The following is a 56,745-nucleotide window of genomic DNA, read 5'->3' as shown; positions in this document are numbered from 1 at the left end:
TGCGGGGCCTGCGCCGGCTTGGCCTTGGCGTTGGCGCACTGGCTGCGGAACAAGGAGTAATGACAGGTGCCGCTGCGGCTGGCGCGGCATTCGAACTTGGCGATCTGCTCGCTGATGCGCACCTGGCTGTCGATGATATCCACGCCGCTGTCGTTGCTGCGATTGACGATCGTGGTTCCGCCGACATCGCACCCGAGCAAGGCGCACAAGTAGTACAGCAAGGCCATCATGTTACGCATGTCCAACTCCCTGGTCTGCTTTGAATGAATCGTGGCGCCGTGCAGGCCGCATGGTTCGAGCGGGCTTGGAAACCTGTCGCGTCGCCGCGCCGAGGTTCCCGAGCCATTGCCACGCGCAGCGATCTGCGCAGACGCTGTCCGCAGACGCGACGTGGTCGAGGCCGGATTTGTGACCGGGACGGTGCGGCCGCGCGCGCGGCCGGCGTCCGGGTGGACTACATCGTCTTGAACAAGGCCATGAACGGTTGGCTCACCGTCAGGGTTTCGGGCCGGTTGCGCAGGCGCACCGTGCCCTTGCCGCTGTCGTCGCGGACGATGCCGGCGATGGCCTTGAGGTTGACGATGGTGGAGCGGTGAATCTGCTTGAAGCGGCTGCCGTCGAGCACGTCGAGCAGTTCGCGGATCGGCTTGCGCAGCAGCGCTTCGCCGTCGGCGGTGACGACGGTGGTGTATTTGTTGTCGGCGCGGAAATAGGCGACGTCGTCGATCAGGATCAGGCGGGTTTCGCGGCCGGCGCTGGCGGTGATCCAGGTCAATGCCGGCTTGTCCTCGCGCGCGGACTGGTTGGCGGTCAGGCGCTGGGCCAGTTCGGTCAGCGCATCGCGCTCGCTCTGGCCGCGGTTGCGGCGCGCCTGCAGGCGCTGCACGGTGACCGCCAGCCGCTCGGGCGTGACCGGCTTGAGCAGGTAATCGATGGCGCCGTGTTCGAACGCGTCGATCGCATGCTGATCGTAAGCGGTGACGAACACGATCTGGGTCTGCGGGCTGACATCGATGGCGGCGGCGGCGACATCCAGGCCGGTCAGGCCGGGCATGCGGATATCGAGGAAAGCGACGTCGGGACAATGCTCGGCGAGCGCTTCCAGCGCTTCGGCGCCGTCTTCGCACTCCGCGACGATGCGCAGCTGCGGCCAGGCCACCTGCAGCGCTTCGACCAGGGCCCGGCGCAGCAGGGTTTCGTCTTCGGCGACCAGTGCGGTCAAGCCCGGCGCGGTGTTGGCGGAATCAGACACTTTGCGTCTCCGTAACCGGCTGCGCCGGCACGACGATGGTGGCGGCGACGCCGTTGGGGAAATTGGCCACGATCGACAACTGCGCCTGCTCTCCGTAGACCAGCTGCAAGCGTTCGCGCACGTTGCGCAGGCCGATGCCGGTGCCGGAGTTGAGCACGTTGAATCCCAGGCCGTCGTCGGCGACGGTGATGGCGATCGAATCCTCGTTGCGGCGTGCCAGGATCCACACCGTGCCGCCGCCAGGCTTGGGTTCCAGGCCGTGCTTGATCGCGTTCTCGACCAGGGTCTGCAGCATCATCGGCGGCAGCGCGATGGCGCGCAGTTCGTCGGCGACGTCCAGTTGCAGCTCCAGGCGCGGGCCCATGCGCAGCTTGAGGATTTCCAGGTAAGCGCGCGAACGGTCGAGTTCGTCGCCCAGAGTGGACAGCGCGTCCTCGGTGCGCGGCAGCGAGCGGCGCAGGAATTCGATCAGGTGGCCCAGCATTTCGTCGGCCAGCGGCGGATCGTTGCGGGTCAGGTACTGCGCGCTGGCCAGGGTGTTGTAGAGAAAATGCGGCTCGACCTGGGCGTGCAGCAGGCTCAGCTTGGCCACGGCGAGTTCTTTCTCGGTCGAGGTGCGCGCGGCGTCGGCGCGTTCGTTGCGGCGGCGCTCGGCGATGCGGCGGTTGACCGCGCGCACGATCGCCTCGGCGTTTTCCAGGTTGGCGCCGTGATCTACGCGGAACCAGTCGCTCCATGCGCCCGATTCGGGCTCGCAGATCAGGGTGATGCGGCTGATCTCGCCGTCGGGGGTGACGGTGGCGAGAATCTGGTTGCGGGTCGTGCTCATCCACCAGTTGTAGAGATTGGCCGTGCCCAGCGCGCTGTGCGATCCGGCCTCGGCGCTTTCGACCTTGGCCCGCACCTGCAGGCTGTCGCGCGCGCTTTCGACGTTCTGTGTGCGCGGCAGTTCGCGGATCGCCGCGTCGAGCAGGTGGAAGGTTTCCTCATCGTCCAGCGGCACGTCGATCTGGCGGCGCTGGCGGTTGCCGATGGCGTTGGCGTCGATGCGCCCGCTGATCAGGCGCACCCGGCGCAGGTGCGAGAACGCGGTGATCACCACGAGGATGGTCACCACGGTAGCGATCAGGAACAGCGGCCCGGTGTCCTGGTGCTGCAGCACCGGCATGGCCTGGGCGAGTATCGCCAGCATCACGAACAGGCCGAACCATGCGGCGGCGAGACGTGCGACGAAGAACAGGCTGCGAATCACGTGGAGGTCCGGGAGGCGTGTGGCTTGGTACGCAGCATAGTGATCCCTCGCGCCAGGGGAAGCCGGGGCGCGACGAAGTCGGGCCGGGCGCGATGAAACCGGGATGCGGGGGAGCGAAACCGGGGCTCAAGATGCCCATCGGCGAGGCGCGGGCGCTCGGGCTGCTCGATTCAGTCGGGTCGGGCCCGTTAGCTCGGGCTCAACCGGGCCCGCTGAGTGCGCCGGCACGGCGACAAATCGCCCGCGACCGCGCCGGCTCAGCCGCTGGTGCCGGCCTTCTTCGAACGCTTCATCCGATACATCGCCTGATCGGCCTTTTCCAGCAGCACGCCCAGGTCTTCGCCGTCGTCGGGATAGACCGCGCAGCCGATGCTGGCGTCCAGCGTGATCGGACGGTCTTCGAATTCGAAGGCGAAACGCAGCGATTGCGCGATCCGCTGCATCTGCGCGGCGACGCCGTCGCGGTGTTCGACCCGCGGCAGGATCACCGCGAACTCATCGCCGCCGATGCGCGCGACCGTGTCGCCGGCGCGCGCGCTTTGCTTCATGCGTTCGGCGAATTCGCGGATGGCGGCGTCGCCGGCGCGATGACCCAGGTGATCGTTGACCGGCTTGAGCCCGTCCATGTCGAGATTGAGGATGCCGATGCGGCGCGATTCGCGATGCGCCTGGGCCAGGTTGTGGCGCAGGCGGTCGTAGAACAGCGCGCGGTTGGGCAGGCCGGTCAGGGCGTCGTGGGTGGCCTGGTAGAACAGCTCGTTGGTTTCGTACTTGGCGGCGTGGTACATCGCCGCGGCGATCAGTCCCGACATCAGGTCGAGCAGGCGCAGATCGTCGTCGCTGAAGGCGTTCGGCGTGCGCGCCATCACCTTGAGCACGCCGACCACCGATTCGTGATGCTTGAGCGGAACCACGATCATCGAACGCAGGCCGACCGCGCGACAGGCGTCGAGGTCCACCCGCGGATCGGTTTCCGAATCCTCGCAGCGCAGCGGCGCGCCGTCGCGGACGCAATGGCCGGACAGGCTGGCGTCGCGGCGCAGGCGCATGCCCAGGCTGGACTCGGCGATGCCGGAGGCGGCGCGATAGACCATCTCGTCGCCTTCGGCCAGCTCGACCACCGCGCCGACCGCGCCGGTTAGCGCCTGCGCGCGCGTGGCGACCAGATCCATCACACCGCCCAGGTCCAGCCCGAGCTTGGCGATCTCGGTCTGGGTCTGGATCACTTTGAGCAAGCGTTCGGAGAACGCCTGCAGTTGTGGTTCCTGCATGTTCATTCCAATCACCCCCCGGCGACGGCCGCAGTATATCGCCGGCTGCGTGAGCGCCAGCGCGGCGCGCGGTCCGCATTCAGGCTGAACCGCGCGGTGCGCGGCCGGGGCGCGCCGGATCAGGCCGGCCAGTGCACGTGGCACGGCCGCACCTCGATGCCGCCGCCGAAATAGCGGCCCAGGTGCGCGCCGGGATGCAGTTTGGCGATTTCGATCGCCTGTTCGATGTCGTCGGCATCGACCACGAAGTAGGCGCCCCAGGGTTCGGGCGTGTCGGCATAGGCGCCGCGGGCGACGGTGGGGCCGTTCTCGCCCGGACGGATCACCGCGTAGTCGGCCGGCGCGGCGAGCGAGCAGATCACATCGACATGGCCGCTGCCCTGCAATTGCTGGTCGCGCGGCGCGCAGATGGCGGCGACCGCCTGGAAATCCTCCGGCGTGCAGGCGGCGAACCTGGCTTGGTCGTAGTGGCACAGGCAGATGAATTTCATGACGGCTCCGGGATCGAGGTGGGTGAAGGCGGGTGCTTGCCTATACGACGAACCGCGACGGGTTGAATCGACATCGACGGCCCAGGTTGGCCGCGCGATCGTCTCGACGCCCGCCGGGGCGGCGACTAAGCTCGGCGGCTTGAGCCCGAACGATGCGGTCATGGACAGAGAACACGAGGCGTACCGGGAGATGTTTACCGGCGTGGTGAACCAGGGCGATGTGTTCTGGCTGCCCGCCGACCCGTCAAAGGGCTCGCTGCCGGGCGTCGCCCATCCCCACGTCGTGGTCCAGGACGATCTGTTCAACCATTCCCGGATCAGCACCGTGGTGGTGTGCGCGCTGACCTCCAACCTGGGCCGCGCGAGCGAACCGGGCAATGTGTTGCTCGATGCGGGCGAGGGCGATCTGGCCCGGCAGAGCGTGGTGGTGGTGTCGCAGGTGGCGTCGATCTACAAGCATCGCCTGGGCGAACGGATCGGCTCGCTGTCGGCGCAGCGCGTCGCGCAGATTCTGGCCGGGATGCGTTTTTTGCAGGCATCGTTCTTTCGTCGGCGATGAGCGATTGCGCGCGGGGTCGCCGGCCCTGCGCGCATCGAACAGACATCGCACTTTCGGCCTCGGGCCAGGGATTACGGATACCGCATGAAACTATGGAAGAAGATCGCGATCGCGACGGCAATGGTCATCGGCGTCTCGTTCCTGGTGCCCGACTTCACGGAGGAATCTGCGCAAGTCGATGAGAACGTGATCGCGCTCAAGTTGAACCGATCCGGCGATCGACTGTTGCTGAGGACCGTGCGGCAGGATTACGAGTTCGCCCTGCCGGCCAACCGTCTGAACGATCTTCAGCCGCCGCTGTTGTCGGCGCAGCGCGAGGCCTTGCTCGGCCTGGGCAATCTCAGCCTGAGCGCACTGCAGGTCGAGCCCGCGGGCGTCACCGGATCGTTGCAGATCAGGATCGGCGGTTACGATCCCAGCCTGCGGGAGACCAAGACCGTCCTGTCCGAAGACGAGCGGCACGCACTGGCCGAGCTGGGCTTCAAGCCGTCGAACGGCAACATGGTCGGCGATATCGAGCCGTCGCTGTACATGGCCTGGCGCACGGATCTGCGCGGACGTAAGCGTCCGGCGGCGCAAGCGCAGAATCGGGACCAGGTGTTCGCCGGCGCCGACCTCACCTCGCTGGCGCCCTCGCAGGTGCGCGTGGTGGAGGTGATCGACGAAGAAACGTTGGCGCGCAATCGCAGACTCAACCAGATATTCCGGCCGCTGACGATGGTGCGCGAAGCGGTCACTGTGATCGTGATCGTGCCGTTCCTGCTGCTCACCGGTTTCACCCCGGGCAGATGATGACGCGGTGCTTGCAGGCAATCGCACGCGACGAAGAAGCTTCTTCACGCACGTCACCGCGCGATCCCTGGGCCCACCACTCGGCGATAGCGCAGGGCCAATCGGAGAGCCCTTTCGACGGTCACGTCCAGTTGCAGTTCCAGGTGCGGGCCCATACGCAGCTTGAGGATTTCCAGGTAAGCGCGCGAATGGTCGAGTTCGTCGCCCAGAGTGGACAGCGCGTCCTCGGTGCGCGGCAGCGAGCGACGCAGGAATTCGATCAGATGGCCCAGCATTTCATCGGCCAGCGGCGGATCGTTGCGGGTCAGGTACTGCGCGCTGGCCAGGGTGTTGTAGAGAAAATGCGGCTCGACCTGGGCATGCAGCAGGCTCAGCTTGGCCACGGCGAGTTCTTTCTCGGTCGAGGTGCGCGCGGCGTCGGCGCGCTCGTTGCGGCGGCGCTCGGCGATGCGGCGGTTGACCGCGCGCACGATCGCCTCGGCGTTTTCCAGGTTGGCGCCGTGATCTACCCGGAACCAGTCGCTCCATGCGCCCGATTCGGGCTCGCAGATCAGGGTGATGCGGCTGATCTCGCCATCGGGGGGGGGGCGGTGGCGAGAATCTGGTTGCGGGTATTGCCGAGATTCCAGCCGGAGAAATGGCTGGTATCGAAAGCCGCTTGGCCCGGGCTGTCGGGGCGCTTGATCTTAGCCCGCGCTTGCAGGCTGTCGCGCGCGCTCTCGATCTGTTCGCTGCGCGGCAGCTCGCGGATCACTTCGTCGAGCAGGAGGAAGGTCTCGTCGGCATCCAGCGGCACCTCGATCTGGCGCCGCTGGCGATTGGCGATGGTGCTGCCGTCGATCCGTCCCGCGACCGGCTTGACCCGGCGCAGGTGGGCGAAGGCGGTGATCGCGACGACCACGTCCACGATCACGGTCACCAGGAACAAGGCGCCGGTGTCCTGATGCTTCAACACCGGCATCGCCTGGGCGATCAGGGCCAACACCACGAACAGGCCGAACCATGCGGCGGCGAGACGGGCGATGAAGATCAGGCTGCGAATCACGGTGGGTCCGAGGCGGGCGCTTGATCGCGGCGCGAGTGGAAGCGGGGGCGCGACGAAGCGCGGCCGGAGCCGATGAAACCTAGAGCCTGGGGCGCGAAACGGGGACGCGCGCTGCGCCGGACGGACGGTCCGTGCGCGGACCGCCAGGGCCGGGCTGGCCCGGACGCCGGAGGTTCGGCCGGGCGCGATGCGAGTCGCGGCGCGGGGGGATTCGGTCGCGGCACGGTCGCGCTTAGGTCGTATCAGTTTGGCCGCGCCGGTCCGGCGCGTTCGCTCAATCGGCGGCGGGTTTCTTCAGGCGCTTTACCCGACGACATGGCCTGGCCAGCCTTCTCCAGCGGTGCGCCCAGGTTCTCGCCGTCGTCGGGAAGCCTCGCGGCGCCGATGCTCGCGACGGCGCGGAGGGCTGGGCCGTCACCTTGCGTGCTTTGCGTAACTTGGCGGAATCGCCGGCGCCATGTCGCAAATCTTGATCTGTCTATGCGATAGGCGATTATTCTGGCCCAGGGGACAAGGCGTGCCGAAGGCGGGCAATGGACCGTCGTTCTTTCATCCGAAGCGACGCCGACGCAGAGATCGCAGTGCGATCCGAGGCATGGCGACGTTTCCGGTCGCTGAGGTCGCAAGCGTGCGGATTCGAGCGCGATCAATGGAGCTTCATTAGCAAGGAGATATCGGTCATGCCGGGTTACTCAGCGTAAGGCCTCGTTCCTCCACTCCCGTATTCCAGCCGTAAGGCCTGTGCCGGTTTGCGTTCGTGCGGACCGGCACGGTGTTCACGTGCGCGGTCGATCGTAGACGAAGTCGGTGTGCACCCTCTTGGTCCGCGCTCCGGCCGGTCTTAGCAGCATTCAGTCAAGGACCCGAAGTGATCTCAATTCCTCTGTCCGCCCGCGCGTTGTCGGTCGCCATCGCGATCTGTTGCGCATCCGCCGGTAACGCCTGCGCCGCCATCAGCAGTCCGACAGTGCTGGAAGACTACGACGGCTTGACCAAGGGCATACCGGTGACCGCGTTGACCGATGACGGCATGTTCGGCGACAGCATCAGCTTGTTCGACGGAGCGACTACGTTCACCGCGACCGATGTGTCCTTGAAGACCAACAGCGCTTTGACCGTGTCGATCGGCCGCAAGCTCAGCAACGCCGGCCTGTCGCTCAATACTTGGCGTGGTGGCGAAACCTCAGTGTTCGGCCGGTATTGGGTACTGGACATTCCAAATATCCACGGCACCTTTGACAAGCGCACCGGCTGGGTCATCCGCGACCGCGATTACAACGGCCCTCAGTTCCCGGACACCTGGATGGGGTCCACTCAGCGTTGCAGCGGTGGCGATTATTCGCCGCCGACGATGCCCGACAACGATCTGAGCGATAGCAAGTCCCACTACGATGCCAGCGACTACTGGGCCGGCAATCACATCAGTATTCCGGGCATGGGTGAAGAGCTGATGCTCAACCTGGGGGCGGGCCACGTCCGTCCCAGCGACGGACTCGCTTACTACGGCGGAACCAAGTCGAACTGGAAGGTCGCTTGTCTGCCAAGCGTCCGCAACGGGGCCGGCGAGGGCTTCCTGGTGGTGCTGCCCAATGGCCAGCGCTATACCTTCGATTGGATGGTGACTCGGAGCAGCAAGGGCATCCTCGGAACGCCCGGCGAATTCGGTGGAGGACTCGGCATCAAGCGGGTCGAGGTGTTCCTGTACGCCACGCGGGTCGAAGACGCACAGGGCAATTGGCTGGCCTACGAATACGATCCGGCCAATCCTCACCGGTTGTTGGGGATTCGTTCCAATGACGGCGTGGAGGCCAAGCTGACCTACAACCCCGCCGGCAAGATCGACACGATTTCGTCCGCCGGACGGGTATGGACTTACGAGTACGCGCCTTACAGCCAGGGTGGCACGACCGTCGACAGCGACTGGTTGAGCGGGGTTGTGCTTCCCGACGGCGGGCGTTGGGGTTACCAGTACGGCGATCATTTCGATTTCATGCATTACGAGCCCAACGGCGTCTGGATGGGCTGCTCGCCCAACCCCGGCACGATGAGGTCGGCGGTCGACCCGGATCCGAAGGATGTCGGCGTTTTCACCATCAGCCATCCCTCCGGCGCGGTGGGCGAATTCAAGTTCCGGAAACTGCTGCACGGCACCCACCGCACCGCTGGTCATTGCTTTCCGCGCCAGGAACAATTCTGGACGCGGCTGAGCGGTAATCCGATGGCTTACGCCGTGGGGTCGTTGTATTCCAAGACCATCACCGGTCCAGGCGTGGTACCACAGGCCTGGAGTTTCTTCTACACGCCGACCTGGAGCTGGGCCGAGGATTGCACGGCCTCCGGTACCTGCATCACGCCGGCCGAAACGCGGGTAACCAATCCTGATCGTTCGGTGAACTTCTACAAGTTCAACAACGACTTCACTTCCAACGTAGGCGAGTTGATCGAAGAGTCGGTCAAGGACGCCGCTGGGCAAACCGTTCGCACCACCACCAGCGCCTATGTGCAGAGCGCGGTCGATCAGCCGTTCCCGCTGATCAACGGCGTGGTGCCGGTATCGATCTCGGGTACCCGAGGCTATCTCAACAACCGTCCGTTGAAGACCCGGCAGATCATCCAGGACGGCGTGAGTTTCGTCACGGAGAACAACATTTTCGACGGGTACGGCAGGGTGTTGCGCTCCACCGGCTATAACACGCTTGGCTATAGCCGCAACGAAGGCACCGAGTTCTACGACCATGCCGGCAAGTGGATCCTCGGCCAAGTTGCGGCGACATCGGTCAACAACGCGGAAACCGGTCGCGCGCAATTCGATCCAGCGACCGCGCGGGTGCTCAATACCACCGCATTCGGCAAATTAAAGAACGCCTTTACCTATTACGCCGACGGCACCTTGGAAACGGTCAAGGACGGCAACGGCAACACCACCGTGTTCAAAGGCTGGAAGCGCGGTATTCCTCAATCGATACAGCGTCCGGCGACTCCGGAAAGTCCCGGCGGCGCGACCGAAAGTGCGGTGGTCGACGATCGCGGTTGGGCGACCTCGGTTACCGATGAGAACGGCTTCACTACCCAGTACCGTTACGACGGCGCCGGGCGCCTGGCAGGCGTGATCTATCCGCAGGGCGACACCGTCGACTGGCAGCCGATGAGCCAGGAGTTCGTGCGCGTCGCCAGCCCCGAGTACGGTCTTGAAGCCAACCACTGGCGCCGCATCGCAGTGACCGGCGAGCGCCGCTCCGATACATACTACGACGCGTTTCTGCGGCCGGTGCTGGAAATGGAGTTCGATCTGTCCGACGCCTCGCGCAACACGCAGACGCAGGTGTTCACTCGCTACGACAGCGAGGGTCGGGTGGCGTTCCGCTCGTTTCCGACCCGCCACGTCGACGATTTCCGCCAGTCGATGCCCGGTACTGCCTATACCTACGACGCATTGGGCCGGGTGACCACGGCTACGCAGGATTCCGAGCTCGGACCTTTGACCACTGGCACCGAGTACCTCAGTGGCTTCAAGCGCAAGATCACCAATCCGCGCGGCCTTGCCACCATTGAGACGTTCCAGGTGTTCGGCCAACCCGAGTACGAGAAGCCGGTAGTCATCGATGCCCCGGAAAGCGTTCGCACTCAGATCATGCGCGATGCCTTCGGAAAACCTCTTGAAATTCAGCGCGTGTCCACCGCGCAATGATGCCGCACGCCCGCACCGAGACTCTTAATCGCCGCAGCGCCCGCGACTGCATAGCGCCGCGCGCGACGACGGTTGGGGAAACGTTTTTTACAGGATACGAAACGATGCGATACGGAAACAGCGGAGGCGCCGCCCGCCGCGGCGAACCGCGATTGGCGGTACGGATGCTGATGGGATTGCTGTGGCTTCTTGCCGCGCCATGGGCCATCGCGGCACCAGCGACGATCAGCTTCACCCCGCCGCCGCAGACGTCCTATACGGTGCCGGTGTCTTTCGAGTTGAACGTCACCTCGAGCGACGGCATGCAGGGATCCAGCGTCGAGACCATCCACGGCGTAAAAATCCTGCGCAACGAGCAAGTGGCCGCAACTGGACTCAGAGGTATCAAGTTCCTCGAGTCGGGGCTGGCGCCGGGCACCTACACCTATTACGCCCAAGCCACCGCGATCAGTATCTATCGCGAAGAAGAGCGGCAGCGCACGCTACGCACGCAGCCGTTCACCATCACCGTCAATCCGCCGCCGCCGCTTTACAACGAAGCCGAGTTCGTTTCGCAGTCGTTCCCGGACGGTGTGGTTACGATGTACTCGGGCCAAACGCTGGCGATGAGCGTGCAGATGCGCAACACCGGTACGACGACCTGGTCCTCGTCACGGGCGTATTCGCTGGGCACCTTGAACCCGCAGGACAATACGTATTGGGGCATGGGTCGCGTCGGATTGCCGCACGACGTGGCGCCGGGGCAGAGCGTCACCTTCAACATGACCCTGACGGCTCCTGTGGTGAACAGCCGCATGATCAACTACAACGTGCAATGGCGCATGGTCCAGGACGGCGTGGAGTGGTTCGGTCAGACCACGCCCAACCGCTACGCCTATGTCAGCCCGGTCCCGGCCGGCACTATCCACGCCGAGCCCAATCCTTGCGAGTTGACCGCGAGCGCGACCAGTTGCGGAACCACGGTGAGCTGGACCGCGAACACCGCAGGGTCGGAATTGTGGCGCAGCCGGATCGACGGGAGTGGGGCTACACGCCTCATCGGTGTCCCGCAAGGCGATAGCCGCTTGAACGTCGCCGACATTACCGAAGCCGGAAGCCGGATCGAAGTGCGCGGCGATAACCGCGTGCTTGCCTCCATCGACGTCTACGCGCGTCGTCCGCCGCCGGTGATCATCGGCAACATCGACGGCTTGACCGCCGACAAGAGCGTGCTGATTGGCTGGGCCTGTGCAAGCACCCGGCAGACCCCTGTAGATGTGCATCTGTATGCCGGGGGGCCCGCGGGCACGGCCGGAGCGGTGTTCATCGGCGCTTACACCGCCAATCGAGCCAGCGAGGCGGGGGTTGTCGCATCCTGCAAGGTCGACAGCGGTAACTTCCGCTTCGCCATCCCGATCAGCAACGAAGTGCGCGCGCAATATTCGGGCCGCTTGATCTATGTGCACGGCATCTCGCCGGTGGGAGGCGCTAATCTGGCGATCGGCAACTCCGGCGGGATTGCGATTCCCTCGCCGCAGACGCCGGTGCAGCAGCCCAACACTCGCCGTTATGTCTACGACCAGCATCAGCAGTTGTGCAAGATCATCGAGCCGGAAACCGGTGCGACAGTGATGGCCTACGACGGCGCGGGCAATCTGAACTGGAGCGCCAGCGGCTTGAACCTGCCGGCGACCGACAACTGCAACACCGCCGAAGCTGCGGCGTCCGACCGAGTCGTGGCCCGTGGGTACGATGCGCTCAACCGACTCAAGACGCTCGCCTTTCCCGACGGCCGCGGTAATCAAAGCTGGGAATACACGCCCGATGGCCAGCCGAGCAGGATCGTCACCTATAACGAATCCGGCAACGCCGCTGCGGTCGAAAGCACCTACACCTACAACAAGCGCCGTCTGTTGATCGGCGAAGCCGTGGCTCAGCCGGACTGGTACCGCTGGGACCTGGGCTATGGCTACGACCGCCTCGGCAATCCAGCCAGCCAGGTATATCCGACCGGTTTGGCGGTGACTTTCGAACCCGATGCATTGGGCCGGCCCAAACGGGTCAGCAGCCCGGGTGCGGTGTACGCTTCGGACATCGAGTACTACCCCAACGGCGCGCTGCAACGCTTCGTCTACGGCAACGGCGTGGTCCACACCATGGCGCAGAACCTGCGTCAGTTACCCCAGCGCAGCACCGACGCCGGCGTCATCGATCTGGAGAACGTCTACGACGGCAACGGCAACGTCAATATCATCTATGACCGCGCGCGCGGCGACCACTACAGCCGGACCATGGAATACGACGGCCTGGACCGATTGAAGTCGGCCGGTTCGTGCAGCTTCGGCGGCGATTGCTGGCATCGGTTCACCTACGATGCGCAGGACAATCTGCGTTCGTGGGTGCTGCCGGGAGTTAAGGACTATGCGGCTTACGTCTATGATGAACATTCGCGCTTGACCAATATTCGTAACAGCGCGGGCGAATCGATCGTAGGTCTTGGCTATGACGTGCAGGGCAATCTGGAGAACAGGAACGGCCAAATTTATCGGTTCGATTACGGCAATAGGCTGCGGGAAATTGTAGACAAGGAAACATATCGTTACGACGGTTTAGGGCGGCGCGTAGCGAGCTTTTCCGGTGGCAATCAACAGCGGCTGTTGTCGCAGTACAGCAAGGCCGGGCAGCCGCTCTACATGGAGAATAAGCAGAAGGGTTTGGATATCATCAATATTTATCTGCGAGGAAGCCTGTTGGCCAGCCGCGAAAAGGCGAAAGATACTGGCGCGGACGTCGTCCGTTATCAGCACACTGACAGTTTGGGCAGCCCTGTCGCCGTATCTAATGAAAGAGGTGAGGTGCTAAGTCGCGCCATTTATGAGCCCTACGGTAATGTGATCGAGCCCTCGGCTTACGACGGCATCGGATATGCAGGGCATATCATGGATGCGGCAACCAACTTGGTCCAGATGCAGCAGCGTTACTACGATCCCACTCTTGGGCGATTCCTGAGCATCGATCCGGCTGTGGTTGGCGACAAGACCGCTGATAACTTCAATCGATACAGTTATGCGAACGATAATCCGTATAAATTCGTCGATCCCGATGGTCGCGCTGCGATCGTTACCCGGTTGAAGGACGGAACGATTCAGGTGGACATTCCTGCCAAGTTCAAGGGAACGGGTGCCAGCGAGGGAAATATCTCGAAGGTCAAAACACAGGTTCAGGGTTTGTCCGGTACGTATAAAGTGAATGGTCAGGACACGCAGGTGAATTTCCGGGTCACCGATATCACGAAAGAGACTCCGCGCGCCGCTAAAAACACGATTACTCTCACCGATGGGCCCACTTCACGCAGAGGCGGGCTGAGCTACGCGGTGCTCGGCGGAAAGAAGGCTGAAATCGACATTCAAGATAGATTCGTCCCGAACGGTACCGCGCCTCACGAGTTGTTGCATTTGGCGGACGTCAACGACAGGTACGACACCGTTACTCGGAAGGCAGATCCCGCGTGGGGTAATAACATTATGAATGTGGTGCCGGGCGTTCTTGAGGGTAGAAATATTCCCGAGATCCTCAGCAGCAGGAACAACGTGCAACGTGCCGAGGGCAATTGATATGATGCGATCAAGTATTGCGCAAGCAATTATGCTTCTGCTTCTTATTCCTTCAGCTGTATTCGCCAGGGATCTGTCGAAATATCCCTGTACGGTCTTTAGCTATGATGTTTGCTTTCGCCTCCCGGCGGGCGCGCATGCGGATTATTCGATTCCGGCTGACTTCGATGTCTACAGGATCTCAAAAGGCAGCGCTACCTTCGCGATAATTTACATTGGCGATGCCGCGCAGCCGCCCACGAGCGCCAATGTTGCTGTAGTGAAGAAGACGAAATACGGGACCATCAGCATCCACACAGCCGATTCTTCATCGTCTAATGGCGCGGTGGATATCTATATTGTTCCGAATGCAAAGGATGCTTCTACGGTGCACATCTCGGCGGATTCTGTTGCCGCGGATGACGAGGTTCTGGGTGAGCTCTTGTCTAGCTTTAGACCATGTGTGCCGATCAAGACAGGCGGCCAGAGATGTCCGGTCAATGATGTTTGGAGTCGAGAGCTGGTTCAGGCCATTCGATAGACATCGTAAGCCGTGCCTAAATGATCATTTCAATGCCCGGTGGATAGTTTCGCGTCCGGCTTGTGCGGAAGACGGCGGCCCAAACCGGCGCATAGTGACGAATCAGACGCCCAAAAAAGACCCCGCGCGAGCGGGGTCTTTCATTCGAGCGAAAATCGCGCAGCTTACGCCTCGGCTTCCTCTTCCCTGTACGCATCGATCGGAATGCACGCGCACATGACGTTCTTGTCGCCGTAGACGTTGTCCACGCGCGACACCGGCGGCCAGTACTTCTGCAGCTTCAGCGACGGCAGCGGGAACGCAGCCAGTTCGCGCGGGTAGGCGTGGGCCCATTCGCTCGCGGTGACTTGCGTGGCGGTGTGCGGGGCGTGCTTGAGCGGGTTGTCCTCGCGGTCCAGGCGGCCGTCTTCGACCGCGCGGATTTCGTCGCGGATCTGGATCATCGCGTCGATGAAGCGGTCCAGTTCATGCTGCGATTCGCTCTCGGTCGGCTCGACCATCAAGGTGCCGGCGACCGGGAAGCTCAGGGTCGGAGCGTGGAAGCCGAAGTCGATCAGGCGCTTGGCGACGTCCTCGGCGCTGATGCCGGTGGCGTCCTTGATCGGGCGCAGGTCGAGGATGCATTCGTGCGCGACCAGACCGTTGCGGCCGGTGTAGAGCGTTTCGTAATGCGATTCCAGGCGCTTGGCGATGTAGTTGGCGTTGAGCAGCGCCACCTGGGTGGCCTTGCGCAGGCCCTGGGTGCCCATCAGGGTGATGTACATCCACGAGATCGGCAGGATGCTGGCCGAGCCGAAGCTCGCCGCGCTGACCATGCCGACCACGCCTTCGCCATCCACCGTCTTGGGCAGGAACGGCGCGAGGTGCGACTTCACCGCGCACGGGCCGACGCCCGGGCCGCCGCCGCCGTGCGGAATGCAGAAGGTCTTGTGCAGATTGAGGTGCGACACGTCCGAGCCCCACTTGCCGGGCTTGGCCACGCCGACCAGGGCGTTCATGTTGGCGCCGTCGGTGTACACCTGGCCGCCGTGCTTGTGGATGATCTCGCAGATCTCGACCACCTCTTCCTCGAACACGCCGTGCGTGGACGGGTAGGTCATCATGATCGCGGCCAGGCGGTCGCTGTACTTCTCGGCGTTGCGGCGGATGTCTTCGACATCGACGTTGCCGTTGCTGTCGGTCTTGGTCACGACCACGGTCATGCCGCACATCTGCGCCGAGGCCGGGTTGGTGCCGTGCGCCGAATCGGGGATCAGGCAGATGTCGCGATGGCCTTCGCCGCGCGAGCGGTGATAGGCGCGGATCGCCAGCAGGCCGGCGTATTCGCCCTGCGCGCCGGAGTTGGGCTGCAGGCTGACCGCGTCGTAACCGGTGCATTCCACCAGCATCGCTTCGAGCTCATCGATCAGCTGCGTGTAGCCGGTGGTCTGCTCGGCCGGAGCGAGCGGATGGATGTTGCCGAATTCCGGCCAGGTCACCGGGATCATCTCGGCGGTGGCGTTGAGCTTCATCGTGCACGAACCCAGCGGGATCATCGTGCGGTCCATCGCCAGATCCTTGTCGGCCAGCGAGCGCATGTAGCGCAGCAGTTCGTGTTCGCTGTGGTGGGTGTTGAACACCGGGTGCTGCAGGAACGCGGACTTGCGCACCAGCGCGGACGGGATCGCGTCGGCGGTGGAGGCGTCGAGCGCGTCGATGTCGAGCGTGGCGCCGAACAGGCCGGCCAGCGCGGTCAGATCGTCGCGGTTGACGGTTTCGTCCAGGCTCAGGCCGACGCTGCCCGCGTCGATCGCGCGCAGGTTGATCGAGGCGGCGCTGGCCTTGGCGTGGATCGCCTTGGCATCGACGCCGCTGATGTGCAGGGTGTCGAAGAAACCGTCCGCGACTTGCACGCCGGCCTTGCGCAGCGCGGCGGCGAGGATCGCGGCCTGGCGGTGGATGCGGCGGGCGATGCGGGTCAGGCCGTCGGGGCCGTGGTAGACCGCGTACATGCTGGCCATGACCGCCAGTAGCACCTGCGCGGTGCAGATGTTGGAGGTGGCCTTCTCGCGGCGGATGTGCTGCTCGCGGGTCTGCAGGGTCAGGCGGTAGGCCGGCTTGCCGTCGGTGTCGACCGACACGCCGATCAGGCGGCCCGGCATCGAGCGCTTGTACGCGTCGCGGCAGGCCATGAAGCCGGCGTGCGGGCCGCCGAAGCCGAACGGCACGCCGAAGCGCTGGGTGTTGCCGACCACGATATCGGCGCCGAATTCGCCCGGCGCCTTGAGCAGGGTCAGCGCGAGCAGATCGCTGGCGACCGCGACGATGCCGCCGCGCGCGTGCACCGCGTCGGACACGGCCTGATAGTCGTGCACGCCGCCGAAGGTATCCGGGTATTGCAGCAGCACGCCGTAGGCTTCGACCTTGAGCGCGTCGGCGTCGTCGCCGATGTGCAGCTTGATGTCGAGCGGCTCGGCGCGCGTGCGCAGCACTTCCAGGGTCTGCGGATGGATGTTCTTCGAGACGAAGAAAGTGTTGGACTTCGACTTGGCCGAGCGCTTGGCCAGGGTCATCGCTTCGGCCGCGGCGGTGCCTTCGTCCAGCAGCGAGGCGTTGGCGATCTCCATCCCGGTCAGGTCGGCGATCATGGTCTGGAAGTTGATCAGCGCTTCCATGCGGCCCTGCGAGATTTCCGCCTGGTACGGCGTGTAGGCCGTGTACCACGCCGGGTTCTCCAGGATGTTGCGCAGGATGACGTTCGGGGTGTGGGTGCCGTAGTAGCCGCGGCCGATGAAGCTGCGGAACACCTGGTTCCGGGTGGCGATGGCGCGGATCTTGGCGAGCGCTTCGACTTCGCTGATCGCCGCCGGCAGGGCCAGCGGTTGGGTCGATTTGATCGAACCGGGGACGATGGCGTCGGTCAGCGCTTCGAGCGAGTCGTAGCCGACCTTGCCCAGCATGTGGCCGATCTCGGCGTCGTTGGGGCCGATGTGGCGCTCGATGAAAGCGTCGTGGTGCTCGAGAGCGCGCAGGGATACGTTCGTCATGGGCAGGGGGCGTCCTAAGGCAACGTGCGGTGCCGCACGCGAGGCGCCCCTCTGTCCTTTTGCCTGAGAGTTTGGAAGCGTGCTGCGGTCAGGCAGCCGGGGGAGGGGAGGGCCGTGGGGCCGCACCTGTCCGCGCTCGCTTCGTGCCCCTTCGGCGCCGGTTCCGTCCGGTTGTTGCTCGGGCGGTCGGTCTCTCCAGAGTTTTGTACACGCGGCGGTATGGGGCCTGAGCGATTACGGGCGTTGCGCCTTCGGCAGCGGGCTCTGGCTTGAAGGCCGGGCCGCTTCTCCCACCGGGTGTTTCAAGACCGGGATTATAGCGGTTGATGGGGCGGGAGGGGACGGGGTGGGGCTGTTCAGGTGATGGGGGTGGGGGGCGGCGGTTGGGCTGAGGGGGGCTGATGCGGCCTTGCCAGATTCGCGACCAGCCACCCCACGCCCGTCATTCCCGCGAACGCGGGAATCCAGTGTCTTTCGGCCGGAGTGGTTCGTAACCTCACATGCGCGGACGTCAAAGTCGCTGGATTCCCGCGTTCGCGGGAATGACGGCTGTGGGCGACGGGGACTCAGCCGTGAATTGCGTTGAGCCTTGCGCCTGCAGCCGGCCGCCGCCTGACAGCCGATACCAACTCCCGACTCCCGACACATAGAAACAACTTCGCAACCCGATCGCGCACGCCCGCGGCGTTATGCTGTCGGCCCCCCTCAGCCCGCAACGGATGCCCGCATGAGCGCACGGCCGTTCCAGCTATTGCAACTCGACCACGTAGTGCTGCGCGTGCGCGACACCGCGGCGATGATCGCCTTCTATTGCGATGTCCTGGGCTGCAGCGTCGAGCGGCGCCAGGACGCCATCGGCCTGGTGCAGTTGCGCGCCGGTTCCTCGCTGATCGACCTGGTCGATGTCGAAGGCAAGATCGGCCGCATGGGCGGGGCCGCGCCCGGCGAGCAGGCGCGCAACATGGATCATCTGTGCCTGCGCGCCGAACCCTTCGATCGCGACGCCATCGTCGAGCATCTGCAGGCCCACGGCGTGCGCATCGGCGACTTCGGCTCGCGCTACGGCGCCGAGGGCGAAGGCCCGTCGCAGTATCTGTTCGATCCGGAAGGCAATCTGGTCGAACTCAAGGGTCCGCCGGACCAGGTGCCGATCGCCACCCACGCCCCCAACGCAGCGACCTGATGAGCCCCGACGCCGGAACCTCCGTAAAAGCCCCGTCGCTGCGCCGGCTGACCTTGTTGCTCGGCGGCCTGGCCATGTTCGGGCCGTTCTCGATCGACACCATCTTCCCGGCGTTCGCGGTGATGGGCACCGAGTTGAACGCCGACAAGTTGCAGATGCAGCAGACCATCAGCGTCTATCTGGCCGCGTATGCGCTGATGAGCATCGTGCACGGGCCGCTGTCGGATGCGATCGGGCGGCGCAAGGTGATCATCGGCGGGCTGACGGTATTTACCCTGGCGTCGGCGGCTTGCGCCTTGTCTACGGATCTGCCCACTTTGCTTTTTTGTCGCGCGATCCAAGGGCTGTCGGCCGGTGTCGGACTCATCGTCGGCCGCGCCGTGATCCGCGACCTGCTGCACGGCGACGATGCGCAGCGGTTGATGAGCCAGGTGATGATGGTCTTCGGCATCGCTCCGGCGATCGCGCCGATCATCGGCGAATGGATCCTGGGCCGGGCGCATTGGCCGGCGATCTTCTGGTTCCTGGTCGCCTTCTCGGTGTTGCTGCTGGCCTCGGTGATCTTCCTGCTGCCGGAAACCCATCCGCCGCAGGCGCGGCTGGCGCTCAAGCCCAAGCGTCTGCTGCGCGACTATGTCGCGATCTTCCTCAATCCGCGGTTCCAGCGCCTGACCGCGGTCGGCGCCTTTAATTTCGGCGCGCTGTTCCTGTACATCGCCTCGGCGCCGGCGTTCGTGTACGACCTGCTGAAGGTGGAGTCGCTGGCGTGGTTCTTCGTGCCGACCATCGGCGGCATGGTGCTGGGCTCGTTCGTATCCGGGCGCGCCGCCGGCAAGATCAGCGGCGACCGCCTGGTCAACTTCGGCTTCGGATTCTGCGCGCTCGCGCTGGCGATCAACCTGGGCTACAACCTGTGGACCGATACGCCGCAGGTGCCGTGGGCGGTGCTCCCGATGTGCATCGGCGCGTTCGGCATCGCCCTTGTGTTTCCGATCGTGACTCTGTCGATCCTGGACATGTATCCGCATCAACGCGGCTCGGCCTCGTCGCTGCAGGCCTTCGCCGGGTTGGTGGTCAATGCGCTGATGGCCGGGGCGATCTCGCCCTTGCTCAGCGACAGCGCGCTGCATCTGGCGATCGCCGCTTCGGTGTTGACTGCGGTGGCTTGGGGGTTCTGGCGTTGGGAGGCTTGGGTGTCCAAGGCGGCCTGCGCGCGTATTCCGGAGGATGCGGTGGTGGTGGAGCCGCAGGATTCGATTTGAGCGGCTCTCGAACGCGGAGCCAGGAAATTTTCCCCGCCACGGGCGAGGAAATKTGCCCCCTTTGAAAAAGGGGGCGGCGCGCTGCGTCGTACGAAGCGCGAGGTAGATCGTCCGCGGGGGGGATTTGCTTTTGCTTGATCGAAGAGCAAAAGCAAATCCCCCCCACCCCCCTTTTTCAAAGGGGGGAACCGCTTCGGGCTTTCGATGGGGCGGATCAGATCAACCAAATGCGGGCGAGGGAATTTGCCCCCTTTGAAAAAGGGGGCGGCGCGCTGCGTCGTACGAAGTGCGAGGTGGATCGGCCGCGCGGGGGATTTGCTTTTTGCTTTGCGCTGGAGCGAAGGAAGAGCAAAATCGAATCCCCCCTAACCCCCCTTTTTCAAAGGGGGGAACAGCAAGGAGCAATGCGAGGCGAGGAAATTTGCCCCCTTTGAAAAAGGGGGCGGCGCGCTGCGTCGTACGAAGTGCGAGGTGAATCAGCCGCGCGGGGGATTTGCTTTTTGCTTTGCGCTGGGCGAAGGAAGAGCAAAAGCGAATCCCCCCCTAGCCCCCCTTTTTCAAAGGGGGGGGGGGACAGCTTTGGGGTTTCGACGGGGTGGGGTGGATCAGATCAACCCAGGATCGGTGATGCCATGCTCACCGGTCTCCAAGCGCCCCGCCACGCGGCGGTAGTACTCCGGATCGTTCGCATCGGTCAGCACGAAGTCGTACCACTGCTGGCTTTCGTCCAGCTTGATCGCGCGATAACGCAACGCGCCGGCGCCCAGCCGCTCCAGGCGCGATTCGTACAAGCCGTATTGATCCGCGATGTCCAACCGCAGCGGCTTGCGATGCGGGTTGCGCAACGCCAGGATCAGCTTGCGACGGCGCAGGCGCAGGTCGGGTACGGTGGTCACGCTCGGGTTGACCCCGTGCAAGGAGCCGCGGAATTCGCGGTAGAAACCGTTCGGCGCGAACACCTTCAAGGCGTAAGCGCGGGCGCCGTCGGTCTTGAGCGACCACTCGCCGTGCAGCGACTTGCCCGGCTCGACCGTGTAGCGGCGCGGGATCGCATTGGGATCGAGCAAGTCGTAAACATGGAACACCACCGCCACCCGGCCGCTGTTGCCGAAGCTCAGGCGCAGGCGGCGGTTGTCGCGGTCCACGCGCTCGCCGACCTGCAAGTCGTACGGCAGCGCGCGCGAAGGCTTGATTCCGCGCTCCTGCTGCGGCGCGCCGGACACCGCCGGCGGCTTCGGCGCGGGCAGGCGGCTTTGTTCGGCGACGATGCGATCGGCATCGCTGGTGTCGGGCAGGCTCGGGATCGGTTCGTGGTTGGGATCGAAGAAGTTGAACGCGGTGGTGAGGTCGCCGCAGACCGCGCGGCGCCACGCGCTGATGTTGGGCTCGACCACGCCGAAGCGTTTTTCCAGGAAGCGGATCACCGAGGTGTGGTCGAACACCTGCGAGTTGACCCAGCCGCCGCGGCTCCAGGGCGAGATCACGTACATCGGCACGCGCGGGCCCAGGCCGTAGGGACGGTTGTAGTAGATCGCCGGATCGCTGGAAGTGCCGTGCGAGGGGCCGCTGCGCGCGGTGTGGTGCTCACCGCGCAGATCGACCGTGGAGCCGCCGATCTGCGCATTGTTGGCGTCCAGCGACGGCGGCGCCGGCGGCGGCACGTGGTCGAAGAAGCCGTCGTTCTCGTCGAAGTTGACGATCAGCACCGTGCTCGCCCACACGTCCGGATCGGCGGTGAGCGCGTCGAGCACGCGCGCGGTGTAGTCCGCGCCCCAGATCGGCGCCGACGGGCCGGGATGCTCGGAGTACTTGGCCGGCGCGACCAGCCACGACACCTGCGGCAACTGGCCGCTGCGCACGTCCGCAGCCAAGTCTTCCAAAGTCCAGGTTTTCAGGCCCTTTTCGGCCAGCCCCGAACCCGGCAGCGCGGCGCGGAACTGGCGGAAGCCTTCCAGCGGGTTGTCGGAAAAGTTGTCGTCCATGTCCTGGTACAGCTTCCAGCTCACGCCGGCCTGTTCCAGGCGCTCGGGATAGGTGGTCCAGAAATAGCCTTCGCTGGCCGGGCCGGAATCGTCGAAGGTGTTGACGATGGCCGGGCCGCCGCGGTCGGCGGCCGGGTTGTTGGTGCCGGTCCACAGGAACAAGCGATTGGGATTGGTGCCGGTCTGCTGCGAGCAGTGGTAGGCGTCGCACAGGGTGAAGGCGTTGGCGAGCGCGTATTGGAACGGGATGTCGGCTTGCTGGTAATGGCCGAGCGAGCGTTCGGTCTTGGCCGGCAGCCACTTGTCCATCAGGCCGTTGTTCCAGGCCGCCTGCGCGTCGGGCCAGGTGTGCGGGGTGCCGCCGATGCGCTGCGCGCTCGTGGTCTTGGTGTCGATGTGATACGGCTGGATCTCGCGGCCTTGTGCGGTGGCCTGCTGCCACACCGGCTTGCCGCTGGGCAGCGGAATCGGGAAGCGATCGCCGAAGCCGCGCACGCCGCGCATCGCGCCGAAGTAATGATCGAACGAGCGGTTCTCCTGCATCAGGATCACCACGTGCTTGACGTCGCGGATGGTGCCGGTGACGCGCGCGGCGGGGATCGCGAGCGCTTTCTGGATGGCGGGCGGGAACAGGTTCAGGGCCACGCCGGCGGCAGTGGCGCCGGCGGCGCCGCGCAGGAAGTCGCGGCGCTGGGTGTCGCGCGGGGAGTCGGGCTGGTCGGTCATAAATATCCGGGCAAAAGCGGCTGGGGGAGCGGCGGGCGACCGCTGCCGCAGCGTGCTGCGCGCAGATGGCATCGCGGTTACCGCTTGTAGACCCGTGCGCGGACTTGTGCGCTAGCTCGCGGAACCCTGCGATCTTTGTCGCAACCGCAGCAGCAGATGAACAGGCAAGCCCGCCGCGACCAGCAGCGCGCCCCACAGCAACGCCTCGGCGCCGATGCCGGCCAGCGCGTAGACGCTGAACGCGAGCGCGAAGGCGGCGACGATGCGGCTGCGGCCTTCGCCGCGCCACAGCCAGGCCGCGCTGCCGGCGACATAAGGCAGCAAGGTCGCCGCGGTCGACAGCAGGATCGAGAACACGAACACCTGCACCAGCGAGCGGCTGAAATTCGCCAGCACCAGGATCGAGGCCAGCGCGCTGCCGATCAACACACCCAGCCACGGCGTGCCGCGCCGATCGACGCGGGCGAAGAACGCCGGGAACACCCCATCGCGCGCGGCCGCCAGCGGCAACTGCCCCGACAGCAGCGTCCAGCCGTTGAGCGCGCCCAGGCACGACACCGCCGACACCGCCGCCAACGCCAGGCCCGCGCCCGGCCCCCACAGCAGGCTGGCCGCGTCGGCCATCGGCGATTGCGATTGCTTGAGGCTGTCGGCCGGCAACAGACCGACCACCACGCTGCAGGCCAGCACGGTGGCGATGCCGGCCAGCAAGGTTCCGAACACGGTCGCGCGCGGCACGTTGCGTTCGGGATCGCGGATCGAACCGGCCGGCACCGTGGCCGCTTCCAGGCCCAGCAGCGCCCACAGCGTCAACGCCGCGGTCGCGTGCGCGGCTTGCGGCAGCGATTGCCCGCTGGGATTGAACGGGCGGAACGCGTGCGCGCCGTCCAGCCACCACAGCGCGACCGCGCCGAACAACAGCAACGGCAGCAGCTTCAGGGCGGTGGTGACGATCTGCACGCGGCCGGCCTCGCGCACGCCGAGCAGATTGATCGCGGTGCACAGCCACAACGCGGCCAGCGCGCACGCGGCCGCGCGCGCCGGCGTCGCGGTCAGCGCCGGCACCAGCGCGCCGATGCTGCCGGCGAAGGCGACCGCGATGGCGGCGTTGGCGCACCACAGCGAAATCCAGTAACTCCAGGCGATGACGAACCCGACCGTGTCGCCGAAGGCGCGATGCGCGTAGGTGTAAGGGCCGCCGCTCTGCGGCCAGCGCATGGCCATGCGGGCGAAGGTGAAGGCCAGCAGCAGCGCGCCGCACAGGGTGATGGCCCAGCCGATCAGACTGGCGCCGCCGTACGGCGCCAAGGCCGCGGGCAGCAGGAACACGCCGCTGCCAATCATGTTGCCGACCACCAGCGCGATCGCCGCCCATAGCCCCAGGGGGCGGCGCTGAACGGGATCGGACAAAGGATTTTCCACCAGCGACGGATCTGCCGAGCCGCCAGCGCTCATCGTTTCAGCCTTGTCCCGGAACGCACGCGGCGCGATAGGCCTCGCGCAACAGTTCCTGGAAATGATGCACGGCGTTTTCGCGCAACGGGTTCAAGCGTCCGGCCACGTACGAGCCCGAGTTCAAACCGCGCTGCACGTCTTCGCAGATGGTCAGGTCTTCCAGCTGCACTTCGTCGCTGAAAGCCAGATCGGCTTCGCGGCGCGCGCGCGCCTCGCCGGAATCGTCCGCGGTGTAGTAGAAATCGAACTCGACCCGGCAGCGGTCCACGCCGACCGGCACGATGCGATTGGTCTGCAACCGCCCGGGCAGGATGTTGAGCATGGTGTTGGGCCACATCCAGTAGTACAGCGCGTCGCCGCTGCCGTACAGGCTGTCGCCGCTTTCCAGCGGGCTCCACTGGTAGGAATACCAGCGCGCGGTCTCGGTGACGTAGCTGCGGTAGTCCAGCAACCGGTTGAGGCCGGGATGGATGTGCGGGACGTGATAACCCTCCAGGTAGTTATCGACGTAGACCTTCCAGTTGCAGGCGACGTCGTAACCGACCCGGTGGTGATGGCCGTACTCGGACAGGCCGCGCGCATCGCCGATACGCTGCGCGATGCCTTCCACGAATTCGTCGAAGTCCAGCGTCGCAGTCGCGGAGGCGGCGAACACCAGCCCCTGCCACACCCGCACCTGCAACTGCGGCAGACGCACCTGGCTGGGATCGAAGTCCGGCGCGTGATTCATTTCCGGCGCCGAGCGCAGCACCCCGTCCAGGCCGTAGGTCCAGCCGTGATAGCGGCAGCGCAGCGAACGCGCGGCCAGGCCGTCGCAGCTGGCGATCGGCCCGGCGCGATGGCGGCAGACGTTGTGGAAGACCCGGATCTCGCCATCGCCTCCGCGCACCGCGATCACCGGCAGGCCGGCGAAATCGGCGACGACGTGGTCGCCGGCCTCGCGCAGCTGGCACAGGTGGGCGATCAACTGCCAGCCGCGATCGAACACCGCCTCGCGGTCGAGCGCGGCCATGCCGGCGGCGACGTAGTAGCGCGCGGGCAGGGCGGTGGCGTGGCTCAGGGGCTGCGGCGCGAGATCCGGCTGTCCGGGCGCGATGGCGGCGACGACGTTGGCGGCGGGCTCGGTCATGGCCGCAGTATCCGCCGCGCCGGCGCGGCGCGCAAAGCCGGCCGTCGCGGTATGAGCGCGGTCCGAGCGTGGCCGCGGCCCGCGCACCCATGGCCCGGTCGTGGCTATACTCCGGCGCATATCCAATGCAAGGGAATGCCATGAATCAGCCCGTCATCCCCGATGTCGCCCTGGTGGACAACACCGAGCAGCGCACCCCGCTGGTCCTGGTGCTGGACTGCTCCGGCAGCATGATGGGGCCGCCGATCCAGCAGTTGAACGAAGGCCTCAAGCTGTTGGAGACCGAGCTCAAGGGCGATGTGATCGCGGCCAAGCGCGTGCGCGTGCTGGTCGTGCGCTACGGCGGTTTCGACCATGCCGAAGTGGTCGGCGACTGGTGCGACGCGATGGATTTCAGCGCGCCCAACCTCGAAGCCGACGGCACCACCCCGACCGGGCGCGCGATCGATCTGGCCCTGGTCGAGGTCGAGAACGAAAAGCAGCGCTTCAAGGCCGCCGGCATCGCCTACACCCGGCCGTGGCTGTTCCTGATGTCCGACGGCACGCCGACCGATGCCTGGGAAGCGGCGGCCAAGCGCGCCTGCGACGCCGAGCGCGCCAACAAGGTGGCGATCTTCCCGATCGCGGTCGGCGAAGGCGCCGACGACGCGATCATGAGCCAGTTCAGCAGCAAGGGGCCGGGCGGCGTGAAGCGCCTGCACGGTCTGCAGTTCCGCGAGCTGTTCCTGTGGCTCAGCGCGAGCATGCAGGTGGTGTCGCAATCGCGTCCCGGCGGTCAGGCGCAGTTGCCGTCGACCGACACCTGGTCGGCGGTACCGACCTGAGCGGCGGGGTCGCGGGCATGAGCTGGCGAATTTACGCCGCATCGGCGACCGGAACCTCTCACATCGACAAAGGCATTCCCTGCCAGGACTCTTTCGCGTTCCACGCGGCCGGCGATGTGCTGGTCGCGGTGGTCTGCGACGGCGCCGGCTCGGCGCCGCGCAGCGATGAAGGTTCGCGCCTGCTCGCCGACACCGTCGCGCGCGCATTGGGCGATCGCTGCGAGCGCGAACCCGAATGCCTGGGCGGTGACACTGATGTCTGGTTCGCCATCGCCGCCGATGCGGTGACGCTCGCGCGCGATGCGCTGATCCAGACCGCGCAGGCCGCGCAGGCGCCGCTGTCGAGTTATGCCGCGACCTTGGTCGGCTATGCCGGCGACGGCCAACGCGGCTGGTTCTTCCATATCGGCGACGGCATCGCCGTGGCCGAACCGGCGGCGGACGACGACGGCGAAGACAACGGCACAGCGTGGGTGTCGCTGCCGTCCAACGGCGAGTACGCGAACGAAACCTACTTCGTCACCGGCGAGTCCTGGCGCGAGCATCTGCGCGTGTTGCCGGTGCCGGCGCCGATTACGCATCTGGCGCTGATGTCCGACGGCGCGATGCCGTTCGCCATGCAGAAGAACAACGCCGGCCTGTTCAAGCCGTTCTTCGAACCGGTCGCGCGCTATCTGGCATCGGTGGACGAAGACCAGGGCAGCCGCGCGCTGCTGGCCACGCTCGAGGACCCGCGCACGCACGGCATCACCTCCGATGACAAGACTCTGCTGATCGCATTGCGGAGCTGAGCGCGGCGATGAGCAGCCCCAGCACCGGCAGCCGCATCCAGATCGGCACGCGCCCCAGCCGGCTCGGGCCGTTGATCAAGAGTGGCGGCGCCGGCAGCGTTTATTTGTTGCCGGACTATCCCGACAGCGTCGCCAAGATCTATCACGCGCGGGTGGACCCGCCCAGCTACACCGATCGCGTCGAGGCGATGCTGCAATTGCGGCCGAAACTGCCCGATCAGCTGGAAGGCGGCAAGCGCTACGTGCAGATCGCCTGGCCCGACGCGGTGGTGCGCGACGAGCGCGGCCGCTTCATCGGTTTCACCATGCCGGCGCTGGACGTGGACTCGACTTCGGAAGTCGAGCAAGTCCTGCAGGAGCGCCAGGCGCGCGCCGCCGGTCTGCCGGTCGGCCTGGGCCACAAGGTCACTCTGGCGGCGAATCTGGCCTCGGTGCTGGCGGCCTTGCATGCGCAGCATCACTACGTGGTCGATCTCAAGCCGGTGAACCTGCGCTTCTATCGCGCCTCGCTGTATATCGCCTTGCTCGACTGCGACGGTTTCAGCATCCAGGGCCTGGGCCGGCGCTTTCACGCGCCGCAGTTCACGCCCGACTATCTGGCGCCGGAGTACCAGGTCCACACGCTGACCGAAGCCGGCGAAGAAACCCAAGACCGGTTCGCCCTGGCGGTGGTGATTTTCCAGTTGCTGAATTTCGGTATCCATCCCTACAGCGGCCGGCCCAAGCACGATCGCGTGCCCACCGACGTGCCCGGGCGCATCCGCGAACGCTGCTACGCCTACGGCCGCCGCGGCAATCCGGCGATGGAGCCCAACCCGGTCAGCGCGCACGCGATGATGCCGGTGCAACTGCGCGACCTGTTCGATCGCGCCTTCGGCGATACGCCATCGGCGCGGCCGAGTTCGGCCGAGTGGGGCGACGCGCTGCGCGCCTACGCGCAGCCCTCGCGCGGGCTGATCGTGGTGTGCGCGAAGCATCGCGAACACCAGCATTACGCCGGCCAGTCCTGCGCCTCGTGCATGCGCCAGGAACTGTTGACCCGCACCGCGCGCAACGCGGTGCCGCGGCCGAAGACGGTGTCGCCGCTGCCGCCGATCTGGACCGCGGCCACCCGCGCCGCGGCCGCGCGCGGCGCCCGGCCCACCCGCGCGCAACTGCAGGCGCAGTTGCAAGCGCAATTGCAGTTGCAGGCGCAAATGCAGGCGCAAATGCAGGCGGCGCAGGCCAAGCCGGCGCCGGCGGTTTCGCGCGCGCCGGGCCGGATGTCGCGCTTCTCCAGCCGCATGCGGGTGGTGCTGGCGTTGCTGTTCCCGCTGGCGTTCGCCTTCATCGCGCAGTTCGTCCAGGGCTATTACGCGGCCTTGCGCGCCGCGCCGCAGTCGCCGTTCGACGGATGGATGAACGCGATCCTGATGACGTTTCTGGGTTTGGCCTTCGTGGTCGGCTGTTATTTCTTCGTCGTGGCGGTGCCGCGCAGGTTGAACAACCGATGAGCTGGCGCGGGCCGCCGTCGCGATTGCAGCGCATGCGCGTGCCGACGCTGTTCCCGTGGCTGAAGGTGGCGATCCTTAGCTTTTTCACCGTGCTGGTGATGGCGCCGATCACCGGCTGGCTGATGTCGCTGCCGATGTGGGCGATGGACGTGCTGGGCTATCTGTTGTCTTCGCCGCTGCATACCCAGTCCGAGCGCTGGTTCCGCGCCGGACTGGTGCTGGCCGGCGTGCCGAGCCTGATCGCGGTGGGCTGGCGCGCGCGCCAGGATCGCGATTTCGACATGGGCGTGATGACCGCGATAGCCACGCTGGTGCTGATGGTGGGCTTGATCGCGCATTACCGCTGGATCGAGATGAAGCGCGGCGGGCGCGCGAACGCGGTGATCGAGCAGATCGAACCGCGCGCCACCGGTGTCGCCCCGAGGTCTTTTGTAGGAGGGGCTTCAGCCCCGATGCTTTTCGATCCGAAGCGATGGATCTTTCAGACCTGAAAGAAAAGCATCGGGGCTGAAGCCCCCCTACAAAAGACCTCGGGCATCGCTGCGCTCATTGAATCGCGATGCCCGGCCGATGCGCGCCGGCCCCCTGCCGTACGCGCATCGGCCGGATCGCCGGAGCCGGCTCCTGCGAGCCGCGCCCCCGACTGACCGCCGATACGCAACGCATCGTCGCTGTACGATGCCTGCCCTTCGTTCGGATCACCGCGCATCCGCTGGGCTGCACGCGATGATCCGGGCGGTCAATTCTTCGATCCTTTTTGTCTGTGGCTTTACATTGTCGTAAAACAGTCCGTCATTCCCGCGAACGGGGGATCAGCGACTTCAAGCGTTCTCGCACGAAAGGCCCTGGATTCCCGCGTTCGCGGGAATGACGACTTGGTAGTGACGCAATCACACCGACGCATTAGGCAACTCCGAAACCGTAGCCCCGATAATCAACGGCCGCCGCGAAGTCGTGGTGCCGCTGAACGTCTGCGTCGCCGCATCGGCCTTCCACCCAGCGGCTATGCTCCCGCCTTCGGCTTCGAACGTGAAAGGCCCCACGCGCAATCCGGTCGCGGCCTTGAACGGATCGACGAAGCGGCGGAAGGTCGAAGTGGTGGTGCGGATCACGAACGAAGGCTTGTAGCCCACGCACATGCCGTTCTTGATCAAACCGAAGAAGCCTTTCTCGCCGAACACCGGCTGGCCGCGGGTCTCGATCGAATCGCCGCCGAACGGGCTGTAGCCGGGCATGAAGGGGCCGTCGATCATGCTGCGGGCGAACTCGCCGTCGAACCATTCGCCCGGGCGGATGCCGATGCGGTCCACCGCCTGGAAATCCAGCGACAGTTCCAGCTTGTTGTCGAATTCGAATTCGTCGATGCGCTCCCAGTGGCCGTTGATGCGCACCTGCCAGAACAACTGGCGGATGCGGCCGCGGCGGCCGGCCCAGGTCTGGGCGAAATCGTACGGCGCTTCGCGATTGCTGAAGCCCAGGGTGACCCCTGCCGGACCTTCGCCGGCTTCGACCTTGGCCACCCAGTCGGCCGCGTTCTGATCGATCTGCCAGTCCGGCACCTTGGGCAGGCGGATCAGGTTGAGGTCGGCGTAGCGCACGTGGAAGTCTTCGTTGCCGCAGCGGCGCTGAGCGTCACCGAGCTCGGGCTGCTCGCACTGGGCGATCAGGTTGCTGTAGTGCGCCTGCGCCTGATTCATCGCCACCTGCGCGGCGACGATGCGGTTCTGGTAGCTGCGTCCGCGCGGGCTGCCCAGCCATTCGCTGAAGCTCGGCGGATGGTCTTCGACCTGGTTGGCGTAGGCCGAGGCGGCCGAAGTGGTGGCCAGGGTGTAGTGATTGGTCGCCACCACCAGCGCGTCGTCGGCGTCGTGCAGGTGCTGGCGCAGGCTGCGGTATTCGGTCTGCGCCGGGATCACGTTGAGGAACTGCTGATAGGCCTGATGCACGGTGTCGCCGCTGGAGACATAGGCGCCGATCGCGCTCCACTGCGGCGCGGTCGCGCAGAAGTCGTACTGGGCGGCGGGGATGAAACCGGCCTGAGTGCGGCTCCAGTCCCACTGGGTGGAGGGGTAGGTCAGCTGGAAGTCGTCCGGCGACAGGCCGATGGAATCGATCAGCGCGCGGTACAGCAGCCCCCACGGCTTGTCGTCGAAGTCGCTGTTGGCGGCGATGATGCCCGCGTCCAGGCGCGCCAGTTCCAGCAACCGCCGGTCCTGGGCGCCGTGGCGGAATTGCGAGAGCGCGCCGACGTCGTCCTGGGAATTCAGCGTGTCGTCGCTGCCGGTGAAGGGAAATTCGGACTCGGACATGGCCTGGCTCCTGCATCGCCGCGAAGCGGCGTTGCGTGCCGGGTACCGCGCGCCCTGGGCGCTTCGGCTCCGGACGCGGCACGCGGCGATCCGGGTGGAGCGCAGGGTGGGCGCGCGATCCCCAGATCGCCTTACGGCAACCTTACGGAGTTCGATCGCCTTTCGATTCAACGACTTGGGGCGATCGCGGCGCGCTTTCGTCAGGTTCGGACAGGCGCGATCGGGCGCTTTCGCGACGCCCCGCGCAGTTTCGTGGTGAGCCGGAGCAGGGCCAAAGTGAGGCTGAGTGAAGCGGCCGGCGCGCGGCCCGGCCCGCCGGCCAACCGTAAGGTTGCGGTAAGGCGCGGCCATGTCCAGGGCGGCGAGGGTGTGCGGGCGGCCTATGCCGTGGTGCGCAAGCCGACCGGAATCGCCGGGGCCCGCGCCTTACTCAACCGGAGAAACCCATGAACGCCACGCTCGCGAAGTGCATGCTGTCCGCCGTAATCAGTCTCGCCGCACTGCCCGCGATGGCGGGCGACCCGCCGCAGTGCGTCTCCAAGCTGCCCAAGAGCGTGCAGAAGATGGTGGCCTCGTTCAACGACTGCGCCCGCGCCGACAACCCGACCGCCGCATGCGAAAAGGTCGAACTCAACGCCCGCGGTTACGACAACGCCCAGGGCCTGCTGCCCAAGCTCGGCGCGCTGGGGCCGAAGTACTGGCGCGCCGCGCCGCGTCTGCTCGGCTCGCCGCAGGGGCTGGTGTATCTGGTCCAGGAAGGTTCGCAGGGCAAGCCGATCACCCAGCGCTATTACACCGCCGACCAGTTCGCGAGCTTCTGCCGCATCAGGTAAGCCGCGCCCGCGCAGCGCGCATTGCGCGGGAGTCGGGTCGGCCTTGCGCCGGCCCGATCCCGTATTCGGCGCCAGGCCGGTCGCCATGACCGCGCGTTTTCACGCCGCCGCCGCTCGCGCGTTCTGCAAGACGTTCCACCCCTCATTCAAGGAGTTTCGCCATGAACGCCCCTTACCGCTATGCGGCCGTCTTGTGCCTGGGCCTGCTCGCCGCGCCCGCGATGGCCAAGCCGCCGGTCTGCAGGACCCTGCCGCCGGACATCAAGGAAGCGATGCGCAACATGTCGTTCTGCATGACCGTGGCCGATCCGGTGACCGAATGCGGCCGTACGGGCATGGACGTGCAGGTATTCGGTAACGACGAAGGCAAACTGCCCAACCCGAGCCGCGGCCAGGAGTACTGGGAAGGCAAGATCCGCCACGACGGCGAGGCCGGTACGCGCCGGCTGGTGTATCTGATGGGCATGGGGACGCGCAAGAACGTCGTCGTGAAGCGTTACTACACGCCGGATCATTACGCGACGTTCTGCGAGATCAACTGAGCCGGCGGGTGCGGTCGTATCGCGCGTAGGGCTGCATCTGTGGGAGGGGCTTTGGCCCCGATGCCTTTGATCGAAAAGCATCGGGGCCCAAGCCCCTCCTACAAAAGACTTCGCGGCTTTCGCAAAATCTTGCGATTCCCGATTCCCGATTCCCGATTCCCAGTTCCCAGCCCCAAACGCAGGCGGCTGCGCGCCGCCTGCGCGCGGAACTCAGCCGCGCTTCTTGCGCCCGGGGATGACCTGCGGATCGTTGCCGACCTGCGGATCGCAGGAGATCAGGTCCACATCGTTGTAAGCGCTCAGCGAGTCGCGCACCAGCACGGTGAAGAAAATCAGCGTGGAGACCGAGTTCTGGTTGCGCATGCGCACGCGGCGGCCATCGTCGAGAATCTCCGGCGCGCCGATCTGCTTGTAGGCATCGGAGTTGAGCACGTTGACGATCTCGAAGCGCGAGGGCACTTCATCTTCGAATACGTATTCGAGCGTGATCGGGGTGCTGGTCTGCACCGTCACCACGTCCGGCGAAAAGCTGTAGAAATAATGGCCCTTGCCGGCGTTGCCGCCGAATCCGACGTGAGCCAGCGTCAGCTGGATGCTTAGCACCGGCACGTCTTCGCGCTTGCCTTTGCCTTTCTTGCTCTTGCTTTGCTTGCTCTGCTTGTCCGAAGCGGCGTCTTTCTTGCTGGCCATGTTGAGTTCCTGTCGTTCATGGGTGCTGCGGATCGGCTTCGTAGAAAGCCACGAAGCCGGGATTTCGGTAGCCGATGCGTTGCAGCCAGGCGATCTGGCGCGCGGCGCGGTCGCGCGCGCCCAGCCGTATCTGCGCGCGCGCCCAGGCGTCGAGGACGACGCGGCTGCGGCTGTCGGCGACGGCATCGGCCAGCAATTGATCGACCCGGCGCCAGTCCTGGCGCGCGCGGGCGGTGTCGCCGGCGGCGGCGTAGAACTCGCCGCGCCAGGCCAGCGCGCGGCCGAGGCCGGCGCGATTTGGCAAGTCGTCCGGCGCGGCGCGATACAGCTTTTCCAGATCCGCCACCACCGTGTCGGCTTGTGCGGAGGTGGTCAGCGGATCGGCCTGCGCCAGATGCAGGCGCACGTTGGCGTCCAGCAGACGCCATTCCGGCGGCGGATCGGTCTCGCGCATGATCGGCGCGAGCGTGCGTTGGGCCGCGCGCAGCCGCTCCACCGCGCGTTCGCGCGCGCCGGAGAGCGAAGCGACCAGTCCGGCGTGCGAATAGGCGTGGCCGAGATTGCGCCGCCACACTTTATTGTCCGGCTGCTGCTCGACCAGGGCATCGAGCAAGGTCACCGCTTCGTCGATCTCGGTCTGCGCTTCATCGAGCCGTCCGCGATCCAGCGCCAGCACCGAACTGCGCAGCAACGAGGTGGCGAGCTTGCGCCGCCACTCGTCGGCGTCGGGTTCGCTGTCGATCAATTCGCGCAGCATCTGGGTTTGCGCGGCGTAGCCTTGCGCCGCTTCGCTCAGCAGGCCGCTCATGTCCTGCGCGCTGCTGAGCCAGGACAGGCTGTCTACCAATTCGAAACGCAGCGATTTGTCGCCGGGCTTTTTCGCCAGCAATTGCCGCTTGATCGCGACCGAGCGGGCGAACAACTCGCCGGCCTCATCGCTGCGCTGGCCGCTGAAGGCCAGCGTGCCCAGATTATTGAGCGCGTAGGACAACTCCAGTTGCCAGCGCGGGTCGTTCGGCGCGCGTTCGACCAGACGCTCGGAGGCTTTCAGATACGCCTGCCAATGGGTGCGCGCGCCGTCGAATTTCTTCTGCTGGTAGTCGTGATAGCCCAGCCAGTACGCGGTGGTGCCCGATTCGGCCAGCGCATCCAGCGATTCGGGCGCGCCGGCCAGGGCCAGCGAGGAGGCTTCATTAGCGCGTTCGAACGCCGCGCGCGCCTCGGCGAAACGCGCCTGATTCATCAACACTTCGCCGACGGTGCGCAGCGCGCGCGCATGGCTGACCAATTCGCGCGGCTGCATGTCGGCTTCGGGCATGTACTCCAGATAGGCCAGCGCCTGGCTGCCGACGCTGTCGAGCAGTTTCAGATTGCCGATCGGCCGCAGTTGCTCGGCCAGATCGCCGAGCATGAAGGCGACCAGTTGCTGCGCCTGATCGCGCCGTTGCTCGGCTTCGCGCCGCGCCTGCCAGGCTTGCAGGCCCAGGCCGATGGAGACCAGCGCCAGCACGCACAGCGCGCCGATCGCGCCGACCCGCAGCCATTGCTTGCGCCGCTGCTGGCGCTCGGAGGCGTGCAGGAACTTCAGATCGTCGGCATCCAGATCGTCGGGCAGGCGGCGCGCGGCTTCGCGCGCTTCGGCCAGCGGACGGCCGGGGTTGAGCAGGTGATCGGCGCGGCGGCCTTCGGTGACCCAGCGCCGCGCCGCGCGTTGCAGGCGTTCGCGCGCCTGCAGCAGATGGCGGTTCTCGCGCACCCATTCGCGCGCGCGCGGCCATTGCCGCAGCAAGGCTTCGTGCGCGACGCCGAAACCGGGCTCGCCGCCGCTGAGTTCGCCGACGAACAGGCGCGCACGCACGAAGGCTTCCGCCAACTCGCGCGCGGCCGCGTCGTCCAGGCTCGACCACAGCACGCGCCGGCCGGTGACCGCGTCGCTGTCGGGGCGGATCACGATTAGGGCCGCGAGCACGCGCTCCACGCTGGCTTGCGCGGCGGCCGGCAATTCGGCGTAGACCTGTTCGGCGCGATGCGCCAGCGCGCCTTCCAGGCCGCCGAGTTCGCGATAGGTGGACAGGCTCAGCACGCCGTCGCTGCTCTGGCGTTCGTACAGCGCCTGCAGGGTGTGCTGCAGCAACGGCAGCGAATCGGGGTGTTCGGCGGCGGCGTCGCGCAGCACATCGTCCAGGCGGCTGGAGCCGTCCGGGTCTTCCTCGAAACTCAGTCCGGCCAGCGCGGCCGGGGCGCGGATGATCTGACCGATCTCGCCGAGGCGCGGTGTCAACAGATCGATGTGGCCGTCGCCGGCCTTGAGTTCGGCCAGCCCGGGCACGCCTTCGATCAGCGCCGGATAGAAATCGCTGCGGGTGATGGCGATCGTCGCCACCCGCGTGGACGCGCACAGCGCGGTCAGGGCCACGCCCAGGTCGCGGCGGTCGGCGTCGGTGATGCCGGGCGCGGCGACCGCGGCTTCGGCGTGGTCGACCACCAGCGACAAATGCGCGCGTTCGGCCAAGGGCGCGGTGTGGCGCGCGAACGCGTCGTCGATGCGCGCGTGCAGCGCGGCCGGCGATTCGCGCAGTTGCCGGGTCAGCCATTCGCTCTCGCCCGGCAGGAACACCGGCCGCCCGTCCAGCGACCAGTCGCACAGCGATTGCGCCAGCCGGGTCAGCAGATCGCCGCCGCGGCACGCGCCCAGATCGAAGTAGGCGCTGGCCAGCGCGTGCAGGCCGTCGAAGCCGCCGTCCTGGCGCAGCAGCGGCATCACCCCGGCGCGCAGCAGCGAGGTCTTGCCGCAGCCGCTGGCGCCGGAGACCAGGACGAACCGGCGCTGGCTGTCCATCTGTTCGCGCAGCGTCGCCAGCAATTCCGCGGTGGCGCGGCTGCGGCCGAAGAACACGCCGGCATGGGCTTCGTCGAACGAGCGCAGGCCGACATACGGGCTGCCCTGGGTCCACGCCGCCGCGCGCGGCAGGCCGCTGCGGTAGTCGTCGGGGAAACTCACCCGCGCGACCAGCCGGTAGCCGCGCTTGCGGATGGTTTCGACATAGTCCGGCTCGCGGCTGCTGTCGCCCAGGCGGCGGCGCAACTGGGCGATGGTCTTGTGGACCGGGTTGTCGCCGTAGAAGGTGCCGCGCCAGATTTCGATCAGCAGTTGTTCGGCGCTGATCACTTCGCCGGCGCGTTCGGCCAGGGCGATCAGCACTTCCATCATCCGCGGTTCCAGCGCGGTGACCACGCCGTCGCGCACGATCGCCAGGCGGTCGGGTTGGACCAGCAGCGCGCCGATGCGGAACTGCGACACCGCGGCCAGGTTCTTGATCCGATCGATGCGTTGGGGCATCGCAGCGTTCGCTCGCGTGTGCTTGTCAGCCGTCGGGGCCGGTGACGCATGAAGCCTCATGCGCGCCCCGCATCTGCGACGTCCGGCGACGGTAAGCACCGTGCGGCGTGACAGGCGAGAGGCCGCCATCGTCGTTGCGCCCCATCGCAACGTCAGGCGGGGTGTATTGCCTCACTAAAACTAACAAACCTTGCGCGTTTCGTCTGTAACGAGAGAGCCAAATCGGTGCCGATCGGCAATATGCGCACGCGGCGGCTTATCGGTGTCCGGTGCCGGTTGCGTTTTACGTATCGCGCGCGGGCGCGTGCATCAATCGGGTCTGCAGTCGAGCCGGCCTGCGTGCGCGGCGGCGCAAGCAGCGGCTGGCGGCGACGCCGCGGTCGCGATCTTCGCGACCGGACGGCATCGCCGCCGCACGGGAATAAAAAAAGCCGGCCGGGGGCCACCCCCCGCGGCCGGCAGAGGCTTGCAGCCGAGGGGGATCAGCCGCAGCAATAGCAAACCAAAGGACGTCCGGGACCGCCGGGACCGAGATCGCCGCCGAATTCGGCGCACTCGCTGCGGCAGGCGAAGGCGTTGCACGATTCCGATTGCGTCGCCACGCCGCCGTTGCCGGCGACTACCTGGAAGGCGCCGAATCCCATCGCGGCCGTGAACAGCAGGCTCGCCAGGACGACTCGTACACCACGATTACGCTTGAACATTGCGCAGCTCCTGTCGATGTCGCCGCATCCATCGCCGAAAGCTCGGCAGGCGCGGCGGTGGCGCCGGCCCGGCATCATCGCCGGTCCGGTCGGGCGGCGAGGCCGTGCCGTGGCCTCGCCCTACACCAGTAACGAAATCCTGAAGCTGCCGGCGGCGCCATCGCCCGAACCGCGGCGAGAGCCCGTCGCGATCGCGCCTAACGGGCCGCGAGCGGTCGTTGCATTGTGGTCGCCGGCGCGGGCCGTGGCTGTGCCGCCGCCATCAGTTCGCGCAGGGTCTGTTTGTCGTTGATCTCGCCCACGTGCTGGTAACGCACCCGGCCGTCGCGGCCGATCACCAGCAGCGACGGCACCTTGCGCGCGCGGAACAGCGCGGAGGTGCGGCGGTCGTCGTGGGCGATCAGCGGGAAGTCGAGCGCGTGTTCGCGCGCGTAGGCGGCGGTCTGCGCGGGCGTGGCGAAGGCGACGCCGATCAGCTCGGTGCCGCCGGCATTCGCGCGCAACTGCTCGGCCGCGCGCTTGAGCGGCGGCAGCGAGGCGCGGCAATGCGGGCAGGTGGTGGTGAAGAAGAACAGCACCTGGGTGTCGGCGCGCGGCTGGCCGAGTTCGCGGGTCTGTCCGTCCAGCGAGGTCAGCGCGACCTTCGGCACGTACATGCCGACGTAGGGCTGGGTGACGCGATCGACCAGCCAACGCTGATCCGCGCGCATGCGTCCGACCTGCCAACCCAGTGCGAGCACGAGCGCGGTGGCGAGCGCCAGCGCCGCCCACAGCAGGCGTGGAGCGAGCCTGGAAACCGGATTTTGAGTGTCGGGTGGCGGCGACATGCCTGCGACCCTAACAGCGCTCGCCAGCGGCGAACTTGACGCGGCTCACAGTGGCGACGCGGACGCGCGCGAGCGGCGTTCGGCGCCGACCAAGCGGGCGCGGCGGCCGCGGCGCTCGCGCCTGACTCGGGAATCCGGCGCTTTCCGGTGCGTGCGCACACAGCACTGCGCGACCCGGATCGCCGGGCCGCGCAGTGCGTTGTCATGACGATTGTCAGGCGCGGCCGGTGTCAGCCGTTCGCCGCGCCAGCGACTGCGCCGCGGTCAGCCCGCGCACTCGCGCGTTTGCAGTGCGAGCACCGGCTTCTGCCGCAGCGCCTGCGCCGTCGCCACGCCCAGCAGGGTCAGGCCGCCGCCGATCCAGTGATAGGTCTGCAAGGGCTCGCCGAGCAGCAGCACCGCGAACACGGCGGTGAACACCGGGGTGAGGTTCATCAGCATCGCGGTCTTGTCCGCGCCCAGCCGCAGCAGGCCGTGCATCCAGAACCACGGCGCCAGGGTCGAGGCGAAGATGCCTGCGTACAGCACCAGCGGCAGGTTGTGCGCAGTGAGCGCCACCGACGGCGCCAGCAGGAAACCCGGCAGCAACAGCACCGTGCCGCAGACGATCTGCAGGTACAGCGACTCGCCGTTGGGAATCGGCAGCGCCCAACGCTTGACCAGCACGCCGTACAGCGCATACGAGCACGCCGCCAGCAGCATCATCAACTCGCCGCGGCCCAGGCCTTGCTGCAGCAACTGCGCCGGATGGCCGCCGCTGAGCAGCCAGCTCAGCCCGGCGAAGGAAATCACCGCGCCGATCAACATCCCCGGCGACGGTCGGGTCTTGAGCACGGCCATGCCGATCAGCATCGTCATCGGCGGAATCGCCGCGACGATCAATCCCATCGACATCGCGCTGACGCTGTGCGCGGCGAAGTAGGCCAGCGACTGATACATCACCATGCCCAGCGCCGACAGCACCAGCAGCTTGCGCCAGTACGGACGCACCTGCGCGCGCAGCTTCCAGACCCGCGGCAGCATGTACGGGGTCAGCACCAGCAGCGCGACCAGCCAGCGGTAGAACGAGATCGCGGCCGGTTCGATGGCGCCGGCCGACAGCTTGCTGACGATCGTGTTTCCGGCCCAGATCAGCGTGGCCAGGATCGGCAGTAACAGATGCATTGCGGGATTCCTTCGTACAACCGGTACAACAGTGGGGCGGCCTATTCTAGAATGTCGGGTAATCGGCAGATGCCGATAACCCGACACGCCGTAGCGAAGCCCGGACAAGATGCGCCGCAGCCGCCAGTTCCATTACCCCTACCGCTCGTTGCCGGGCCCCTTGCTGCTGCGCTACGAGGCGCTGGCGGTGGATACCGAAAGCGCGCTGCACCAGCATCCCTGGGGCCAGCTGGCGTTCGTGGAATCGGGCAGCATGGCCTTCGTGGTCGAAGGCCAGCCGTTCTTCGCGCCGCCCGGCTACGCGGTGTGGATTCCGCCGCGCATGGATCACACCTCGCACAACCGCCGCGAGGTGAAGTGCCGGCTGATCAATATCGCCGAGCGCTACACGCCGAGCCTGCCCAAGGCGCCGGGCATCGTGCGCCTGCATCCGTTGTTCATCGCCGGGGTCGAGGACTTGTTCGATCGCGGCGTGGAGATCCCCGACACCCCGGCCGACCGGCGCCTGGCGCGGGTGTTGATCGACAAGCTGCTGGCCACGCCGATGCTGCAGCGGTTCGTGCCGCAGAGCGAGGACCGCTTGCTCGGGCCGATTCTGGACGCCTTGCAGCATGCGCCCGGGGACAACAGCACGTTGGAGGAGTGGGCGCAGCGGGTGCATACCACCGAGCGCACTTTGAGCCGGCGCTGTCGCGACGAACTGGGCATGTCTTTCAGTCAGTGGCGGCAGCGTTTGCGGTTTCAGCAATCGATCCCGCTGTTGGAGCAGGGCCGCAGCGTGCAGCAGGTGGCGGCGCAGATGGGGTATACCAGCGCGTCGGCGTTCATTGCGATGTTTCAGCAGTTCAGTGGGACTACGCCGCAGAAGTTTCGGAAATAGAGCAACAGCCCTCGCTGTACCCCCTTAACAGTGCCCGTGCTGTTCCCCCCTTTGAAAAAGGGGGGCAGGGGGGATTCGCTTTTGCTGTATCCGCATGATCTGCCGGTAAAAGCAAATCCCCCCTGCCCCCCTTTTTCAAAGGGGGGAACAGCAAAGGCGGGGAGGGAGGCGATGCGGGGCGTGTGGGTCTGCGCGTGGGTCGCCTTGCCGATCTCACTCCACCTCGGCCGCCACGCGTTTACGCACATCCTCCAACATCGCATCCAACGCCTTGCGGTCATAAACCTTGCCGCGCAACACGAAGGTATCGATCTTCCGGGTCGCCCCGATATCGAGCAGCGGATCGGCATCGAGCAGAACGATATCGGCGGCCTTGCCCGCCGCCAGCGAGCCGTGCAGCTTGTCCTGCCCCATAAAGCGCGCGCCGTTGATCGTCGCCGCGCGCAAGGTCTGCAGCGGGGTCAGGCCGCTTTCGACGAAGCGCTGCATCTCGTCGTGCAGGCCCACGCCGGGGTAATTGAAGGAATTGAGGAAGCCCGCGTCGGTGCCGGCCAGCAGGTTCACCCCCGACTGCTGCAGCAGCGGCAGGATCGCGGCGTCGTGCTCGTAGCGCGCATGCCGGCGCTCGATCGCCGCTGCGTCGTCCTTGGCCGCGCGTTCCACCCGCCAGGCGTAAGTCGCGCGCAGGCCCGGGCCGATGTACTTGAGGTAATCGTCGCCGCGGTGATCGTTGCGATCCAGATAAGTGGTCACGAAGCTGCCGTTGAGCGTCGGGGTGACCGCGGTGCCGCGCCGGGCCAGGCGCCGATATACCGCGCGCGCGGTCTTTTGGTCGAAACTGGCCTGGATGCGGTTCCAGCCTTCCTTGGCGTCGATCTCGCCGCGCCGGACCATCGCGCCGATTTCGGCCTCCCGGGTCGAGCCGGCCTTGTACGCGTAGTCGATGTGCTCGATCGAACTCAGGCCGGCCGCGCTGACCTCGTCGATGGTCAGCGAGAACGGCACGTGCGCGGACACGCGCAAGCCGCGCGCGTGCGCCTGCTTGAGCGCGTCCATGAACAATTCCGGCGAAAGGGTGTTGTCGGTGATCTTGACGAAATCGACCTTCCAGCCCTGCAACCGGTCCAGCGCCGCGGAGATTTCTTCGTGGCTGCCGACTTCGATGTCGCCCGGCCAGATCGATTTGTAGCCTTCCAGCTTCGGGCCGGAGGTGAAAATCGTCGGGCCCTGCAGCGATCCGGCCGCGACCGCGTCGCGCCATTCGAACACGCTCGGACTCAGGTCGCCGGCCGCATCGCGCACAGCGGCGATGCCGTGGGCCACGTACAGCGGCAACAGATTCTTGTTTTCCTCGATCAGCTTGTCGCCGCCGCCGAAATGCACGTGCATGTCCCACAGGCCCGGGATCGCGTACTTGCCTTGCGCATCGATGCTGCGCGCGGCGTCGAAAGCGGCGGCCTTGGCGTCGGCTTCGATCGCGACGATGCGATCGCCGCGCACGGCGATCAACCGGTCCGCACGCAACTTGCCGGCGACGACGTCGATTACCGCGGCGTGACGGATCAGCAGATCCACCGGCTCGGCGGCACTGGCGGCGGACGCGCACAGCAACAGCAGCGCGGCGGACACACGGGATTCAATAGGCATGCGGGCTCCTGACAGGGCCGGTGGACGGAAAGCGGAAACGGCCGGCCCATTCTGCCGCAGCGCGACCGCGCGCCGGGCCGGCGACCGCCAACCCGGTCTTATTCCGCCAGACCCGGTCATGTCCATAATGGCGGCCGTGCCGCGACGATGCGGCCGGGCCCTGTTCCATCCGATCAGACCAGCGCCGGCATTGCGGCGCCATGCCCACGGGAGGGGCTGAATGAGGAGAGTCAAACGCATCGCGACGCCGCGTTCGCTCAGGCGCCCGGAGTTGCTGGACTGGGCGCACGAGATGACGGGCTTTTATGCGCGGCCGTCCGAGGTGCGGGCGGGGATGAGGCCGCCGTTCGAGCGCTACGACCAGTTGTTTCTCGGCGAGGATGTCGTCGCGGCGCTGGGCCTGCAGTTCAGCGGCAAGTGCGCGTATTGCGAAATCCTGCTCGAGCCGGGCCAGGCGTTGATCGATCCGTTCCGGCCGACCATGTCGGCGTCGGACCCGGCCACCGGCGAGCAAAGCGCCGACCACTACGCATGGCTGGCGTACGAGTGGCGCAATCTGGTGTTGGCGTGCCGCGAATGCGTTTCGGCCAAGCGCAATCATTTCCCCTTGCGTTCGCCGCGCGCCCGGCCGATGACGGCGTGGCGGGAAACCGTCGCGCTCGAAAAAAACCTGTTGATCGATCCGTGCCGGGATGAACCGGGCCGCCACCTGCATTTCCTGGGCAACGGCCGGCTGGCTTCGAAGGACGACAAGGGCGCGGCGACGATCGAGCTGCTCGGCTTGAATCGCAAAGCCTTGGTCGAGGCGCGACGGCAAAGGATCGATCATGAGCTGAGCTGGGTTTCTTCCCAGCTCTATCATGGACTGCGGGAAGAAGTTCCCGAGGGCAGCGCGCCGCACAGGGGTGCCGCGCTCGCGGCATTGGAGTGGGTGTTCTCCGCGACGATGCGGCGGATAGGCAAGCGCCCGGCGGCACGGTCGTGGTCGGTCGATCATCTCGATCAATTGCTGGGACACTCCGAGGCGTGGAACGCCGCGGTCGCGGAGTATCTGAGCGATGTCATGGACTCGGATCGCCCGAGTCCGCCCCTGGCTACCGCTCCGGCGGGAAGGCCGAGCAGTCGGTGGCCGCCGGCACCGGTCTATGTCGAATCCATCGTGGTGAACGACTTCAAGGCCATCGACGAATTGCGCCTGCAGTTCCCGTCCCTGGGATCGGCTCGGGGCGAGGCCGCCAGCGTGATGCTCCTGGGCGAAAACGCTGCCGGTAAAAGCAGTGTGATGCAGGCGCTGGCGTTGGTGCTGATGGATGAGTATCAACGCAAGGCCAGTCGCGCGCAGGGCATCGAGTTTCTTCCGCGCGATCGCGAGAACTGGGGTGTGTTGCCGGTATTGCCCCGGGTCGAGGTGATCCTGTCTTCCGGCGAACGGCGATGCGTTCATGTCGATGCGCTCGGGCGCTATCGCGACGAAATCAACGGTCGCGTGCCGATGGTGTTGGGCTACGGCGCCCGCCGCTTCTTCAAGGCGCATCAGGCCAAGACCGCGGGCCCGGCGCGCAGCTTGTTCGATCCTTTCGCCGTGTTGGAAGACCCGTCCGGATGGCTCCGGGAAAGCACCGCGGCGTACTTCGAGCCGGTCGCCCGCGCCATGCGCGAGATCCTCGCCCTGCACGGCGACGACCGCGTGTTCCGGGCCGACGACGGCCATGTGATGGTCCAGGCCCACGGCCGGGTCACGCCGGTGGAGCGCATGAGCGACGGTTACCGCGCCTTGTTCGCGATGGCGGTGGACATCATGCGGCGCATGGTCGAAGTCTGGGGCAACCTGGAGTACGCGCAGGGCATCGTCTTGATCGACGAGATCGACGTGCACCTGCATCCGCGCTGGAAAATCGAAGTGATCTCGGCGCTGCGCCGGGCGATGCCGAAGGTGCAGTTCGTGGTCACCGCCCACGACGCCCTATGCCTGCGCGGCATGCGCGACGGCGAGGTACACGTGCTGTACCGCGACGAACACGACCGCATCCGCCTGCGCGAGGATCTGCCCAACATCGAGCTGATGCGCACCGATCAGTTGCTGACCTCGGACCTGTTCGGCCTGCTCAGCACCGCCCGGCCCGAGGTCGATGCGCATCTGCATCGTTACGCGTATCTGCTCGGCAAGCCGGAACTCGATGCCGGCGAACAGCGCGAGCGCGAGTTGCTGGCCGGGCACGTGTCGGCGCTGCCGCTGGGCGACACGCCGACCGAGCAGTTGATCGGCGAGGCCACCGAGCGTTATCTGCGCGGGCGCCGCAATAAACCCGTCGCCGAGCGCGCGAGCCTGCGCGAGGAGGCCCTGCGCGAAATCGTCGCCTTTCTCGAAGCCGGCGCGGAGCGGGAGGCATGAGATACGTCGATCGCGGCCGCGTCGCGCCGCCGCCCTCGTTGAGCGACCCCGACGGCGCCGGTGCGCGCGAACGCGCCAGCGCCGAGGCTCACTACCGCGATCCGCGGGCCGGCGCGTACAAGTTCAAGGCCTACAAGGGCGACGACGTCAAACAGGCGCTGCGGACCTTGTTCGACGGCAAATGCGCGTACTGCGAGTCGCGCCACGAATCGACTTCGCCGGCCGACATCGAGCACTACCGGCCCAAGGCGGGCGTGGTCGGCGAGGTCGGTCATCGCGGTTATTGGTGGCTGGCCGCGGACTGGAGCAATCTGCTGCGCAGTTGCATCAGCTGCAATCGCGTCGAAGGCCACCGGATCGCGGCGGTCGGCATGAACGCCGCGCAGATCGCCGCGCAGGCCACGCGCAACGCCGGCAAGGGCAATCTGTTTCCGATCGCCGCCGCGCGCGCGTTCCAGCCCGGCGACGACTGCGACGGCGAAGATCCGTTGCTGATCGATCCGACCCGGCGCGATCCGGCCGCGCATCTGCGCTGGCACGTGGCCGAGGATTTGTCGCTGTTGGCGCCGCGTTTCGACGACCGCGGCGCGGATGCCTACGGCGAGCGTACCGTCGAGATCATGGCCTTGAACCGGCAGGCGCTGGTGGAAGCGCGCAGCCGGCATCTGCAGCGGCTCAACGAGTTGCTGCTGGACTTGGAAGAAGCGCTGGACGAAGCCGCGCAGGCCGATCCGGCCGACATCGCCGGGCCGCTGCGGCGTGCGGCCAGGAAGCTGGCGAGTCTGCATGCCGCGGCCGCGCCGGATCAGGAGTTTTCCGCGATGGCGCGAGCGTTCGTCGAGGATGCGCAGCAGCGGTTGCTTGCGCGGTATCGCGAGTTGATCGGGGCGATCGGCGCCGCAGTGTAGGCCGCGGGCCTTCACCCTGGGCCTCGCCGGCAAGCGGGACAGGGCGCATGGCGCGGACAAAGAAAAACCGGCCGAAGCCGGTTTTTCTTTGTCGTAAGCGGCCGCGAACATCGCGCCCGCTCCGCAAGGCTCAGCCCTGCGCCGGCTTACCCGGCTTGGCGTCGGCCTTCGCCGGCTTGGCCGGCGAAACCGGCGCCGCCGCGCCCGCCGCCGAAGCCTGCCAGCCGCAGCTCTTGCCTTCGTTCTGTTGCTTAAGCCAAGTCTGCAGCGGCGCGAAGTATTCCAGCACCGCCGAGGCGTCCATCTTCTCGCCGCCGGTGAGTTCCTTCATGGTCTGCTGCCACGGCTGGCTCGCGCCCTTGCTCAGCATCGCCTCGAACTTCGCGCCCGCGGCCTTGTTGCCGTAGAAGCTGCATTCGTACAGCGGGCCCTTGTAGCCGGCCGCGTCGCACAGCGACTTGTAGAACTGGAACTGCAGGATGTGCGAGAGGAAGTAACGCGTGTACGGCGTGTTGCCCGGCACGTGGTACTTGGCGCCGGCGTCGAAGAATTCTTCGCCGCGCGCCTCGACCGGGGCCACGCCCTGGTACTTGGCCTTCAGCTCCCACCACGCCTTGTTGTAGGAATCAGGTTTAATCGAACCGTCGAACACGCCCCAGCGCCAGCGATCGATCATCAGCCCGAACGGCAGGAACGAGACCTTGGCCAGCGCCATGCGCATCTGCGCGTTGATCAGCGCCTCGTTGCTCTGCTGCTGATTGCCGACCATGCCGATCGAGGACAGGTACTTGGGCGTCATCGCCAGCACGATGGTGTCGCCGATGGCTTCGTGGAAGCCGTCGTGCGCGCCCGTCTGGAACAGCGGCGGCTGCTTGTTGTAGGCCAGGTAGTAATAGACGTGGCCGAGTTCGTGATAGATCGTGGTGAAGTCTTCTTCGTTCGGCTTGATGCACATCTTCGTGCGCACGTCGCCGCCCATGTTCATGTCCCAGGCGCTGGCGTGGCAGACCACGTCGCGGTCGCGCGGCTTGATGAACTGGGTCTTGTTCCAATAGCTGTCGGGCAGCTTGGGCATGCCGAGCGAGACGTAGAAGTCCTGCGCGCGTTCGGTCATGCGCTTGGCGTTGGCCAGGTTGGCATCGACTTCGGTCTGCGCCTGCTCCAGCGGGCCGCGATCGCCGCCGGCCTTGGCTTCCTGCGCGTCGAGGATTTGCTGGTACTGGCGCGCCAGCGCGCCGTTGATATCGAGGCTGCCGGCCTGCTGTTCGCTGTACGGCGCCAGCACGTCCCACAAATTGCCCCAGTCCTGCTGCCACATGTTGCCGAGCAGATGCGCCGGCAGCATGCCGCCGCTGGTCTGGCCCTTGTCGGTGCCGTACTTGGATTCAAGGCGCGAGCGCGTGTAGCAGTGCAGTTGTTCGTACAGCGGCTTGACCTGGCCCCACAGGCGATCGGTTTCCGCCGCCAGTTCCACCGGGCTCATGTCGTAGCCCGAACGCCACAACTCGCCGGTGTCGGCGTAGCCGAGGTTCTTCGCGCCTTCGTTGACCAGTTCGACGAAGCGCATGTAGTCCTTGCGCATCGGCTTGGAAATGGTGTGCCAGCCCTTCCAGGCGTCGAGCTGGGCGTCGTAGTCGCGGCTGTTGCGCAGCACGTCTTCCAGATCGCCGAGCTGGCGGCAGTCGGTGTCGCCAGGGCCGCTGCAGTAGCTGCCCGAGCCGTACATGCCTTCCATGCGCGTGGCGATCTGGGTGAGTTCGGCGAGCCGCGCCGGATCTTTCGGCGCCGGCATCGCGGTGCCGATCTTCAGCAACTGGATCGAACGCGCGGTGGCCGGCGACATCTGCTGGCCTTCGAATTTCTTCGATTGCTCGATCCAGCTGTTGAGCTGGGTCAGATAGCGTTCGTTGGCCTTGGCCGACAGCAACTGGCTGTCGTCGTTGATGTACGTCGACGACAGCCACTGCGCGGCGGTCATCTCCGGATACATCTTCTTGTATTCGTCGTTGACGCGAGCGATGAACTGATCCGCGGTTTCGCCCGCGGGCGCGACGGCCGGGGCGGTGGTGCTCGGGGAGGGGACGGGTTCCTTCTTGCAGCCGGCCACGCCGATCACGGCCGCAGCGACGCCGAGCGCCAACAAGGCGCGGACATATTTCATGTGTGCTCTCTCCGGAATAGTGCTGCGCTTTGCGCGCGAGCCAGAAGGCTAGAGGCCGCTCGGGTCCCGCGCAAGCTGCAGTGCGACGGCGGGGCCGGCCGGCTGCCGCGGCCGGAGGCGGCTTGTGAGCTTTTGCGCACATCCGGCACAAGGCCCGGACTGAAAACGGTTACCGGATTTCCGCCGCGAGGACCGATTTGACCTATTCAGGTGTTTTCGACGCGCGGAACTGCAATCGTTGTCGCGATATAAAGTAAATATTTTGTTACGTGTAAACGGTTAGATTGTTAATTTTTCCGTATTCACGTGATCTGCACGCAACGCAGGCAGGTATCGCGGTCGCTTCGTTCAGCCGGTGGAACAGCCAGGGGAGTCGGCTCCTCGACCCCTGTCACAAAAACCGATTTGATTTGTGACGCGAAAACGGAAAAAGTGACGTCCAAGGGCAGCCGTTCATCGGTTGCTCCGCCGGCAGCGGGGCAGGCTCCTGGCACCCGTCTTGGCAGCAATGGATAAGGCATGAAATCTACGACGCGGACCGCGAGCGGCAAATTGCACACGGCCACCTTGACGACATTGCCACTGCGCGGCCGGGACGGCGGCGCGTATTTGTTCTCCGCCGACCTGAGCTGGGCGCGCGAGCACGCGCCGGCCCGCTCTCACGGCCGCCTGAGCGGCATCCATCTGGCCCGCATCGTCATGTTCGCGCTGCTGGCGCTGGCCGCGGTCGGCGTGGTGATGATCAACGGCCCGGCCGACGCCGGCCCGAACCGCACCGCGGCGCGCGCGCTGCCCGATCCGGTCAACGAGGCCGAAGTCGAAATCGATCGTGCTGTCCCGGTGCCCGTCGCGGCGCCGCGGCCGGCGTATGCCGTTGAAGACACGCAACGCAGGCCGGCCGCGCGCTGAGGCGCGCGCCGCCAGGAACTCGGTGGGGGTAAGCGCCTGGATGGCGCATCAGGGGAAGGGAAGCAACAGCAGTGCCAGTCGGAACCGGTTATGGGGATAGCCGGAACCGCAGAGTTTGAATGGCGTCGGCGCCAGGGAAGGCGTCGGTGACCGCTCTGCCAGCCCTTTGCCTCGCTGCCGTCGCAGCCTTGTCGGCCTCACCGCCCTTCTCAGCCGCAAGCGCATTCCAGGCGTATCGCGATGATCGCGAGTGCGACGAACGCACCGACCGAGATCAGATACACCGCCCATTCGCGGCGGTTGTAGCTCACAAGCTCCAGCGGATTGCGCGTCCAGAAGTTCCAGCGCTTACCGAGTCGTCGATGATTCATGCGCGAGGCACGGCAGGTGCCGACGATGAGGATCGCCGTCGCCACGGCCACGAGGATCAGCGGCAGGCTGTCGATGAAAGCCGGGTGGTTGGCGGCGAGCGAACTGCCCATGTCTGCGAGTCCGAAGGAGCGTGGGACAACGTCAGTTCGATTGTCGGGCAGGCGCCGCGTGTGACGCCAGATCTGTGCTGAGTGGGTGGCTCAGCGAATCAGGCTGCGCTCGGGCAGCTTCACCAGCCCATGCGCAGCCAGCCACTGCCACGAACTCTCCGCATCCTGTTCGACATAAGCCCGCGCCGATCCCAGACGAAAGGTGTAGCCCCATTCGTCCATGTCGGCGAGGATGCGCTCGCTTCCGGCGCCCGGAATGGCATCGCCGAGCAGCGACTGCAGCACGCACACCGCGTCTTCTTCCTCGATCGAATCGGTCGCGTCGGTATGCACCTGAGCGCGTCGCTCCGGCGGCAGCACGATCAGGTGGCAGGCTTCGTGCAGCAGCGAGTGCACGGGCGTGTCGCCGCGCGCGTAGACGGTGCTGCCGATCAGCCCGGCCTCGCATTCGCCCCAATAGCTGCCCGGAATCGGCTCACCGTCGGCGACGCGCTCCAGGCGCAGGCCGTAGCGCGCGAGCAGGGCGGCGACGTCGTCGAAGGCAATGTCGGACAGGGTCAGCATGGCGCGGAAGGTTTCAGGGATGAGAGCGGTGTTTGCGCGGGTAGCGCGAACCTCGCCGGCAGGGCGTGAGGCGCTGGAACAGGACTTTGCGGCCGCTGCCGCGGCGCGTGATAGCGCATGCGGTCGTCACGCCGCTTGGTTGGCGCTGTGTCGCGGCGTGCGCCGCTGCGGTTACCGGAAAATACGCGACAACGGCGTTGGCCGGGAGGTCGGCCGCGCCGTTACGCCTGCGCCGGATTCGGTGTTTCCGGCAGCGCGACGGAAATGTCGAGCACCTTGTTGTCGCCTTCGCCGATCAGGTCGACCTTGACCGATTCGGCATCGACGTTGACGTACTTGCGGATCACTTCGAGCAGCTCGCGCTGCAGCATCGGCAGGTAGTCCGGGCCGCCGCCGCGTCCGGCGCGTTCGTGCGCGACGATGATGCGCAAACGCTCCTTGGCGACGGAGGCGGTGGGTTTCTTGGCCAGCAGGAAGTCGAACAGACCCATAAGCTCAGCCTCCGAACAGCTTGGTGAAGAAGCCCTTCTTTTCCACTTGTGTGAAGCGCATCGGGCGGGTGTCGCCAAGCAGGCGAGCGACGGCGTCGTCGTAGGCCTGGGCGGCATCGGATTCGGTTTCCAGGATCACCGGCTCGCCCTTGTTGGAGGCGTTGAGCACGTCGCCGGATTCGGGGATCACGCCGATGGTCTTCAGGCCGAGGATTTCCTCGACATCGCCGATGCTGAGCATCTCCTGGTCTTCCACGCGCTTGGGGCTGTAGCGGGTGAGCAGCAGGTGTTCCTTGACCTTCTCGCCGTTCTCGGCGCGGCGGGTCTTGGACGCGAGCAGGCCGAGGATGCGGTCGGAGTCGCGCACCGAGGAGACTTCCGGGTTCACCACCACGACCGCCTGGTCGGCGAAGTACATGGCCAGGAACGCGCCTTTTTCGATGCCGGCCGGCGAATCGCAGACGATGTAGTCGAAGCCTTCCGCGGCCAGGTCTTCCAGCACCTTCTGCACGCCTTCCTTGGTCAGCGCGTCTTTGTCGCGCGTCTGCGAAGCGGCCAGGATGTGCAGGTTGTCGAAGCGCTTGTCCTTGATCAGCGCCTGCTTGAGGTTGGCTTCGCCGTTGACGACGTTGACGAAGTCGTACACGACGCGGCGTTCGCAGCCCATGATCAGGTCGAGATTGCGCAGGCCGACGTCGAAGTCGATCACCGCTACTTTGTGGCCGCGCCGGGCGAGGCCGCAGGAAAGGCTGGCGCTGGTCGTGGTCTTGCCGACACCGCCCTTGCCCGAAGTGACAACAATGATCTCGGTCAAAATACTTTCCTCCGTTCGTGCGGCGTCAATCCAGCGCCGCAATCTTGATTTGTTCGTCTTCCAGCCAGATCTGCACGGCCTTGCCGCGCAATTCCTTCGGTATGTCTTCGAGCACTTTGTAATGGCCTGCAATCGCCACGAGTTCGGCATGGAACTCGCGGCAGAAGATTCGCGCCTTGGTGTTGCCTTGCGCGCCGGCCAGCGCGCGTCCGCGCAGGGGGCCGTAGATGTGCACCGAGCCGTCGGCGATGACTTCGGCGCCGGCGCCGACCGTGGTCAGCACGGTCAGGTCGCGGTTGTCGGCGTAGATCTGCTGCCCCGAACGCACCGGGGTGGACTGGATCATGCCGACCGAGGAGGCCGCAGCGGTCGCCGCCGGGGCGGGGGCGCGCGCGGCGCGGGCCGGTTCGGCGGCGGGTGCGGGCGCTTCGCGCTTGGGCGCCGGCGCCGCCGGGGCGTCCGCGCCGGCTTCGCCGCGCTCGTAGGAGGCGCGGAACTTGGCCAGCAACGGCAGGCCCAGCGCCTGCGCCAGGCGGTCGGTCTCGCTGGTGCCGTAGGCCAGCGCCACCGGCAGCACGCCGGCGGCGCGCAGGCCGTCGAGCAGCGCTTGCGCGGTCGCGGTGTCGGGGGTGTGGCTCAGGCCGCCGAAATCGATCACCACCGCGGCGCGGCCGAACATGTTCGGCGCGCGCTGCACGCGGCTGCGCATTTCTTCGGTGAGTCGTTCGACATCGAGGGTGCGGATACGCAGGTTGGCGATGCCGACCTGGCCGATCTTGAGTTCGCCGGCCTGTTCGTAATCCACGGCCACGCTCACGGGCAGGTTCCGGTGGGGCGCGGCGCGTCGGCCTGGACGCGGGCCACCGGCACGCGCGGGCGGGTCAGCCAGCTGGCCTCGGGCAGGGCGTCGCCGTAGGTGTCGCGCACCCAGGGGTAGCTGCACAGCGGTTTCATCAGCATGGCCGCGCGCACGCCGGCCTCCTGCATGACGTGCTGGCCGACTTCACGGAAGCCGAAGCTGCCGTGGAACAGCAGGGCCGGGTCGTTGCCGCCTTCCAGGAACACCTCGCAGGCCAGCTGCGGGTAACGCAGCTCGGCATAGCTCTGGGCGTCGGCATAGAACGCGCGGCCGACACCGCCGCCGCGGCGGCGGCTGGCGACGACGATGCGGTCGATATAGAAAAAATCCGGGTAGCGCTCAAGAAACCAGCGGAAATTGCTGCTGTCGTGATCGCTGCCGGCGCCCATGCCGATCAGGAAACCTGCCAGGGTCCCGTCGCGCTCGGCGACGCGGAAGTACTCGGCGGTATCGAAAAAATGACGCAGACGGGCCGCATCCAGCGGCAGGATCGCGGGTCCGGCGGCGTTGTTGAGGGCAAGGACGGAATCCAGCTCGTGCTCACGCACGTCGCGGACGACGATCGACATTCCACGCTCCAAGTATTCAAAAACCGGCACGCGTTCCGTGCCGGCGGCCCGATTATCGCACGGGCATCCCTTTGCCGCGAACGCCAAGTGCATGACTTCTGGACGGCTCCGCGGGAGGGCCCATACCGTTAGCATGCATTCATGCTGGCTCGCCTCACTCCTACTCAACTCATGCGGTTCGCCGGGCTGTTCACCTGGGGCATGGCGGGGTGCTGGCTGGTGATCATGTGGCTGGAGCCGGAGGCGGCGTCCTCCCTGCCCGGCGGCAGCGAACACACCTTTTTCCTGCTGATCCTGCGCTGGGTGGCGATCCACCTGGCCTTCGGCGCGGTCTACTGGTGGGCCAGCCGCGGCCTGGGCCAGCGCCGGCCGGGACCGGCCGACCACGCCCTGCTGCTGGTCCTGACCGCCTGCGCGATCGGGGTCGGCTACTACTCCAACAGCGGCATCGGCAGCATTCTGCTGATGGTGGTGGCCGGGCTGCTGCCGTGGCTGCTGCCGCTGCGGATCGGGGTGGCGTGGCTGATTCTGAGCAATCTGTCGATCATTCCGGTGTTCGTGATCGCCATCGGCCAGCCGTTGATGGTCGCCATCGTCCAGTCGGTGGCCTATGCCGGCTTCTCCAGCCTGGTGTTCGTCAGCTCCCTGGTGGCCATGCAGCAGGCCCAGGCGCGCGAGGACCAGCGCCGGCTCAACGCCGAGCTGCGCGCGACCCGCGCGCTGCTGGCCGAAAGCGCCCGCATCAACGAGCGCACGCGCATTTCGCGCGAACTGCACGATCTGCTGGGCCACCATCTGACCGCGCTGAGCCTGAACCTGGAAGTCGCCGGCCATCTGTCCGAGGGCCGGGTCAAGGAGCACGTGCAGCAAGCGCATACTCTGGCCAGGCTGCTGCTCACCGACGTGCGCGAGGCGGTCAGTCAATTGCGCGAGAACGGCGCCATCGACCTGTCGCTGGCGCTGCGCCCGCTGGCCGAAAACGTACCGGCGCTGGACATCCGCATGGACATCGAAACGCCCCTGACCCTGGACGATCCCGAGCGCGCCCACGTGCTGCTGCGCTGCACCCAGGAGATCGTCACCAACACCGTGCGCCATGCCGGCGCGCAGCACTTGTGGATCGATGTACGCCGCAGCGGCGAACAAATCCTCATGAGCGCGCGCGACGACGGCCGCGGCGCCGATCACCTGATCGCCGGCAACGGTTTGCGCGGCATGCGCGAGCGGTTGCAGCAGTACGGCGGCCAATTGCGTATCGAAACCCGGGCCGACGCAGGCTTCAGCCTGCATCTGACTCTGCCCGCCACCGCGGCCGCCATGGTCCGCGAAGGAGTTCTGACATGACGTCCACCCCCATCCGCGTGTTGCTTGTCGATGACCAGACCCTGGTCCGGCAGGGCGTGCGTTCGCTACTCGCCCTGGCCGAAGGCATCGAGGTCGTGGCCGAGGCCGGCGACGGCCGCCAGGCGGTCGAGATCATCCCGACGATCCGCCCGGACGTGGTCCTGATGGACATGCGCATGCCGGCGATGTCCGGCCTGGAGGCCCTGCAGGCGCTGGCGCGCTCGGGCTACCTGCCGCCGACCATCATCCTGACCACCTTCGACGACGATCAACTGGTCCTGGCCGGGCTCAAGGCCGGCGCCAAGGGCTATCTGCTCAAGGACGTGTCGCTGGAGCAACTGGTCGGCGCGATCCAGACCGTGGCCGACGGCGGTTCGCTGGTCCAGCCGGCGATGACCCAGCGCCTGCTCTCGGGCCTGGAGCACATGCGCAACGATTTCGTCAGCCTGGACCGCCCGGACCCGCTGACCGAGCGCGAGACCGAGATCCTGCGGCTGATGGCCGGCGGCTTCTCGAACAAGGAGATCGCCAATTCGCTGGGCGTGGCCGAGGGCACGATCAAGAACCACGTGTCCAACATCCTGTCCAAGCTGGGCGTGCGCGACCGCACCCGGGCGGTGCTGAAGGCGTTCGAGCTGCAGTTGGTCTGATCGAAGGATGTCCGGCCCGGCGCTGCGCGCCGGGCGTTCGAACGGGCCACGCGGCAGTGCCGCGTAGGCGGCCCGTTCTCACCCTGTCCAAACTGGGCGTGCGCGACCGCACCCGGGCGGTGCTGAAGGCGTTCGAGCTGCAGTTGGTCTGAGCCGGCGTCGCGGTCCGGCGCGCCGCGCCGGGCCGTCGCGGCGCGCGAGGGCCGACCGATCCGCCGCATTCGCGCGCAGCGGCGGCCCGCGGCAGTTGTCCTGATTTGTGCATCGGCGCGTGCGTACGCTTGCGAATGCCGGCGCGAGCCGGCAAAAAGCCGTCAAGTTCAAAGCTTTTCGCGGCCAAACCGGGATCGCGGACGCTTCGATGATCTTTCTTGGCTGTGACGGCTGCCCCTGCCGGTATTTATCTTGCTACGATTGTGGGTCTGCGCCCCTGGCCCGACCTGGGCCCGGCCCTGGAGAACCTGAATGACCCGTCTGATCGAGATCCTGATTTCCCTGGCGATCGTCGCCGCGCTGTTCCTGATCGTCGGCATCGCGCTGCCGGCGAGCCGCCATCTGTCGCACTCGGTTGAGACCAACCGCAAGCTGACCATCGTGTTCGACACCTTGAACAGCATGCGTCGCTTCAAGGAATGGAACCCGCTCGCACGCCGCGATCCCGCCATGGAGATCAAGCTCGTCGGCAAGGATGAGGGCGTGGGCGCCCGTCTTGAGTATTCGTCCAAGGAACGCGCGCTGGGCAACGGCAGCTGGGAAATCGTCAAGAGCGAGCCGGGCAAGCTGGTCGGCTACAAGATCAGCAACCCCGAGCGCGGCGAGAACAAGCGCAGCGAGTTCACCCTCAAGCCCACCGGCAAGAACAATCGCAACGTCGAGATCACCCAGACCTACGACGTCGATTACGGCTGGAACCTGCTGGGCCGCTACTCGGGCCTGTACGTCAGCAGCAACATCGGCGAAGACATGAAGATCGGTCTGGCGCAGCTGAGCAACCTGCTGGCGACCGTGCCGAACTACGACTACTCCAAGCTGTCGGAGACCGATCCGGCCAACGCGCCCAAGGTCATCGACCGTCCGGCCGAGAACATCCTCAGCGTGAACGCCGCGGTCGAGCGCAACAACGACAAGATCAAGGCCCAGATCCACTCCAACATGGAATGGATCAACAAGGTCATCGCCGCCAACGGTCTTGAGGCGGTCGGTCCGATCCGCGTGGTGACCAACGAGTTCGGCAGCGAAACCTACGACTTCGACACCGTCCAGGTGGTGCGCAAGAAGGGCGACACCAGCACCGAGGCGACCGCGATCGACGTCAAGGTCGAAGGTCCGGTCAAGGCCTCGCTGCAGCCGGCCTCGAAGGTCGTCGTCGCCTCCAGCGGCGGCCACAACATCGCCGCGCTGCCGCCGGTGCGCGACGCGGTCCGCGCCTGGGCGCTGACCCGCGGCTACAGCACCAGCGACCGTCCGTACGAGGCCTGGAAGGCTGGCGTGGATCAGAGCTTCGATCCGGCCCTGGGCCAGTTCGACGTGTACTGGCCGGTCAAGTAATACCTCGCGACATCGGGGCGCCGCTGCTGCGGCGTTCGCCATCCAAACGCGCCGCGGTTATCCGCGGCGCGTTTTTTTGTGTTGCATGCGCCGGCAACAGCGCCGTCGGCGGTCGGCGCGCGCGGCCGCGGCTGCTATCGTTGGCCGCTCCAAGATCCGGCCGCGTCCGCCCGCATGAATCTTCCCGCTTCCGAATCCCGCAACGGGCGCTCGCCCGAATCGCCGCCGCTGTCGGCGCGCGCGCTGGTCGCCGCCGGCGCGCTGCTGGCCGCGCTCGCGGTCGCGCTGTCGGCCTATGCCGCTCACCTCGCCGACGCGCATTCGCAATCGCGCCTGCAGACTGCGGCGGTGTTCGCCTTCGGCCACGGCATCGCCCTGGCCGCATTGGCGCCGTCGGCGCGGCGGGTGTTGACCCGGTTGGCGCTGTTGGCGGTGCTGATCGGCGTGGCGGTGTTTTCCGGCGGCCTGGCGGCGGCGTACTTCTTCAATACCTCGACCGGGCTGCTGCCGTTCGGCGGCAGCCTGCTGATCCTGGCCTGGCTGGCGTACGCCGCCGACGCATTGAGGCGCTGAGATGCCGCGACACGTCCGTGGATTCGATGCGCCGACCGCGCACGCCTACCTGAGCAAGCGCGACCGCAAGCTGGGAGCGTGGATGAAGAAAGTGGATCGGCTGGAAAACGGGCCGATCCCGACCGATCCGCGCTGGCGGCAGAAGTTCGATCCGGTCGATGCCTTGGCGCGGGCGATCTTGTTCCAGCAGCTCAGCGGCAAGGCCGCATCGACCATCGTCGGCCGGGTCGAGACCGCGATCGCCAGCACGCGCCTGCATTTCGACACCCTGGGCCGCTGCGACGACGCGACCTTGCGCGGCTGCGGCGTATCGGGCAACAAGCTGCTGGCGCTGCGCGATCTGGCCGCGCGCGAGGAGCGCGGGGAGATTCCCGATCTGCGCCGCATGTCGGCGATGGACAACGACGCGATCATCGCCGCGCTGGTGCCGATCCGCGGCATCGGCCGCTGGACGGTGGAAATGATGCTGATGTTCCGCCTGGGCCGCCCGGACATTCTGCCGGTGGACGATCTGGGCATCCGCAAGGGCGCGCAGCGGGTGGATCAACTCGATGCGATGCCGGCGTCGAAGGTGTTGGCCGAAACCGGCGAGCGCTGGGGGCCGTATCGCAGCTATGCGAGTTTGTATCTGTGGCGGATCGCGGATATCGCCGATGGGCCGAAGATGAAGGTCAATCGGTCGCAGGATTGAGGGTGGGGGGCTGTCGCGAGCTGAGCCGAAAGCATCGGGCCTGAAAGGCCCTCCCACAACAAACTTCGAAGCTACGAGGTCTCTTGTGGGAGGGCCTTTCAGGCCCGATGCTCTTCGCTCAAATCGCCACGCAACCTGCAATCACCCAGGCAAATACTTGTCCCACATCCGATTGCGAAACCGCCCCCGCGGATCGAACGCCTGCTTGATCGCGGCGAACTCCGGCGCCGAGCGATAACCGCGCAGGAATTGCTCGCGCGTGCCGTGCAGCCGATACGGCAGGTAATGGCGGCCGCCGTGATCCAGAGCGATATCGATCAGCCGCCGCGTCCATTGCCCGGCGACCGCGTCCTCGCGTTCGCCGCTGCGCTGCTTGTGATACAGCACGAACGAGAACACCTGCGTCGGCGACCAGCTCAGCAACGATTGCCGGTCGGCCGGCGCATGCCTGATCGAAACATTCAGCGCATGCACTTCGTTGTCGCGCAGCACCCGCGTCATCGCCCGCGCGAACGCGGCG

48 protein-coding genes, 1 pseudogene and 1 riboswitch (2 of these 50 running past the window's edge) are annotated in these 56,745 nt (G+C 66.3%); of the genes and pseudogenes, 23 read left to right on the top strand and 26 right to left on the bottom strand.

Annotated features, from left to right (window positions below; genetic code table 11):
• The 5 genes from AB4Y92_RS14755 to AB4Y92_RS14735 form a co-directional block, all read right to left on the bottom strand.
• Positions 1-239, bottom strand: partial view of a hypothetical protein gene (locus AB4Y92_RS14755; protein ID WP_441820346.1) — the 5' portion only. It extends 142 nt beyond the left edge of the window; the window shows 239 of its 381 coding nt (coding positions 1-239); the start codon lies at positions 237-239; the stop codon falls past the left edge of the window.
• Between the two features lie 215 nt (positions 240-454).
• Complete coding sequence (locus AB4Y92_RS14750; protein ID WP_441820420.1) at positions 455-1,222, bottom strand: LytR/AlgR family response regulator transcription factor; 768 nt, start codon at positions 1,220-1,222, stop codon at positions 455-457.
• A 22-nt stretch (positions 1,223-1,244) separates the two neighbouring features.
• Positions 1,245-2,504: a sensor histidine kinase gene (locus tag AB4Y92_RS14745; protein ID WP_441820345.1), complete on the bottom strand. Its 1,260-nt coding sequence runs from the start codon at positions 2,502-2,504 to the stop codon at positions 1,245-1,247.
• Positions 2,505-2,761: 257 nt separating this feature from the next.
• Positions 2,762-3,775 carry a diguanylate cyclase domain-containing protein gene (locus AB4Y92_RS14740; RefSeq protein ID WP_441820344.1) on the bottom strand — a complete coding sequence of 338 codons (1,014 nt, stop codon included), beginning with the start codon at positions 3,773-3,775 and terminating at the stop codon, positions 2,762-2,764.
• A gap of 119 nt (positions 3,776-3,894) precedes the next feature.
• Positions 3,895-4,266 (bottom strand): YciI family protein, encoded by a 372-nt coding sequence (locus tag AB4Y92_RS14735; protein WP_441820343.1) that lies wholly within the window; start codon positions 4,264-4,266, stop codon positions 3,895-3,897.
• Here AB4Y92_RS14735 and AB4Y92_RS14730 point away from each other — a divergent pair.
• Positions 4,256-4,825 (top strand): type II toxin-antitoxin system PemK/MazF family toxin, encoded by a 570-nt coding sequence (locus AB4Y92_RS14730; RefSeq protein ID WP_441820342.1) that lies wholly within the window; start codon positions 4,256-4,258, stop codon positions 4,823-4,825. The genes AB4Y92_RS14735 and AB4Y92_RS14730 overlap by 11 nt on opposite strands.
• An 84-nt stretch (positions 4,826-4,909) precedes the next feature.
• Positions 4,910-5,617 carry a hypothetical protein gene (locus tag AB4Y92_RS14725; RefSeq protein ID WP_441820341.1) on the top strand — a complete coding sequence of 236 codons (708 nt, stop codon included), beginning with the start codon at positions 4,910-4,912 and terminating at the stop codon, positions 5,615-5,617.
• A 53-nt stretch (positions 5,618-5,670) separates the two neighbouring features.
• Here AB4Y92_RS14725 and AB4Y92_RS14720 read toward each other — a convergent pair whose 3' ends face one another.
• Positions 5,671-6,087: a histidine kinase gene (locus AB4Y92_RS14720; protein WP_441820340.1), complete on the bottom strand. Its 417-nt coding sequence runs from the start codon at positions 6,085-6,087 to the stop codon at positions 5,671-5,673.
• Between the two features lie 80 nt (positions 6,088-6,167).
• Positions 6,168-6,662 (bottom strand): hypothetical protein, encoded by a 495-nt coding sequence (locus tag AB4Y92_RS14715; protein WP_441820339.1) that lies wholly within the window; start codon positions 6,660-6,662, stop codon positions 6,168-6,170.
• 967 nt (positions 6,663-7,629) lie between these two features.
• Here AB4Y92_RS14715 and AB4Y92_RS14710 point away from each other — a divergent pair.
• The 3 genes from AB4Y92_RS14710 (at position 7,630) to AB4Y92_RS14700 (ending at position 14,463) form a co-directional block, all read left to right on the top strand.
• The gene (locus AB4Y92_RS14710; RefSeq protein ID WP_441820338.1) at positions 7,630-10,350 is read left to right on the top strand and encodes an RHS repeat domain-containing protein; all 2,721 of its coding nucleotides are present in this window, start codon (positions 7,630-7,632) and stop codon (positions 10,348-10,350) included.
• A 104-nt stretch (positions 10,351-10,454) separates the two neighbouring features.
• Positions 10,455-13,943 (top strand): RHS repeat domain-containing protein, encoded by a 3,489-nt coding sequence (locus AB4Y92_RS14705; protein WP_441820337.1) that lies wholly within the window; start codon positions 10,455-10,457, stop codon positions 13,941-13,943.
• Position 13,944: 1 nt separating this feature from the next.
• A complete protein-coding gene (locus AB4Y92_RS14700; protein WP_441820336.1) occupies positions 13,945-14,463 on the top strand; it encodes a hypothetical protein in 519 nt (172 codons plus the stop codon).
• Positions 14,464-14,627: 164 nt separating this feature from the next.
• On the opposite strand, the gene gcvP is transcribed toward AB4Y92_RS14700, so the two are convergent.
• Positions 14,628-17,489: an aminomethyl-transferring glycine dehydrogenase gene (gcvP, locus tag AB4Y92_RS14695; RefSeq protein ID WP_441820335.1), complete on the bottom strand. Its 2,862-nt coding sequence runs from the start codon at positions 17,487-17,489 to the stop codon at positions 14,628-14,630.
• 205 nt (positions 17,490-17,694) lie between these two features.
• A riboswitch (glycine riboswitch) is annotated at positions 17,695-17,792 on the bottom strand.
• Positions 17,793-18,216: 424 nt separating this feature from the next.
• Here gcvP and AB4Y92_RS14690 point away from each other — a divergent pair.
• Both AB4Y92_RS14690 and AB4Y92_RS14685 read left to right on the top strand, forming a co-directional pair.
• Positions 18,217-18,672, top strand: coding sequence for a VOC family protein (locus tag AB4Y92_RS14690; protein WP_441820334.1), 456 nt, complete (start codon positions 18,217-18,219; stop codon positions 18,670-18,672).
• Positions 18,672-19,934, top strand: a complete 1,263-nt coding sequence (locus AB4Y92_RS14685; protein WP_441820333.1) for a multidrug effflux MFS transporter — start codon at positions 18,672-18,674, stop codon at positions 19,932-19,934. Before AB4Y92_RS14690 ends, AB4Y92_RS14685 begins: the two co-directional genes overlap by 1 nt.
• Before the next feature lie 605 nt (positions 19,935-20,539).
• Here the strand turns inward: AB4Y92_RS14685 and AB4Y92_RS14680 are convergent.
• From AB4Y92_RS14680 to AB4Y92_RS14670, 3 genes are all read right to left on the bottom strand, one after another.
• Positions 20,540-22,642, bottom strand: a complete 2,103-nt coding sequence (locus tag AB4Y92_RS14680) for a phosphocholine-specific phospholipase C (protein WP_441820332.1) — start codon at positions 22,640-22,642, stop codon at positions 20,540-20,542.
• 111 nt (positions 22,643-22,753) lie between these two features.
• The gene (locus AB4Y92_RS14675) at positions 22,754-24,052 is read right to left on the bottom strand and encodes an amino acid permease (protein WP_441820331.1); all 1,299 of its coding nucleotides are present in this window, start codon (positions 24,050-24,052) and stop codon (positions 22,754-22,756) included.
• A gap of 49 nt (positions 24,053-24,101) precedes the next feature.
• Complete coding sequence (locus AB4Y92_RS14670) at positions 24,102-25,226, bottom strand: aromatic ring-hydroxylating oxygenase subunit alpha (RefSeq protein ID WP_441820330.1); 1,125 nt, start codon at positions 25,224-25,226, stop codon at positions 24,102-24,104.
• A gap of 140 nt (positions 25,227-25,366) precedes the next feature.
• Between AB4Y92_RS14670 and AB4Y92_RS14665 the strand changes: the two genes are divergently transcribed.
• The 4 genes from AB4Y92_RS14665 to AB4Y92_RS14650 are packed head-to-tail and all read left to right on the top strand — an operon-like array spanning position 25,367 to position 28,825.
• On the top strand, positions 25,367-26,050 hold the full coding sequence (locus tag AB4Y92_RS14665) for a vWA domain-containing protein (RefSeq protein ID WP_057942226.1): 684 nt from the start codon (positions 25,367-25,369) through the stop codon (positions 26,048-26,050).
• A gap of 17 nt (positions 26,051-26,067) precedes the next feature.
• Positions 26,068-26,841, top strand: coding sequence for a PP2C family serine/threonine-protein phosphatase (locus tag AB4Y92_RS14660; protein ID WP_441820329.1), 774 nt, complete (start codon positions 26,068-26,070; stop codon positions 26,839-26,841).
• 8 nt (positions 26,842-26,849) lie between these two features.
• The gene (locus AB4Y92_RS14655) at positions 26,850-28,334 is read left to right on the top strand and encodes a hypothetical protein (RefSeq protein ID WP_441820328.1); all 1,485 of its coding nucleotides are present in this window, start codon (positions 26,850-26,852) and stop codon (positions 28,332-28,334) included.
• Positions 28,331-28,825, top strand: coding sequence for a hypothetical protein (locus AB4Y92_RS14650; RefSeq protein WP_441820327.1), 495 nt, complete (start codon positions 28,331-28,333; stop codon positions 28,823-28,825). Before AB4Y92_RS14655 ends, AB4Y92_RS14650 begins: the two co-directional genes overlap by 4 nt.
• 399 nt (positions 28,826-29,224) lie before the next feature.
• Here the strand turns inward: AB4Y92_RS14650 and AB4Y92_RS14645 are convergent, their stop codons facing one another.
• Positions 29,225-30,643 carry a hypothetical protein gene (locus tag AB4Y92_RS14645; RefSeq protein WP_441820326.1) on the bottom strand — a complete coding sequence of 473 codons (1,419 nt, stop codon included), beginning with the start codon at positions 30,641-30,643 and terminating at the stop codon, positions 29,225-29,227.
• A gap of 446 nt (positions 30,644-31,089) precedes the next feature.
• On the opposite strand from AB4Y92_RS14645, the gene AB4Y92_RS14640 reads away from it, so the two are divergent.
• Together AB4Y92_RS14640 and AB4Y92_RS14635 are read left to right on the top strand one after the other, a co-directional pair.
• Entirely contained in the window at positions 31,090-31,476 is a 387-nt protein-coding gene (locus AB4Y92_RS14640) for a hypothetical protein (RefSeq protein WP_386791228.1), read from the top strand.
• Between the two features lie 161 nt (positions 31,477-31,637).
• Entirely contained in the window at positions 31,638-32,018 is a 381-nt protein-coding gene (locus tag AB4Y92_RS14635) for a ribonuclease domain-containing protein (RefSeq protein ID WP_441820325.1), read from the top strand.
• A gap of 210 nt (positions 32,019-32,228) precedes the next feature.
• On the opposite strand, the gene AB4Y92_RS14630 is transcribed toward AB4Y92_RS14635, so the two are convergent.
• From AB4Y92_RS14630 to AB4Y92_RS14610, 5 genes are all read right to left on the bottom strand, one after another.
• Positions 32,229-32,708: a hypothetical protein gene (locus AB4Y92_RS14630; RefSeq protein WP_441820324.1), complete on the bottom strand. Its 480-nt coding sequence runs from the start codon at positions 32,706-32,708 to the stop codon at positions 32,229-32,231.
• A gap of 16 nt (positions 32,709-32,724) precedes the next feature.
• Positions 32,725-36,048, bottom strand: a complete 3,324-nt coding sequence (locus tag AB4Y92_RS14625; RefSeq protein WP_441820323.1) for an nSTAND1 domain-containing NTPase — start codon at positions 36,046-36,048, stop codon at positions 32,725-32,727.
• Between the two features lie 482 nt (positions 36,049-36,530).
• Entirely contained in the window at positions 36,531-36,752 is a 222-nt protein-coding gene (locus AB4Y92_RS14620; RefSeq protein ID WP_441820322.1) for a hypothetical protein, read from the bottom strand.
• A gap of 197 nt (positions 36,753-36,949) precedes the next feature.
• Positions 36,950-37,579, bottom strand: a complete 630-nt coding sequence (locus tag AB4Y92_RS14615) for a peroxiredoxin family protein (RefSeq protein ID WP_441820321.1) — start codon at positions 37,577-37,579, stop codon at positions 36,950-36,952.
• A gap of 264 nt (positions 37,580-37,843) precedes the next feature.
• Positions 37,844-38,743 carry a DMT family transporter gene (locus AB4Y92_RS14610; RefSeq protein ID WP_441820320.1) on the bottom strand — a complete coding sequence of 300 codons (900 nt, stop codon included), beginning with the start codon at positions 38,741-38,743 and terminating at the stop codon, positions 37,844-37,846.
• A 109-nt stretch (positions 38,744-38,852) separates the two neighbouring features.
• On the opposite strand from AB4Y92_RS14610, the gene AB4Y92_RS14605 reads away from it, so the two are divergent.
• Positions 38,853-39,623 (top strand): helix-turn-helix domain-containing protein, encoded by a 771-nt coding sequence (locus AB4Y92_RS14605; protein ID WP_441820319.1) that lies wholly within the window; start codon positions 38,853-38,855, stop codon positions 39,621-39,623.
• A 213-nt stretch (positions 39,624-39,836) separates the two neighbouring features.
• On the opposite strand, the gene AB4Y92_RS14600 is transcribed toward AB4Y92_RS14605, so the two are convergent.
• Entirely contained in the window at positions 39,837-41,270 is a 1,434-nt protein-coding gene (locus AB4Y92_RS14600) for an amidohydrolase family protein (protein ID WP_441820318.1), read from the bottom strand.
• Between the two features lie 220 nt (positions 41,271-41,490).
• Between AB4Y92_RS14600 and AB4Y92_RS14595 the strand changes: the two genes are divergently transcribed.
• Both AB4Y92_RS14595 and AB4Y92_RS14590 read left to right on the top strand, forming a co-directional pair.
• Positions 41,491-43,662 (top strand): AAA family ATPase, encoded by a 2,172-nt coding sequence (locus AB4Y92_RS14595; protein ID WP_441820317.1) that lies wholly within the window; start codon positions 41,491-41,493, stop codon positions 43,660-43,662.
• Positions 43,659-44,570, top strand: coding sequence for a hypothetical protein (locus AB4Y92_RS14590; RefSeq protein ID WP_441820316.1), 912 nt, complete (start codon positions 43,659-43,661; stop codon positions 44,568-44,570). The genes AB4Y92_RS14595 and AB4Y92_RS14590 overlap by 4 nt, the downstream gene beginning before the upstream one ends.
• 130 nt (positions 44,571-44,700) lie before the next feature.
• Here the strand turns inward: AB4Y92_RS14590 and AB4Y92_RS14585 are convergent, their stop codons facing one another.
• Entirely contained in the window at positions 44,701-46,731 is a 2,031-nt protein-coding gene (locus AB4Y92_RS14585) for a M2 family metallopeptidase (protein WP_441820315.1), read from the bottom strand.
• Positions 46,732-47,250: 519 nt separating this feature from the next.
• On the opposite strand from AB4Y92_RS14585, the gene AB4Y92_RS14580 reads away from it, so the two are divergent.
• The gene (locus tag AB4Y92_RS14580) at positions 47,251-47,640 is read left to right on the top strand and encodes a hypothetical protein (protein ID WP_441820314.1); all 390 of its coding nucleotides are present in this window, start codon (positions 47,251-47,253) and stop codon (positions 47,638-47,640) included.
• A gap of 209 nt (positions 47,641-47,849) precedes the next feature.
• Here AB4Y92_RS14580 and AB4Y92_RS14575 read toward each other — a convergent pair whose 3' ends face one another.
• The 6 genes from AB4Y92_RS14575 to AB4Y92_RS14550 all read right to left on the bottom strand — a co-directional run bounded on the left by AB4Y92_RS14575 (position 47,850) and on the right by AB4Y92_RS14550 (position 51,419).
• Positions 47,850-48,122, bottom strand: coding sequence for a hypothetical protein (locus AB4Y92_RS14575; RefSeq protein WP_441820313.1), 273 nt, complete (start codon positions 48,120-48,122; stop codon positions 47,850-47,852).
• 90 nt (positions 48,123-48,212) lie between these two features.
• Entirely contained in the window at positions 48,213-48,686 is a 474-nt protein-coding gene (locus AB4Y92_RS14570; protein ID WP_057942243.1) for a hypothetical protein, read from the bottom strand.
• Between the two features lie 221 nt (positions 48,687-48,907).
• Positions 48,908-49,177 carry a cell division topological specificity factor MinE gene (minE, locus tag AB4Y92_RS14565; protein WP_057942244.1) on the bottom strand — a complete coding sequence of 90 codons (270 nt, stop codon included), beginning with the start codon at positions 49,175-49,177 and terminating at the stop codon, positions 48,908-48,910.
• A 4-nt stretch (positions 49,178-49,181) separates the two neighbouring features.
• Entirely contained in the window at positions 49,182-49,991 is an 810-nt protein-coding gene (gene minD, locus AB4Y92_RS14560; protein WP_057942245.1) for a septum site-determining protein MinD, read from the bottom strand.
• A 25-nt stretch (positions 49,992-50,016) separates the two neighbouring features.
• A complete protein-coding gene (gene minC, locus AB4Y92_RS14555) occupies positions 50,017-50,808 on the bottom strand; it encodes a septum site-determining protein MinC (protein ID WP_441820312.1) in 792 nt (263 codons plus the stop codon).
• Entirely contained in the window at positions 50,805-51,419 is a 615-nt protein-coding gene (locus tag AB4Y92_RS14550) for a GNAT family N-acetyltransferase (protein WP_057942247.1), read from the bottom strand. Before AB4Y92_RS14550 ends, minC begins: the two co-directional genes overlap by 4 nt.
• Before the next feature lie 141 nt (positions 51,420-51,560).
• Here AB4Y92_RS14550 and AB4Y92_RS14545 point away from each other — a divergent pair, with 141 nt between their 5' ends.
• The 6 genes and pseudogenes from AB4Y92_RS14545 (at position 51,561) to AB4Y92_RS14520 (ending at position 56,225) form a co-directional block, all read left to right on the top strand.
• Entirely contained in the window at positions 51,561-52,763 is a 1,203-nt protein-coding gene (locus AB4Y92_RS14545) for a sensor histidine kinase (protein ID WP_441820311.1), read from the top strand.
• Complete coding sequence (locus tag AB4Y92_RS14540; protein WP_057942249.1) at positions 52,760-53,413, top strand: response regulator; 654 nt, start codon at positions 52,760-52,762, stop codon at positions 53,411-53,413. The genes AB4Y92_RS14545 and AB4Y92_RS14540 overlap by 4 nt, the downstream gene beginning before the upstream one ends.
• A gap of 83 nt (positions 53,414-53,496) precedes the next feature.
• Positions 53,497-53,565: pseudogene (locus AB4Y92_RS14535) on the top strand (DNA-binding response regulator); the annotation flags it as partial.
• Between the two features lie 313 nt (positions 53,566-53,878).
• Positions 53,879-54,961, top strand: a complete 1,083-nt coding sequence (locus AB4Y92_RS14530; protein ID WP_441820310.1) for an SRPBCC family protein — start codon at positions 53,879-53,881, stop codon at positions 54,959-54,961.
• A 174-nt stretch (positions 54,962-55,135) separates the two neighbouring features.
• Complete coding sequence (locus AB4Y92_RS14525) at positions 55,136-55,534, top strand: DUF423 domain-containing protein (RefSeq protein ID WP_441820309.1); 399 nt, start codon at positions 55,136-55,138, stop codon at positions 55,532-55,534.
• A 1-nt stretch (position 55,535) separates the two neighbouring features.
• A complete protein-coding gene (locus tag AB4Y92_RS14520; RefSeq protein ID WP_441820308.1) occupies positions 55,536-56,225 on the top strand; it encodes a DNA-3-methyladenine glycosylase family protein in 690 nt (229 codons plus the stop codon).
• A 141-nt stretch (positions 56,226-56,366) separates the two neighbouring features.
• Here AB4Y92_RS14520 and AB4Y92_RS14515 read toward each other — a convergent pair whose 3' ends face one another.
• Positions 56,367-56,745: the end of an FAD-binding oxidoreductase gene (locus AB4Y92_RS14515; protein ID WP_441820307.1), read on the bottom strand. Its footprint extends 1,094 nt past the window's final position; the window shows 379 of its 1,473 coding nt (coding positions 1,095-1,473); its start codon lies beyond the right edge, outside the window; the stop codon is at positions 56,367-56,369.

Origin of the sequence: Lysobacter sp. TAB13, from assembly GCF_052113885.1 — a bacterium.
In the GTDB taxonomy this organism is placed as follows: Bacteria; Pseudomonadota; Gammaproteobacteria; order Xanthomonadales; family Xanthomonadaceae; genus Lysobacter; species Lysobacter gummosus.
The sequence above is the reverse complement of the archived record's forward strand: the minus strand, read 5'-3'. Positions and strand labels throughout refer to the sequence as shown.

Excerpts from the sequence above, each read along its gene's own strand:
- AB4Y92_RS14600 (WP_441820318.1), bottom strand. The coding sequence starts at position 41,270 with ATGCCTATTGAATCCCGTGTGTCCGCCGCGCTGCTGTTGCTGTGCGCG.
- AB4Y92_RS14660 (WP_441820329.1), top strand. The coding sequence starts at position 26,068 with ATGAGCTGGCGAATTTACGCCGCATCGGCGACCGGAACCTCTCACATC.
- AB4Y92_RS14605 (WP_441820319.1), top strand. The coding sequence starts at position 38,853 with ATGCGCCGCAGCCGCCAGTTCCATTACCCCTACCGCTCGTTGCCGGGC.
- AB4Y92_RS14570 (WP_057942243.1), bottom strand. The coding sequence starts at position 48,686 with ATGCTGACCCTGTCCGACATTGCCTTCGACGACGTCGCCGCCCTGCTC.
- AB4Y92_RS14640 (WP_386791228.1), top strand. The coding sequence starts at position 31,090 with ATGAACGCCACGCTCGCGAAGTGCATGCTGTCCGCCGTAATCAGTCTC.
- AB4Y92_RS14550 (WP_057942247.1), bottom strand. The coding sequence starts at position 51,419 with ATGTCGATCGTCGTCCGCGACGTGCGTGAGCACGAGCTGGATTCCGTC.
- AB4Y92_RS14735 (WP_441820343.1), bottom strand. The coding sequence starts at position 4,266 with ATGAAATTCATCTGCCTGTGCCACTACGACCAAGCCAGGTTCGCCGCC.
- AB4Y92_RS14625 (WP_441820323.1), bottom strand. The coding sequence starts at position 36,048 with ATGCCCCAACGCATCGATCGGATCAAGAACCTGGCCGCGGTGTCGCAG.
- AB4Y92_RS14650 (WP_441820327.1), top strand. The coding sequence starts at position 28,331 with ATGAGCTGGCGCGGGCCGCCGTCGCGATTGCAGCGCATGCGCGTGCCG.
- AB4Y92_RS14685 (WP_441820333.1), top strand. The coding sequence starts at position 18,672 with ATGAGCCCCGACGCCGGAACCTCCGTAAAAGCCCCGTCGCTGCGCCGG.
- AB4Y92_RS14690 (WP_441820334.1), top strand. The coding sequence starts at position 18,217 with ATGAGCGCACGGCCGTTCCAGCTATTGCAACTCGACCACGTAGTGCTG.
- AB4Y92_RS14725 (WP_441820341.1), top strand. The coding sequence starts at position 4,910 with ATGAAACTATGGAAGAAGATCGCGATCGCGACGGCAATGGTCATCGGC.
- AB4Y92_RS14580 (WP_441820314.1), top strand. The coding sequence starts at position 47,251 with ATGAAATCTACGACGCGGACCGCGAGCGGCAAATTGCACACGGCCACC.
- AB4Y92_RS14655 (WP_441820328.1), top strand. The coding sequence starts at position 26,850 with ATGAGCAGCCCCAGCACCGGCAGCCGCATCCAGATCGGCACGCGCCCC.
- AB4Y92_RS14620 (WP_441820322.1), bottom strand. The coding sequence starts at position 36,752 with ATGTTCAAGCGTAATCGTGGTGTACGAGTCGTCCTGGCGAGCCTGCTG.
- AB4Y92_RS14610 (WP_441820320.1), bottom strand. The coding sequence starts at position 38,743 with ATGCATCTGTTACTGCCGATCCTGGCCACGCTGATCTGGGCCGGAAAC.
- AB4Y92_RS14520 (WP_441820308.1), top strand. The coding sequence starts at position 55,536 with ATGCCGCGACACGTCCGTGGATTCGATGCGCCGACCGCGCACGCCTAC.
- AB4Y92_RS14585 (WP_441820315.1), bottom strand. The coding sequence starts at position 46,731 with ATGAAATATGTCCGCGCCTTGTTGGCGCTCGGCGTCGCTGCGGCCGTG.
- AB4Y92_RS14680 (WP_441820332.1), bottom strand. The coding sequence starts at position 22,642 with ATGACCGACCAGCCCGACTCCCCGCGCGACACCCAGCGCCGCGACTTC.
- AB4Y92_RS14700 (WP_441820336.1), top strand. The coding sequence starts at position 13,945 with ATGATGCGATCAAGTATTGCGCAAGCAATTATGCTTCTGCTTCTTATT.
- AB4Y92_RS14615 (WP_441820321.1), bottom strand. The coding sequence starts at position 37,579 with ATGTCGCCGCCACCCGACACTCAAAATCCGGTTTCCAGGCTCGCTCCA.
- AB4Y92_RS14645 (WP_441820326.1), bottom strand. The coding sequence starts at position 30,643 with ATGTCCGAGTCCGAATTTCCCTTCACCGGCAGCGACGACACGCTGAAT.
- gcvP (WP_441820335.1), bottom strand. The coding sequence starts at position 17,489 with ATGACGAACGTATCCCTGCGCGCTCTCGAGCACCACGACGCTTTCATC.
- AB4Y92_RS14730 (WP_441820342.1), top strand. The coding sequence starts at position 4,256 with ATGAATTTCATGACGGCTCCGGGATCGAGGTGGGTGAAGGCGGGTGCT.
- AB4Y92_RS14705 (WP_441820337.1), top strand. The coding sequence starts at position 10,455 with ATGCGATACGGAAACAGCGGAGGCGCCGCCCGCCGCGGCGAACCGCGA.
- AB4Y92_RS14590 (WP_441820316.1), top strand. The coding sequence starts at position 43,659 with ATGAGATACGTCGATCGCGGCCGCGTCGCGCCGCCGCCCTCGTTGAGC.
- AB4Y92_RS14740 (WP_441820344.1), bottom strand. The coding sequence starts at position 3,775 with ATGCAGGAACCACAACTGCAGGCGTTCTCCGAACGCTTGCTCAAAGTG.
- AB4Y92_RS14525 (WP_441820309.1), top strand. The coding sequence starts at position 55,136 with ATGAATCTTCCCGCTTCCGAATCCCGCAACGGGCGCTCGCCCGAATCG.
- AB4Y92_RS14545 (WP_441820311.1), top strand. The coding sequence starts at position 51,561 with ATGCTGGCTCGCCTCACTCCTACTCAACTCATGCGGTTCGCCGGGCTG.
- AB4Y92_RS14670 (WP_441820330.1), bottom strand. The coding sequence starts at position 25,226 with ATGACCGAGCCCGCCGCCAACGTCGTCGCCGCCATCGCGCCCGGACAG.
- AB4Y92_RS14540 (WP_057942249.1), top strand. The coding sequence starts at position 52,760 with ATGACGTCCACCCCCATCCGCGTGTTGCTTGTCGATGACCAGACCCTG.
- minE (WP_057942244.1), bottom strand. The coding sequence starts at position 49,177 with ATGGGTCTGTTCGACTTCCTGCTGGCCAAGAAACCCACCGCCTCCGTC.
- AB4Y92_RS14595 (WP_441820317.1), top strand. The coding sequence starts at position 41,491 with ATGAGGAGAGTCAAACGCATCGCGACGCCGCGTTCGCTCAGGCGCCCG.
- AB4Y92_RS14665 (WP_057942226.1), top strand. The coding sequence starts at position 25,367 with ATGAATCAGCCCGTCATCCCCGATGTCGCCCTGGTGGACAACACCGAG.
- AB4Y92_RS14575 (WP_441820313.1), bottom strand. The coding sequence starts at position 48,122 with ATGGGCAGTTCGCTCGCCGCCAACCACCCGGCTTTCATCGACAGCCTG.
- AB4Y92_RS14630 (WP_441820324.1), bottom strand. The coding sequence starts at position 32,708 with ATGGCCAGCAAGAAAGACGCCGCTTCGGACAAGCAGAGCAAGCAAAGC.
- AB4Y92_RS14530 (WP_441820310.1), top strand. The coding sequence starts at position 53,879 with ATGACCCGTCTGATCGAGATCCTGATTTCCCTGGCGATCGTCGCCGCG.
- AB4Y92_RS14635 (WP_441820325.1), top strand. The coding sequence starts at position 31,638 with ATGAACGCCCCTTACCGCTATGCGGCCGTCTTGTGCCTGGGCCTGCTC.